Source organism: Rhodococcus opacus B4 (assembly GCF_000010805.1).
GTDB classification, from domain to species: domain Bacteria; phylum Actinomycetota; class Actinomycetes; order Mycobacteriales; family Mycobacteriaceae; genus Rhodococcus_F; species Rhodococcus_F opacus_C.
Genome location: NC_012522.1, coordinates 4,691,913 through 4,749,583, shown reverse-complemented (window position 1 = coordinate 4,749,583; position 57,671 = coordinate 4,691,913). Strand labels below are relative to the sequence as shown.

Here is a 57,671-nt window from a genome sequence, read left to right as displayed (position 1 = left end):
GATTGCAGGCGCTGAGCGTTAAGACTGCGGCGAGAATTGCCACGGAGCCGACACATTTGCGGTGATGGATCACAGTTGCTGTCCTGACTGATTCAAGTCTCCGGCAAGCGCTGAATCTTGCTCTTGGTACCGCGTGAGTGTCGCCTCGAACATCGACTTCATATCGAGTGCGTAGGCCTCATGAGCGAGAAACAACCCCACCGCGGTATTGCCGGAATCGATGGTTTCGCTGCCGCCAATTGCCTTCTCGTCAAATTTTCGAGCAAGGTCCTTCGCTGATTCGATGTCTTTTTCGCCGATACCGAGGTCCAGAGCTCGAAGGTCGTTTCGCGCGCGTCTGGCCAATTCACGCATATCCTCCGCGTGCTCCTGGCACAGCTTGATGCACTGCTCTATCCCGTCCGGGTCGAGTTCGAGCCTGCCTCCCCCGACGACGTTCTCGGTGAATGCCTTCCAACCGGCTTCCGGTGCTTCTGGCCCCGCCATGTTCGTGTCCCCTCCGTGTGTCGTGCCGTGTCCCCACCTGTGCAATCGCCGGCGCGTGGCAATCTACCAACCGCGGCCGCCGACCGACCCTGCGCGAGGAGTAGCACCGACCCTGATCAGGGTGTCGAGTGAGGCTACGAGCTGGTCGGGGCCTGCCGGGTGCGCGGCGGCGGGATCGTGCGGGCCGATCACGTAGCGACCGTCTCCGGCGATGTCGATCCAACTCATGACGCCGACGTCGCGGCCGGTGCCGTAGCGCGGGCCGCGGAATACTCGGATCTTGCCGCGACCCGCGTATCCCTTCTGCACGGCGTTTTCGAGTCGCGGGACAGGAGCCGCCCGATTGACCTCTTGCAGGATTCCCTGGGAGAAGCCGAACTCCTCCTCGTCCCGTCGCTGGAACCGGCGCCTGCCGGCGGCGTTCTGCGGGATGACACCGATCAGTTGCGCGCCCAGTCGTCCGGCGTGCCCGGCGCCGATCACCACGTCTCCGCCGATCTGCGGTGCCCGGCCGGGGAGTTGTGAGGCGATCACAACCCATTGCCGGTGCTGCGCACCGATGATGCGGATCGGTGTGTCGTCCGCGGTGGTACCGGAGATCTCCACATACACTTCGGGCTCGGCGAGCACTGCCAACGCCGACCTCACGTCGTCGTGCTCGGCACCTGCGAAGGTTTCTCGTACCCGGTTCTGCTCGGCCACATAGGCGTTGAGCCCGGGGTGTGCGCTCACGATCCGGAAGGGGTACGGGATGCGGTCCTGCCCGGTGCCGGCCCACAGCGCGTCGAACAGTTCGGGACGCAGCCGCCAATTACGCATGCTCATGCACCGATCACCGGCGGCGAGACGAGGGGCAGTGTGCCGATCAGCTCGTTGCCGTTGTCGAGGGTGATCAGGTAGTCGGGCGTCTTGTGTTCCTTGTCCTCGCCGCCGCCCCTGGCAGCCCCCGGGGCACCGCCCATCATTCCGCCGCCCATCGGGCCGGTGCCCCGCATCCCGGCACCCACGCGACCACCGGCAGCAGCACCCGCGGCCCCGGGTACCGAGCCCGACCGGGCTCCGACGCCCATCCGACTTCCGGCGCCGCCGGCGTTGCCCGGCCCGCCGAGTCCGAATCCGCTCGCTCCGGCACCTCCACCCGCACCCGCGGATCGTGAGCCGGCACCCGAAGTCGAATCGGTTCCCTGCGGCATCGCCGACCGGCTCTGTGCCTGATCACCCGTCACCGAGGCGGGCGCCGTCGCCGCCGGTCCGGGGGCCGACGACGGCGCGGTGGCCGCATTCTGCTCCGCGCCGTCCGCTGCGGGAGTACCGGGCGCGGCGGAGGCGTCGCTGTCCGGAGCCGCGCTATCGGGCGCGGGGACGGAACTCGGCTGCCCGGAGCTCGGTCCCCCGAACCGATCGCTCGAGGTCGGGGCGCCGCTGGAGTCGACGCCGGGCGCGGACGGACCCGAAGGCACATCGACGATGCTCTCCGGTTTCGTGAACGACGGGACGTTGCCGTCCGAGGTCGCGAGTCCCGGGTTGAAGATCGTGGCCATCTTCTCGCGCGCTTCGCCGTCGCGGCGGTAGTACTCGTCCTCGGTGTCCGTGTCCCAGGGCGTCAGCTTGTCCCACAATCCGGTGCCGATGGTTTCGGGAACCTGCGACCGCAGCGACGCGACCGTCTCCGCCAGCGGGGTCAGCGCGGCCGCCACTCCGTGAAGTTGATCCTGTGCCTGCGGTGCGGAGGTCGAGTACCGCTCGGTCTCGCTGTAGGCCACCGACGCGGCAGCCCCCTGCCAGCTCTCGCTGATCGTCTTCTTGATCGCGTCGCTGAACTCGACGATCGCGTCGTGGGCCGTCGTCCCCAGTTCGGTCCAGGCTCTCGCGATGCCACTCAGGTGTTCGACGTCCATGCCGGCGACGGCGCTCGCAATCCTCGCGTGGTCCCACTGGTCCGAGTGGAAGTTCTCGGGATCCTTGATGTATGCCGGGTCGGTCACGTTTCCCCCTCCGATGGCGCGGTCCGCCACACACGGTCAATTGTTCTGACGCAGCAGGACCCTCACCGGTTCCGCCCGCCCCCGCGAGAGAATCTACAAGACGGCACTCGGAACCCTAGTATCGAATATGTGCCGGCAATCGATCTGAACAGCGACCTCGGCGAGAGCTACGGTGCCTGGACCCTCGGCGACGACGTGGCGATGCTGAAACTCGTGACCAGCGCAAACGTGGCCTGCGGGTTTCATGCGGGCGATCCCGCGACACTGTGGGCCTGTTGTTCCGCGGCGTCCGAGTTGACGGTCCGGATCGGCGCGCAGGTGGGCTATCACGACCTCGCCGGGTTCGGACGTCGGTTCATCGACGTGGCCCCGCGTGACCTGACGGCCGACGTCGTCTATCAGATCGGAGCCCTCGACGGCCTCGCCCAGGTGTCCGGGTCCGCGGTCGCGTACGTGAAACCGCACGGCGCGCTGTACAACGCGATCGTGCATCACCGGGAGCAGGCCCGCGCGGTGGTCGCGGCGGTGAGCGCGTACGACGACACGCTTCCGGTTCTCGGTCTGCCCGGTTCGGTGTTCCTCGAGGAGGCCGAGAAGGCGGGACTGCGGACGGTCACCGAGGCGTTCGCCGACCGTGCGTACACACCCGAGGGAACGCTGGTGCCCCGTTCGACGGAAGGCGCCGTCCTGCACGATCCGGCGGTCGTGGCGGAGCGAGTCCGCAGGCTCGTCGTCGATCACACCCTCGAAGCGGTGGACGGCACGGTCCTCCGGGTCACTGCCGAATCCGTCTGCGTCCACGGCGATACACCCGCGGCCGTCGAGATGGCCACCGCCATCCGGTCGTTGCTCGACGCCGAGGACGTCACGGTGGAGCCGTTCGTGTGATGCGCATCCTCGACGTCGGAGAAAGCGCCATCCTCGCCGAGTTCGGGGACCAAGACACCGTGCTCGCACACTTCCGTGCCCTGGACGAGTCCCGGCTACCCGGTGTCCGGGAGGTGATCCCGGCCGCGCGCACCATTCTCGTGCGGTTCGACCACGGCGCGACGAGCCGTGACCGCGTCGCCAAGTGGGTGCGGACGACGGAACCGGTGGCGGCGGTCGCCGAGGACGCCCCGGAGGAGATCCGGATCGCCGTGCGGTACGACGGACCCGACCTCGAGGACGTGGCCGAGCTGACCGGCCTGGGTGTCGACGGCGTCGTCGAGGCGCACACCGGAACACCGTGGACGGTGGCGTTCTGCGGCTTCGCACCGGGTTTCGGGTACCTCACCGGCGGCGCACCCGAACTGCACGTGCCGCGACGCGCGACGCCCCGGACCTCCGTCCCCGCCGGCACCGTGGCTCTGGGCGGGGAGTTCACCGGAATCTACCCCCGCAGTTCGCCCGGCGGCTGGCAGCTCATCGGGACCACGGACGAACCGATCTGGGATGCCGGACGCACTCCTCCCGCTCTGCTCCGTCCCGGCGTCGTGGTGCGCTTCGCGCCCGTGAGTACTTATTAACCGCCCGACGTTAATAAGTACTCACAGGTCGAGGACGAGGCGGGCACCGCAGGCCCGGGACACGCAGATCATCATGCTGTTGCACTGCGCACGTTCGCTTTCGGTGAGGAGGTCGTCGCGGTGGTCGACGTCGCCGCCGAGGACCTTCACCTCGCAGGACCCGCAGATGCCCATCTCGCAGGACGACGGATGGTCGATGCCGGCGTCGCGGACCGCCTCGAGCACCGTCTGGTCGGGACGTACCGGGACGACCTTCTCGCTGCGGGCCAGTTCGACCTCGAATTCGCCGCTCGACCCGACCACGGGTGCCGCCGCGGCGAACCGTTCGAGGTGGAGATCGTCACCGCGACCCGCCCGCGACATCCGTTCCACCAGCGCATCCATGAGCGGCGTGGGACCGCAGCAGTAGACCGCCGCCCCCGACGAGGACGCCACGACGGACTCCAGATCGAGGTGACCGTGCGTGTCCTGCGGCACCAGTTGTACCGCGGACGGGTCCAATTCGCGGACGAACGCGAAGTGCTCGACGGTGCGCGCGCCGTACACCAGTTCCCAGGTTCCGCCGCGTCGCTGCACTTCCCGGATCATCGGCAGCATCGGGGTGATGCCGATGCCGCCGGCGACGAACACGTACCGATCCGCTTCTGCCAAGACGAAGTTCGAACGCGGGCGGCCGATCGGGATCACGCGGCCCGGACGCAGCTCGCGATGAACCTCCACCGAACCGCCTCGGCCCGCGGGCAGTTCGAGGACGGCAATCCGGTACCGCGACGTATCGGTGGGGTCGCCGCACAGCGAGTACTGCCGGACCGTCCCCGACGGCAGGTGCACGTCGACGTGGGCGCCGGGCTCCCAGGCGGGCAGTTCGCCACCGTCGGCACGGGCGAGCTCGTAGGAGGTGATCGACTCGGACTCCCAGCGGGCGGCGACGACGCGCAGCGGAAGTGTCTGCGAATCAGACGAACTCGTTGACATGACTGCCGTCCTTGACACGATTCATCAGCTCGGTGAACGAGCGCCGGTAGTTGAGGGTGAACAGGTCGGCGGGCACGGAGAATTCCTGGAACTCCGAATCCCAGGGGATCTCGCGGGGTTCGATGAATTCGACGATCGGGATGTCCTCGAGGTACACCATCTCCTCGACGCGCAGGCATTCCTCGAGGTCCGCGCCCCGGTAGCCGACCTCGTTGGCGACGCCCCAGAAGATCTTGACGTGCTCGTAGTCGATCGGCGACGGGAACCCGGCGACGACGCGGCGTCCGAGCTTCTCGTAGTGGTACGTGATGGACGCGAGACCCGGTGCGGAGCAGCGGTACCGCATCATGCAATCGCCGTCGTTGGCCCAGTCGCCGGAGCCGGCGTCGAGCGGCCGGTCCATCCAGACGTCGAGGCCGTCGCGGTTGACGATCAGCGGTTCGACGACCTCCGGGGTCGGGCCCATCGACACCTTGTGGACGAACGGGAAATGCGCGACGTCGCGGAAGTTCTCGATCGTCACCCCGACTCCGACGGACGAGTCGATCGGGTCGGCGGCAAGCCATTCGAGGTCGAGACCCTGCCACTCCTCGATCTCGTACATGTCGCGGATCGGATCCTCGAGCACCGTCCAGACGTGGCCGAACCGTTCGACCGCCGGGTAGGTGGCGATCGACGCGCGCGGCGGGATCTTGCCCTGATCCGCCAGGGACGGGATGCGGCTGCAGCTACCGTCGGCACTGGAGAACTCCCAGCCGTGGTACGGGCAGCCGATGGAACTCCGGTGTACTTCGCCCATCGACAGGTCGCCGCCGCGGTGCGGGCAGCGACGCGACTGCACCGAGATTCGCCCCTCGCCGTCGCGGTAGATCACCAGGCTGACGCCGAGGAGCGTGGCCGTCTGGGGCGTGTCGAGGTCGCAGAGTCGAGCGACGGGGAACCAGGAGCGGCGCATCGACGCTTCGGCCAGTTCACGTTTCGTGGGGGCGGGGATCGAGGTGGTCACGATAGTCCTTTCTGGGAGTTCAGGCGCCGACGACGAGCGCTCCACCGTTGACCGCGAGGGTCTGACCGGTGATGAATGCTGCTCCGTCGGAGGCGAGGAAGGCGACGGCCGCGGCTATTTCGTGGGCGTCGCCGAGACGGCCGAGGGGGACGGCGGCGAGTTCTTCGGCGTAGACGTCGTCGGGGACCATCCGGGTGTGGATCGCGCCCGGGGCGACGGCGTTGACGAGGATCTTCTGCGAGACAAGTTCGGCAGCAAGGGCTTTCATCAGGCCGAGTTGCGCTGTCTTGGAGACCATGTAGCCGTACGAGTGACCGTCCGGCACCTGCCCCCACTGCGAGGAGATAAAGATGACGCGTGGGGCGTCGCTGCGCGCGAGGAGCGGCGCGGCGGCGCGGATGATGGCGTACGGTCCGAGGACGTTGACGTCGAGATACGGTCGCAGGTTCTCGACAGGTGTCTCGCCGAGCGCCTTCCAGTCGTGCATGATGCCGGCGTTGTGGACGAGGATGTCGAGGCGACCGAAGTTGTCCTGCGCGATGGCGACGGCCCGCTCACCCGCGTCCGGTGCGGTGACGTCCAGTTCGAGGCATTCGACACGGCGCCCGGTGCTGTCGCGAATCTCCTTGGCGACCGCCGACAGTTCCGCGGTGTCGAGATCGGCGATGATCAGGTCGGCCCCGCGGGACGCGAGGGTCCGCGCGTGGGCGGCGCCCATCCCCCGGGCCGCGCCGGTGACGAATGCGACGCGGTCGTCCAACCGGACACTCGGAATTGCGGTGAGACTCATACTCCCGCCCCCACGATGTGCGGCTCGGTGACGTACAGCATGTTGCCGTCGGGATCGAAGAACGGACGGTACTGGTACCACGTTCCGCTGGGGTGCTTCCACTGGATCCGCTCGTCGACCCATTCGACGCGCCCGTCCAGCGCGGCCTCGGCCTCGTCCAGACTGTCGACCTCGAATGCGATCGAGTCGTAGCCGGGTGCGTTGTCGGGATTGACCGCCGTGCGGCGCGGAGCATGTTCGCCCACTTCGGATTTGAAGATGTAGAGCGTCACGTTGCCCATGTCGATCGCCGCCCACTCCTCGTCCCTCTCGTACGGGAGGTGGAAGGGCAGCCCGAGGACGCCGTGGTAGAACTCCACGAGTGCGTCGACATCGCGCGTGAGGATGTCCATGTTGTCGATACGCTTCAGTTTCAGCACGGTGTTCTCCTTGGTCGGTGCCGCGAAATCGGCGGGAATGGTGCAGGGCCCACCGGAATGGGCGGTCAGGGTTCCGTTCTCGACGTCGAGCGAGACGGTGGCGAGGGTTTCGAAGCGAGCCGACGCGGGCAGGGCCGGGTCGCCGTGGCAGCACGTCGCTCCGCCGCCGAGCAAATGTGACGTCATCGCCTCGAGGACTGCGGGAGTACCGACATCCGGCCTGCCGGACAGTCGACGGTGGAGCATGTCGAACCGGATCACGGTGTCCGGTCCGTCCCGGAGTTCCGTGTCGTGCAGGTTCGCCGGACTACTGAGGAAATGGTTGGTGTGGACGAGCAGGCCGTCGTGATCCGGCAGAGCGTATCCGATTCCGCCGGGATTGAGTTCGACACTCACGGCGGCGGATTCGCCACCGGTGCTCGCGACGAGCGTCAGCGACGTCGACGCCGACACCTCCGCCTGGGCGAGCCGGACGAGCGCGTGGTTGAGGTCGCGCGACTCGTCTAGCACGGCGCGGGCCAGCACATGCACCGGGACGCCGATCCCGTTCCCGTCCTCGGTGTGATGGAGGATGTTGAAGTGCACGCCGAGTCCGCGGTCGTTGACGCCGATCTTGCCGACGATGCCGTATTCGGTGACGGTGGTGGTCAGGTGACCGTTCTCGTGCGGGATGTCCCAGACGAGCCAGAGGTCGGCGAGTTCGGCGAACCAGTCCCACGCCTGCACGGAGACCGGTGTGGACCCGTCCCGGAGCTTGACGACGGTCGAGCACTCGCTCGGCGTGGTCCCGCCGACCGCGGCCAGCACCTCGGTGCGTGCATTGATCGCCGCGACCGCGGTGACCGGCAGACCGGCGCCCTCCGCGATGCCGGCGATCTCGTCGGCGAGTGCGGGCGCGGCCGCGGTGATCCGCTCGAGGGCGAGGGTTCCCCAGTGGTTCAGGTCGACGGTCGAGCCGGCGGCGCGGTCGAAGAGCTGCCGGTACGCGGCCACGCAGGCGCCGACCTGTTCTGTGTGGATGCGGCCGAATTCGTAGCCCCGGTCCCACGGCCGGGTCTGCGTGGAGCGGAACCGGCGGGTCACGACGCCGCCTGCAGCTGCGGCGCCACCCGTTCGGCGACCTCGTCGAGGCGCGCGAACCACACGTCGCCGGATTCGGCCATGTGCGCCACGACCTGCTCGAACTGGGCGAGCCGGTAGGGACGTCCGATGACCTCGGGATGCATGGTGAAGCTCGTGTGCCTGCGTTCGGCGCGGGCCGACTCGAATTCGGCTGTCCAGCACCGGCGCAGCTCCTCCGGGTCGGCGACGTTGCCGCCGCCGTCGATGTTCCAGCCGAAGCGCGGCCAGTCGTCGAGCGACCAGTGCACGGGCAGTTCGAGGATCTCGAGCCCGTCCCAGGACTCGAGGTACGGGCGGTCGTCGCCCATACAGCTGGAGTCGTAGAGGAATCCGCGGTCGACGAGCAGTCCGAACGTCTCGGGAGTGAGTTCCCAGGAGGTGGAGCGGTATCCCCGCGGCCGGGGGACACCCAGCCGCTCCAGCGCCTCGAGGCCCCCGTCGATCTCGTCGATCTGCTGCTGCTCGCTCACCTTGTCACTGCGCAGGTGCAGGTGTCCGTGGTGGCCGATCTCGTGCCCCGCATCGAGCAGGCTCTCCACCATCGCGGGGTGGTGTTCCGCGGTGTGTCCGGGGACGAAGAACGTGGCCGAAATGTCGTATCGGGCAAGCAGGTCGAGGATGCGCGGCACTCCGCGCGTGACGCCGTAGCGACCCTCGGACAGGATGGTCAGGCGGCGTGCGTACTCGTCGCCCTCGCCGAGCCAGCCGACCTCCGCGTCGACGTCGAAGGTCAACGACACCGCGGCGGCCTTGCCGCCCGGCCAGTCTGCGGTGGGAAAGTCCTGAATCGTCAAGACACGCTCCTCTGTTTGCGCCGCTCCGGCGGCGGGTACGACTCGATGCTGCGCATTTCGTCATCCAATAGGCATTGATTCAACGCTTTGCGTGTTGAGGGCCACATTATCAGCGCGCAAACCGTCACACAACCCCAGAAACCCTAGACATTTGCGCGGATCCAGTCAGCCCTGCTGCGCATTGCGCAGCGTCACCCCACCAGGTTCGCCCGCCTCGAGCGCCGCATACACCGCTGGGCGGGACCGCCGCATCCGCAGGGCGACGACAACCCCGGCGACGTAGGCTGATGCCACCAGGCTCCCGATGACCCACGCGCCGAGCCGATCTCCGATGAGCAACTCGAAGTTGGTGACGACGAGAGCAACGACCGCGAGCAGACCGACGATCGCCGAAGTCGGCGCCACGACCGTGTTCCACCGGCGCTTGTCGAGATCGCGCCTGCGGAAGAACACGATGACGGCCAGGTTGGTGAGCGCCATGAGCAGAACGATCCCGAGCGTGGCCGCACCGGACAGCCACGTGTACGCCTGGGTGATCGGATCGATGCCGCTGACCGCCACCACCGCGAGCAGCACTCCGGAGATCGAGGTCAGGACGAGCGACGAGCGCGAGGGCGCGCCGTACTTCACATTGACCCGGCCGAGCGCCGACGGCAGCACTCCCATCGAGCCGAGCGTGAACTGATACCGCGTGATGACGTTGTGGAACGACAGCACGCACGCGAAGACGCTGGTCACGACGAGAAGCTGCATGATGTCGTGCACGACCGTTCCGGCATACCGCGTGGCGAGGTCGAACACCATGTTCACGGGGTCGTCCGACGCCGTGCCCACGGCATCGGTGACGCCGGCTCCGACGACGACGGCCCACGCGGACAGCGCATAGAACGCACCGATCGACACCACCGCGACATACGTCGCCCGCGGAATCGTGCGGTCGGGGTCTCGCGCCTCGTTCCGAAACACCGCCGTCGCCTCGAACCCGAAGAATGCAAAGAACGCGAACATCAGCCCCAGTCCGGGAGAGCCGTCGAACACCGTGGCCGGCAGCAGCGGCGCGGCGGTCAGTCCGGCGGCGCCACCCTTGACGAGGATCGCGAGATCGAGCACGACGACGATGAGTGCCTCCGCGATCAGGAGCACTCCGAGGATCTTGGAACTGAGTTCGATGTCGCGGTACCCGAGCACGGAGACGATCCCGAAAGCCACGAACGAGAACACCCACCAGGGGACGTCCACGTGCAGGTAATGCGCGGCGGCGTTGCTCGCCGCCACACCCTGATAGGAGTAGACGGCGATGAGGAGCATGGCGTACGACACGAGCGCCAGCAACGCGGCACCCAGCCCGTTCACCCGTCCGAGCCCGGCCTGCACGTACGAGTAGAACGCCCCCGCGTTGCGGACGTGCCTGCTCATGAGCGTGTATCCGACAGCGAACAAGGTGAGGATGACGGCGGCGACGAGGAAGAACAGCGGCGCGCCGATGCTGCCACCGAACGCCATGACGATGGGCACCTGCGCGGCGACGACGGCGAGCGGCGCCGCGGCGGCCACCACCATGAAGACGATGGCGCCGACACCCAGTCCGCTGTTCAAGGGATGCGGACTCGCGTCAGGGCCTGCGCCGCCGTTCTCGGGCACAGAGGAGTGCGGAGTCATGTATCTGCCGTTCTCGTGAGAAGGGTCGATGCGCCGTGCGGCGCACCGCAAAACAGAAAGGCGGCACCTCGACGCCGTTGTCGAGGTGCCGCCTTCCGGCGTGGGACCGGTTGCGTTACAGCAGGGTCCAGGCTTCGGTGAGGACGCTGCGCAGGATGGATTCGATTTCGTCGAATTCGGTCTGCCCGCAGATCAGTGGGGGTGCGAGCTGGATGACCGGGTCGCCGCGGTCGTCGGCCCGGCAGTACAGGCCGGCGTCGAACAGGGCGGTGGAGAGGAACCCGTGCAGGATCCGTTCGGCCTCGGCGTCGGTGAACGTTTCCTTGGTGGCCTTGTCCTTGACCAGTTCGATGCCGTAGAAGAAGCCTTCGCCGCGCACGTCGCCGACCATCGGCAGGTCGGTGAGCTTGTCGAGGGTGGCCCGGAATGCCGGCGCCTGCTCGGCCACGTGGGCGTTGAGGCCTTCGCGTTCGAAGATGTCCAGGTTCGCCAGCGCGACCGCCGCGGAGACGGGGTGGCCGCCGAAGGTGTAGCCGTGCGCGAACATCGACTGCCCGTCGGCGAACGGTTCGAACAACCGGTCGGAGGCGATCATCGCCCCGATCGGCGAATACCCGGAGGTCAGGCCCTTGGCGCAGGTGATGATGTCGGGGACGTACCCGAAGTCGTCGCACGCGAACATCGACCCGATCCGCCCGAACGCGCAGATCACCTCGTCCGAGACGAGCAGCACGTCGTAGTCGTCGCAGATCTGCCGGACCCTCTCGAAGTAGCCGGGCGGCGGTGGGAAGCAGCCGCCGGCGTTCTGGACGGGTTCGAGGAAGACGGCGGCGACGGTGTCGGGGCCCTCGAATTCGATGGCCTCGGCGATCCGGTCGGCGGCCCAGATCCCGAACGCCTCCGGGTCGGAGCCGAGCGGTGCGGGGGCGCGGTAGAGGTTGGTGTTGGGGACCCGGAACGCGCCGGGGGTGAGCGGTTCGAACGGGGCCTTCAGGGCGGGGATCCCGGTGATGGCGAGGGCGCCTTGGGGGGTGCCGTGGTAGGCGATGGAGCGGGAGATGACCTTGTGTTTGCCGGGTTTGCCGACCTTCTTGAAGTACTGTTTGGCCAGTTTCCAGGCGCTTTCGACGGCCTCGCCGCCGCCGGTGGTGAAGAAGACCCGGTTCAGGTCGCCGGGGGCGTAGCCGGCGAGGCGTTCGGCGAGTTCGATGGCCGGTTCGGTGGCGTAGGACCAGAGCGGGAAGAAGGCGAGTTGTTCGGCCTGTTTGGCGGCGGCCTCGGCGAGCTCGGTGCGGCCGTGTCCGGCCTGGACGACGAACAGCCCGGACAGTCCGTCGAGGTAGCTCTTACCGGACGCGTCGAAGATCCGGGCACCCTCGCCGCGGGTGATGATCGGCGGGGTGATGTTCTCCCCGTGCCGGGAGAAATGACCCCACAAGTGGCGCGAAGCCGAGCGCTCGAGTCCGGTTTCCGCGGGTTGTTCGGTGACTGCAGTCATCGTAGTCCTCAATTATGTTTCGGTTCAGTCGAGTTCGGCCCGGTCCGGCTCTATCGACCGAACTCGGGATGATCGCCTCGGCAGATCTTCGAACTCCGAGGTTCGATCCGGCATGCGTCGATCATGACGGCTGAAGTCTGCGAATTCAAGTAGTTGAAGCGGAATTCTTGACGCAATACGCGGAAATCTTCGCGAAAGTGCTGCCAAATTCGCGGCGTGCGGTAGCCAACGCCGGATCGCTTCTCTACTGTGAGTGCATCTTTTCGCCCCCGTCTTGGAGTGACCTCATGACCGTCTCTGCTTCTTTCCCACCCTCTACCGCGATCGACGTGCCGACCACCGTGCCCGGCTGCTGGATCTCCGGATCCCCAGCCGAGGGCTCCGGCGCCGTCCACCGCATCGTCGATCCGGCGACGGGCGCGGCCGTCACGACGCTGACCCTGGCGAGTGCGTCGGACGTCGATGCCGCCGTCCACGCCGCGCGTACAGCCTTCCCAGGCTGGTCGGGGGTGGCACCGTCCGAGCGCGCCGCAGTGCTCACCACCCTCGCCCGCGCACTCGAACGCGACGCGGAACTGTTCGCCCGTGAGGAAGTAGCGCAGACCGGCAAGGCAATTCGGCTCGCTCGCGAGTTCGACGTCCCGGGAAGCATCGACAACATCGACTTCTTCGCCGGAGCCTCGCGCAATCTCGAGGGCAAGGCGTCGGCGGAGTACTCCCCCGACCACACGTCGAGCATCCGCCGCGAGGCCGTCGGCGTCGTCGGGTCGATCACGCCGTGGAACTATCCGCTGCAGATGGCGGTATGGAAGGTGATTCCGGCACTGGCCGCCGGATGCACGGTCGTACTCAAACCGAGCGAGCTCACCCCGCTCACGACGCTGCGGCTCGCCCGGCTGGCCACCGAATCCGGCCTGCCCGACGGCGTGTTCAACGTGGTCACGGGCACGGGCGCCGAGGTCGGTGCGGCACTCGCCGGCCATCGCGGAATCGACGTCCTGACGTTCACCGGATCGACCGCCGTGGGCCGGACGGTGATGGCGCAGGCGGCCGTGAACGGCACCCGCGTCCAGCTGGAACTGGGCGGCAAGGCCCCGTTCGTCGTGTTCGACGATGCCGATCTCGACGCGGCCGTACACGGCGCGGTGGCGGCGTCGCTGATCAACGGCGGCCAGGACTGCACCGCGGCGACCCGCGCGATCGTGGCGGACTCGTTGTACGACGACTTCGTCGCCGGCGTGGCCGAATTGATGGAACGGGTGGTCGTGGGCGATCCGCACGACCCCGGCACCGACCTCGGATCGCTGATCACGCTCGCCCATCGCGACCGGGTCGACGGCATGGTGCAGCGCGCCCGGGCCGCCGGTTTCCGGATCGTGACGGGTGGATCCGCGCCCGATCTGCCCGGAGCGTTCTACCTGCCGACCCTGATCGCCGATGTCACCGAGGACGCGGAGATCTACCGCGACGAGGTGTTCGGCCCGGTGCTCACCGTCAGCCGGCACTCGGGCGACGACGACGCGATCCGCCGCGCGAACGACACCGACTACGGTCTCGCAGCATCGGCGTGGACGACGAACCTGTACCGTGCGCAGCGCGCATCACGGGACATCGCCGCGGGTTGTGTATGGATCAACGATCACATCCCGATCATCAGCGAGATGCCGCACGGCGGGGTCGGTGCGTCCGGATTCGGCAAGGACATGTCGACGTACTCGTTCGAGGAGTACCTCACCGTCAAGCACGTCATGAGCGACATCTCCGGCGTGTCACGAAAAGACTGGCACCGCACGGTGTTCCGCGCCGGACAGTAGGACTACCCCTGCGAGGGCGTGCCGTACCGCAGCTTGTGCACCTTGAGGATCGAGGTGGTCTCGGTGGTACGCACGCCCTCGATGGTGCTGACGTGCTGATTCAGAAATGCCCACAATTCGGCGTTGTTCGCGCTGCCGACCTCGACGCAGATGTCGGCGCGCCCCAGCAGGGTCGAGACATAGGTGACCTCCGGCATCTCGGTCAGCGCGTCCACCACCTGCTCGTGCCTGTCCGGATCGACCGTCAGGAAGACGAGAGCGAGTTGCGAGTCGCCCAACCGCTCGGGATCGGCGAACGCGACGATGCGCAGGATGTTCAGATCCTGCAGGCGCTTCACGCGCGCCCGCACCGTCGCCTCGGACGAGCCCAGGTTGCGGGCGATCTCCCGGAACGCTCGCCGCCCGTCGTCTTCGAGTTGCCGCAGGATCGCGCGGTCCAGTTCGTCCAGTGTGTGCTGTGACATGGATCGACTCTAGCCAGAACGACGAGATCAGTGGCGTTGCGGGGGCAAGATGCTGCATTTCATTGATGTAAACGTCCAGAAGATACGCAATACATGAGTCATTCCACTCTTGTGTCACGCATTGCGTGGTGTTAGTGTCTTGAATCACATACTTGCGGCGGTCCGTCGGCATCCATCCACTCGACTCGAGTCGCCGAGGGCCGCATTCTGAATACACACACTGCGCCGACGAGGCCCAGAACTGGAGAACTCCCGTGAGCCTGCACGATTCCTTCGCCGACGATCACACCTACGAGAAAAACCTGCGGTGGTGGGACGGCTTCACCATCAGCCTCTCCATCCCCGCCGCACTGTTCGTCGGAATGGGGTACGCGATCGGCCTGATCGGCGCGTGGACGACGCTCGTCCTCCTCGGCGGCGTCGCCGTCCTGGCGTGCCTCCAGAATTTCATCTACTCCGAGATGGCCAGCATGTTCGTCGACAAGGTCGGCGGCATCTCGATGTACGCGCATCAAGGCTGGCGAACCCGGTCGACCCTCGTCGGCCCGCTCGCGACGTACGGCTACTGGTTCTCCTGGTCCAGTTCACTGGCCATCTACGGCCTGCAGATCGGAAAACTGGTCCAGGCCGAATGGTTCCCCGAACAGACGTGGACATTCTCCACGGGCCTGGCCACCATCGGACTACCCCACGTCATCGCACTCGGCGTCCTGGTCATGGGCTGGGGCCTGAACGTCCTGGGCATGCGTCCCGCGATGTGGCTGATGTACGCGACCGGCGCGCTCGTCCTCGTCCCGATCGTCGTCTTCGCGGCCGCTCCCCTCCTGTCCGACAACTGGTCGATGAGCAACCTGCACTGGGACATCGACGCCAGCGGTGAAGCGGGCTGGCGCACCGCGATCGCCTGGATGTTCGTCCTCGCCTGGTCGGTGTACGGCATCGAGGCCGTCGCCTCGTTCGTGCCCGAATTCCGCGACACCATCCGAGACAGCCGAATTGCATTGCGACTGGCCGGTTTCTTCGTCATCGCCGTCTACATCCTCGTCCCGCTCGGCGTCGGCGGACTCGTCGATCAGGCGGACGTCGCCGAGAACCCCGTCTCCTTCTACCTGACCGTGTTCGAGAGCCTCTTCCCCGGCGGCGACATCGTGATGGCGGTCTGCCTCATCGCCGGCCTCGTCCTCCTGATGGTCATGACCACGGCCGACGGCGGACGCGTACTCCACGGCAGCGCCCGCGAAGGCCTCACCATCAAACAGCTCGGCGAACTCAACCGTTTCAAGGTCCCGGGGCGGGCGATGTCGCTCGACCTGCTCGTCAACGTCATCCTGATCCTGTTCGTCGGCGAGGCCCTCGCCGTCATCGTCGCCGGCATCGTCGGCTACCTCATCTGCCACATCCTGTCGCTGACCGGCTTCCTCAACCTGCGCCGCGACGAACCGGACGCCCATCGCCCCATCAAGCTCGGCAAGCAGTGGGTGTACATCGCCGGCCTCCTCGTCGTCGTCGACACGATCATGGTCGTCGTCGGTGCCCTCAGCGCGTCCATCACCGGCTACGGCAGCACGAAGGAACTGATCGTCGGCGTCGTCGTTCTGTCGCTGTCGATCGTGCTGTATGCCTACCGTCGCGTCGTCCAGGACGGTCAGCCGTGGATCTGGAAGGAACCGGCGGCCGCCGTCGAGGCCGACTTCATCCCCGACGACGACGCCGACCCCGCGCGCACCCTGTAAGTGCGCTTCGCGCCCGTGAGTACTTGTTAACCGCCGGCGGTTAACAAGTACTCACGGGCGTGTTTTGCGTTGTGTCAGTGCGGCTCCGCCATGGACCGCACGTGGCGAGCTGCGACCGACAGCGAGGCCAGATCGTGAATGGGCGCGGCGTCGATTTCTCCCAGCGTCCTGCGAGCACGCTCGATCCTGGCCCGGTTGGTGCTCTCCCACAGAAGAATCCGGGAATCCGCCGAATCTCCGGGTTCACCCGAGGACAACACGTCCCGGGTCAGGAGGCGGACCGACCGGTACAGGTCGTCACGCAGCGCCAGACGGGCCAGGGTGTGCCAGCGTTCACCCCGAGGAAGCGCCGACACCTTGATCAGCCACCGATCCACGCCGAGGTGGTCGGAGAGCGCGAAATAGAGCGGCGCCACCTCGGCGACATCGTGGCCCAATTCGCGGGCGACCTCCTCGATGTCGAGCAGGCTGAACCGGTAGAGGCCGTCCGCGATACGCCGCGCGATGTACGTCTCCACATCGGTCTCGTCGTAGGCCCGGCGCGTTTCCTCCATCGCCAGCGCCTCGGCGCCGCGGAGCCATCCGCCGACGTCGCCGGAGTGCGTGTGGACGTCACGCCGGAACTCGTCGATCTCGGCGTCCACCGACAGCGGCTGGGGCCGGTTGGCGAGGAACCACCGCGACGCCCGGTCCAGCAACCTGCGGGCCTCGACGACCAATTCGTACTCCGTCGCCGGCGGCAGTTTCGCCGCGGCGATATCGGACCAGAGTTCCGCGAGCCCGAACACTTCCGACGTAATGACGAACGCGCGCACCACATCCGCGGTCCCGGCCCCCGTCTCCTCGCGAAGCCGGTGCGTGTAGGTGAGCCCGCCGCGCGCAAAGATGTCGTTCACGATCTCGGTGGCGAGAATCTCCTGGCGGAGAGGATGTTCGGCGACGGGGGCGACGGTGCGCAGTGCGGCCGGGAAGTACGCCTCGAGCCGAGCGGAGAAATACCCGTCGGTGAAGACGTCCGAATCCTCGAGTTCCGCTTTCAGATCCAGCTTGGCGTGGGCGAGGAGCGTCGCCAGTTCGGGCGACGTCAGCCCGAACCCCGCCTCCGACAGTTCGGCGAAGCCGTCGGCTGTCGGCAGCGCCTCCAGCTCGCAGTCCAGACCGCGCCTGTCGACGAGGTCGCTCACCATCCGTGCGTGCACGTCCACCATCCGGTGGGCGTTCGACCGGGCGTCGCCGAGCACCCGGTTCTGCGCGCGATTGTTCGCTAGCACGAGCTCCGACACGTCGGCGGTGAGCGCCCCGAGCAGGTCCGAGCGCCGGGCCGGGTCGAGCTGCCGGTCGACCGGCAGGGAATCGAGCAGGATCTTGATGTTCACCTCGTGGTCGGAGCAGTCCACTCCGGCCGAGTTGTCCAGTGCGTCCGTGTTGACGCGTCCACCCGCGCGGGCGAATTCGATGCGGGCGAGCGCGGTCATGCCCAGGTTGCCGCCCTCGGCGACGGCCCGTGCGCGGAGCAGACCGGCATCGATCCGGACGTTGTCGTTCGCCTTGTCCCCCGCGTCCGTGTGCGACTCCGAGGAGGCCTTGACGTACGTCCCGACTCCGCCGTTGAACAGCAGATCCACCGGGGCGGCGAGGATGGCGCGGATCATCTCCGGCGGCGTCAGTGTCGTCACCGACGGCGACAGTCCCAGCGCCGCCCGCATCCGACTGCTCACCGGAATCGACTTGCTCTCCCGCGACCAGACACCGCCGCCTTCACTGATGAGGGTCCGGTCGTAGTCGCCCCACGACGACCTCGGCAGCTCGAACAGCCGGCGGCGTTCCTGCCAGGCCTGCTCCCGGCCGGGGGTGGGGTCGACGAAGATGTGCCGGTGGTCGAACGCGGCGACCAGCCCGATCCCCGGCGTTGCCAGCATGGCGTTGCCGAAGACGTCGCCACTCATGTCGCCGATCCCCGCCACCGTGAACGGGTCACCGTCGACATCGATTCCGAGTTCGGCCAGATGCCGGGTGACGCTCACCCAGGCCCCCTTCGCGGTGATGCCCATCTTCTTGTGGTCGTAGCCGACCGAACCACCGGACGCGAACGCGTCCCCGAGCCAGAAGTCGTATTTTCGGGCCACCTCGTTGGCGGCGTCGGAGAACGTGGCTGTGCCCTTGTCCGCCGCCACCACGAGGTAGGGGTCGTCGCCGTCCCGGCACACGACACGGTCCGGATGCACCGACTCGCCTGTATCCGAACGGTTGTCGGTGACGTCGAGCAACCCGGAGATGAACTGCCGGTAGCAGTCCTGACCGGTCGACGACGGGTTACGCACGACGAAACCGCCCTTGGCACCGGCGGGCACGATCACGGCGTTCTTCACCGCCTGTGCCTTGACGAGTCCGAGGATCTCGGTGCGATAGTCGTCGGGGCGGTCGGACCAGCGCAGCCCACCGCGCGAAACCGGTCCGTACCGCAGATGCACACCCTCCATGTCCGGTGAATACACGAAGACCTCGTGGAACGGCCGCGGCCGCGGAAGTTCGTCGATCTCGCCGGAGCGGAGTTTCAGCGACAGCTGGGGCCGCGCCGGACCGAGCGCCCCGTCCCGGTAGAAGTTGGTGCGGGTCGTCGCCGAGACGAGATTTCCGTACGCGCGCAGGATCCGGTCGGCGTCGAGGCCCTCGACCTGTTCGAGCAGTGATTCGACTCTGTCTCGGCGAGTTTCGACCTCGCCGGTGGAATGCCCGCACGGATCGAAGTGCGCGTGGAACAGATCCACGAGCGCAGACGCGAACTCGGGACGCGACAGCAGCACCGCCTCGATCCGGCCCTGGTCGTAGGGCAGAGCACTCTGCCGCAGAAAGCGTGCGTAGGCGCGCAGGAGCACGACTTCGCGCCAGTCCAGGCCGGCGGCGAGCACCAGCACGTTGAACCGATCCGCCTCCGCCCGGCCCGACCACATCGCCCGGAACGTTTCCACGACGGCCTCGGGTTCGACGGATCCCGCGGCCATCGCGAACGCGACGAGCGGCCCCGCGGACACCCGGAAGTCGTAGAGGCGGCACACCAGACCGTCGGCGCGTCGGAACACCGACGTCCGCTGGTCGTCGACCTCGAGGTCGAGACTCCCGAGCAGGCGGAGCACCCGCTCGAGCGACACGGTCGAGCCGCCGCTGTAGAGCGTGACCCGGAGTTGCGGGCCATCATCGGGCCCGGCGGTGTCGATGTGAAGGTCGAAGGCGTCGGCGGTCAGTCGGTCGAGGATGGCGACGTCGGGGACCGGCGGCCGGTCCCGTTCTTCGACATAGCCTTCCGGCAGGGACAGGGCGAGCGTGGACGTAATCGAGCTCATAGATTCTCTCCGTTGAGATCCGGGCGCCGAGTGGTTGTCGTGGAATAGAGAAAGATCCGTCCCGCGGGCGCCATTGACCGCGGGACGGATCGAGTGTCGGGACACGGGTGTGTCGTCGGACGGGGTGTGTCAGGACTTGCGGTGTGCGTCCGCGATGTCGAGAACCGTGTCGAGGATCGCGAGACCCTCACGGACCTCGGTCTCGGTGACTGTGCACGGTGGCACGGCGTGGACGCGGTTGAAGTTGGCGAACGGCAGCAGTCCTGCTGCCTTGCACGCCGCGATCACCTCGTTCATCACCGGACTGGACGCGCCGTACGGGGCGAGCGGTTCCTTCGTGGCGCGGTCGGCAACGAGTTCGATCGCCCAGAACACGCCGAGCCCGCGGACTTCACCGATCGACGGATGCCGGTCGGCGAGTCCACGCAGTCCGGGACCGAGAATCTCGCTGCCGATCCGGGCGGCGTTCTCGACGATCCCCTCGTCTGCCATCGCGCTGATCGTCGCGACGGCGGCGGCGGTGGCGAGCGGGTGACCGGAGTAGGTCAGCCCGCCGGGGTAGGGCCGGTTCGCGAACGTCGCGGCGATCTTCTCGCTGATCGCGACACCGCCGAGCGGAACGTAGCCGGAGTTGACGCCCTTCGCGAACGTGATCAGGTCCGGGACGACATCGAAATGGTCGATCGCGAACCACTTTCCGGTCCGGCCGAACCCGGACATCACCTCGTCGGCGATGAACACGATGCCGTAGCGGTCGCAGATCTCCCGCACACCGGCCAGGTACCCGGGCGGGGGCACCATGATCCCCGCGGTCCCGGGCACCGATTCGAGCACGATCGCAGCGATCGAGTTCGGGCCCTCCAGTCGGATCAGCTGGTCGAGGTGCTCGAGCGCACGCTCGGTTTCCTGCTGCTCGTTCTCCGAGTGGAACTGCGACCGGTACAGGAACGGTCCGTGGAAGTGGATCACTCCGCTGTTGCCGTAGTCGTTGGGCCACCGGCGCGGATCGCCGGTGAGGTTGATCGCGGTGTCCGTGCCACCGTGGTACGACCGGTACCGGGAGAGCACCTTGTAGCGGCCGGTATGCAGGCGAGCCATCCGCACCGCGTGCTCGTTGGCATCCGCGCCGCCGTTGGTGAAGAACACCTTGTTCAGATCGCCCGGGGTCCGCTCGGCGATCAGCCGCGCGGCCTCGGAGCGGGCGTCGTTCGCGTACTGCGGCGCGATGGTGCACAGCTTCGCGGCCTGCTCCTGGATGGCGGCAACGACTCTCGGGTGCTGGTGCCCGATGTTCGTGTTGACCAGCTGGGACGAGAAGTCCAGCATCCGGTTCCCGGCGCCGTCCCACACGTACGAACCCTCGGACGCGAGGATCGTCATCGGGGTGATCTGCTCCTGCGCGGACCACGAGTGGAACACGTGCGCGCGGTCGAGGGCGTAGGCCCGCTCCCCCTCGGCACGAGCCACGTCGAGGGGCTGACCGGTGGGCAGGAGTTCCTGGGAGACTGTCGTCGTCATGACCGTGGTTCCTTTCCTGCTCAGTTGTTCTGTGGGAAGCCGAGGTTGATGCCACCGTGGCTCGGGTCGAGCCAGCGACTGGTCACGACCTTGCCGCGGGTGAAGAAGTGCACACCCTCGGTGCCGTGGGCGTGGGTGTCACCGAACAGCGATGACTTCCAGCCACCGAACGAGTAGTAGGCGGTGGGAACCGGGATCGGGACGTTGATGCCGACCATGCCGACCTCGACCTCGTTCTGGAACCGGCGGGCCGCGCCACCGTCGTTGGTGAAGATGGCGGTGCCGTTGCCGAACTCGCTGGAGTTCACCAACTCCAGGGCCTCGTCGTAGGAGTCGACTCGGATCACGGACAGGACGGGTCCGAAGATTTCGTCGGTGTACACGGACATGTCGGTGGTGACGTGGTCGATCAGGGTCGGTCCGAGCCAGAACCCGTCCTTGCCGCCGTTGGCCTGCACCTGCCGGCCGTCGACGACGATGGTGGCGCCGTCGTGTTCGCCGGCGTCGATGTAGGAGGCGACCTTGTCGCGGTGCACCTTCGTCACCAGCGGTCCCATGTCCGAGTCTTTGGTGCCGTCCCCGATCTTCAACGTGTCGGTGCGCTCCTTGATCTTCGCGACCAACTCGTCGGCGATGTCGCCGACCGCCACCAGCGCACTGATGGCCATGCAGCGTTCACCGGCGGAGCCGAAGCCGGCGTTGACCATGGCGTCGGCCGCGAGGTCGAGGTCGGCGTCCGGGAGGACGATGGCGTGGTTCTTCGCGCCGCCCAACGCCTGCACACGTTTGCCGTGGGCGGTGCCGGTGGCGTACACGTACTGGGCGATGGGGGTGGAGCCGACGAAGCTGATGGCCTTGATGGCGGGGTTGGTGAGCAGTTCGTCGACGGCGGTCTTGTCCCCTTGGAGGACGTTGAACACCCCGGCCGGCAGTCCGGCCTCGGCCCAGAGTTCGGCCATCCAGATGGCGGCGGTGGGGTCCTTCTCCGACGGCTTCAACACCACCGTGTTGCCGGCGGCGATGGCGACGGGGAAGAACCACATCGGGACCATGGCGGGGAAGTTGAACGGGGAGATGATCCCGACCGGGCCGACGGGCTGGCGGATCGAATGCACGTCGACGTTGGTGGAGGCGTTTTCGGTCATGCCGCCCTTGAGCAGGTGCGCGATGCCGCACGCGAATTCGACGACCTCCTGACCACGGGACACCTCTCCCAATGCGTCGGAGACGACCTTGCCGTGCTCGGCGGTGATGATCTCCGCCAGCTCGCCCTTACGCTCGTTGAGCAGTTCCCGGAACTTGAAGATGATCTGGGTGCGCTTGGCGAGGGAGGTGTCCCGCCACGCCGGGAACGCCGCGGCGGCGGCGTCGATCACCGCGCGGGAATCCTCGACGCTGGCGAGGGCGACCTGACCGGTGACCTCACCGGTCGCCGGGTTCGTCACCGGAGCGGTGTTTCCACTCGTGCCGGTGAAACTCTTGTTGTCGAACCAGTGCGAGATGGTCCGGACGGCGTCGCTGTGTGTCATGAGGTGGGTGTCCTTACCGAGAGGGCCGAGTCGCGGGAACTCCGCGTGAAGTGCGATGCCTCCACTCTGGTCCGTAAACCAGCCCCCAGGCCCCGACGATCTGTATAGAATTCCGCATTCTGATTTACACTGCGTAAATGCTGCCCACCATCGTCGACATCCTGGCGCTCCCGGTAGTCCAGGCCGGAACGCCCGAGGTGGTCGGCGGCGGACCACTGGACAGGCCGGTGCGATGGGTGCACGTCAGCGATCTGCCCGACCTGTCGAACCTCCTCCAGGGCGGCGAACTCGTCCTCACCACCGGGCACCCCCTCGCGGACGACTCGTCGAGCGTGGAATACCTGGAAGGACTGGCCGCGGCGGGCGCGGCCGGACTCGTCGTCGAACTGGGCGTCCACGTCGATACCGTCCCGGCCGGGGTGGCACGCGCCGCCGACAGGCTGTCGTTCCCCGTGATCGCGCTGCACCGCCAGATCAAGTTCGTCGAGGTCACCGAGGCGGTGCACCGGTCGATCGTCGCGGAGCAGTACGACGAGGTCGCCTTCGCGCGGCACGCCCACGAGGTCTTTACCGACCTCAGCATGAAGCGGGCGTCGCTCGGTGAGATCGTCGACGCCGCGGCCGGCATGCTCGGCGCCCCGGTCGTGCTCGAAGACCTCAACCGGCAGGTGCTGGCGTTCGCGGCGCAGGACACCGCGGCGGCGGACCTCCTCGCCGAGTGGGAACGGCGGTCGCGGCTGACGCCCGTGTCGCATCAGACCGCGGTCGACGGCCCCGAATCGTGGACGACGACGCCCGTCGGCGCCCATCGGCAGGAATGGGGACGACTCGTCGCCCCGTACCCCGTCGCCGCCGAAGGCCGGGCCCGGATGGCCCTCGAACGCGCGGCTCAGGCGCTCGCATTGCACCGCATGGTCGAACAGGACCGGACCGCGCTCGAGCAGCAGGCCCAGAGTGGGCTCATCGACGAACTCCGCCGCGCACGGGTTCAGGACGAGGCCGAGGCGACCGCGCGCGCCCACGCACTCGGCCTCCGCCCTGCCTTGACCTACCTGCCGATGACCGTGCGTGTCAGCGAAACCGCCAGTGCCGACCAGGTTCTGGCCCAGCGACGCCGAGTCACCATGCTGGACGCCGTGCGTCACGCGGTCCGGACGTCGCGGCAGACGGCGTTGACCGCGAACACCCGGGCCGGGCAGATCGACCTGCTCCTGTCCCATCCGCCGGCGTCCGCACCCGGCGCGCTGACCGAACTCTGCGGGGCCATCCGCGCTGCACTCACCCGACTCGACGGCGTCCTGCACTGCACGATCGGCGTCGGTCCCGAATCGACCCGTCTGCTGGATGCCGCGGGCGGCCTGGCGGAATCCGCGCACATCGCCGACGTCGCGCTGTCGTTGCCACCGGACGACAAGGCCTTTCACCGGGCAGCCGACATCCGGTTGCGCGGGCTCCTCGCCCTCATCCAGAGCGATCCGCGGGTGCAGGCGTTCGCCGAGACCGAACTGCGCGGCCTGCTGGAGCATCGGGCGCGGCACGGCGGCGACAGCCTCGACGTCCTGCGGAGCTTCCTCGAACTCGGCGGCAACAAGACGGAACTCGCGAAGAAGCTCCACCTCTCGCGTCCCACGCTCTACGCGAAGCTGGCCACGATCGAGCGCCTGCTCGGTGTGGACCTCGACGATGCCGAGTCCCGGACGTCGCTGCACACGGCCATGCTGATCCTGCGCCTCCGGCGCCCGTGAGTACTTATCAACGTCGGGCGGTTAATTCAGTACTCCACGGGGCGGAGCCATTGCCGAAGATCGTTCGGCGAAGACCTCCCCGCTGCGGCCGCCTCCGAATCGCCGCAAGCGATGTTGGCAATTCTAAGAATTATCTTCAGAACTATTGGCAGGAATGATCGCTTTCTTCACTATTGGCACCTACCAATCGAATTTCCAACAGCACGGAGTTCTCATGAAGATCGGCATCCCCCGCGAAATCAAGAACCACGAGTACCGCGTGGCCATCAGCCCCGCCGGTGTCCACGAACTCGCCGAACGCGGCCACGACGTCATCATCGAAGCGGGCGCGGGCCTCGGGTCCTCGTTCACCGATGAGGACTTCAAGGCAGCGGGCGCCCAGATCCTCTCCTCCGCCACTGCGGTGTGGGGGACCGCCGACCTTCTCCTGAAGGTGAAAGAGCCCATCGCCGAGGAGTATTCACGCCTGCGCAAGGACCAGGTGCTGTTCACCTACCTGCACCTCGCCGCGTCCAAGGAGTGCACCGACGCCCTGCTCGCCTCGCGGACCACCTCGATCGCCTACGAAACCGTCACCGCCGCCGACGGCTCGCTGCCGCTGCTCGCCCCGATGAGCGAGGTCGCCGGACGCCTCGCCCCGCAGGCCGGCGCCTACCACCTCATGCGCCAGGGCGGCGGCCGCGGCGTCCTCATGGGCGGCGTCCCCGGCGTCCGGCCGGCCAAGGTCGTCGTCATCGGCGCCGGCGTCTCCGGCAAGAACGCGATCGCCATCGCGCACGGCATGCACGCCGACGTCACCGTCCTGGACCTGTCCATCGCCCGCCTCCGGGAGATCGACGCCCTGTACCAGGGGCAGGTCAAGACGATCGTCTCGAACTCCCTGGAACTCGAGCAGGCCGTCCTCGAGGCCGACCTGGTGATCGGCGCCGTCCTCGTCCCCGGCGCCAAGGCCCCCACCCTCGTCTCCAACAACCTCGTCTCCCGGATGAAGCCCGGCTCGGTGCTCGTCGACATCGCCATCGACCAGGGCGGCTGCTTCGAGGACTCACGCCCCACCACCCACGCCGAACCCACCTACCAGGTTCACGACTCGGTGTTCTACTGCGTCGCCAACATGCCCGGCGCCGTGCCCCGCACCTCCACCTACGCGCTCACCAACGCGACCCTCCCCTACGTCGTCGCCCTTGCCGACAAGGGCTGGAAGGACGCCACCGCGACCGTCCCCGGACTCGCGGCGGGCCTGAGCACGCACGACGGCCAACTGCTGTCGGCGGAAGTCGGTGCCGCGCACGGGTACACGGTGGCGACGCTGCCCGCCTGAAACTCAGCGCGACCGAGCAGGCTAGGCGCCGAGCCCGAACGCGACGAGGAACCCGAGCGCGGTGGACAGCCCGACCCACCACCCGCCCTCCCGGTATGCCTCGGGCATCAGCGAGTCGGCGAGCACGGCGATGGTCGCGCCACCGGCGAATGCCTGGATGGTCGCGATGGCGCCGTCGGAGATGGTGTCGGACAGGGCGTCGGCGCCGATCACGACCAGAACGAGCAGGACGGCGACGGCCACCCACACCGAGAGCGCGCGGCCGCGGCTGAAGTGCGGCTGGGACCGCATGGACGCCGCGCCCGCGACCGCCTCGGGCACGTTTCCTACCGCGACGGCGACGAGCAGCACCACGCCGCCCGCGCTGCTGATCGTCACCCCGAGGGCGGTGTTCTCGGGGACGCCGTCGAGCAGCGCGCCGAGCATCAACGCCCAGCCCAGGGCGCCGGCTCCGAGTTTCTGCTCGATGAGCCGGTCGGCGACCACGTAGACGAGGGCACCCGCGAACAGGGCTGCCCCCGCCCTCCAGATCCCTTCGGTCTCGAACGCGGGCTGGAACAACTCGGTGGACACGGCGGCCACCATCGTTCCCGCACCGAACGCCATGAGCGCCGCGAGGACCGGCCGCGGCAGGTCGTAGCGCAGCCCGACGACGGCACCGATCAGCAGGGGCACGGCCGTGCCGAGGCCGTACAGAGTCGCGGTCAACATGATCGAGAGCGTATCCAGACGCCGCGGAGATGCGGGACAATCGGACGATGGCTTGGCTCGAGGTCGTGCGCACCGGACCGCTCACCACCGTGCAGGATCGCGGCCGCCCCGGATACGCCTCCATCGGTGTCGGCGAGTCGGGTGCCGCCGACCGCGACGCACACGATTGCGCAAACAGGTTGGTGGGCAACCACTCCGACGCCGCGACGCTGGAGGTCACGCTCGGTGGGCTCGCGGTGCGGGCGGCCGGGACCGTCAGCGTCGCCGTCACCGGTGCCCGTAATCCCGTCGCCGTCAATTCCAAACCCCGACCCGACTACACGATGCTGCACCTGAACACCGGGGACGTGCTGGAGATCGCGTTCGCTTCGGAGGGGCTGCGCAGTTACGTCGCGGTGCGCGGAGGTGTCGACGTGCCCGCGGTGATGGGGAGCCGGTCCACCGACACGCTGTCGGGCCTCGGACCCGATCCGATCGCCGAGGGTGACCGGTTGCTCGTCGGTGCGGATGCCGGCGACTGGCCCGCCGACGAGATCATCCCCCCGCCCGTCACTCCCGAGGATCCGTTGACGATGCGTGTCCGGATCGGACCGCGGGACGACTGGTTCACCCCCGCATCCGTCGACGCCCTGCTCCGCGAGACGTGGACGGTCAGTTCCGACACCAACCGGGTGGGGGCGCGACTCGAAGGCCCGGGAGCGCTGCATCGATCCGTGCGCGGCGAAATGCCCAGCGAGGCCATGGTCGCCGGCGCCCTGCAGGTGCCCCCGAACGGTCAGCCGATCCTGTTCCTCGCCGACCATCCGGTGACGGGCGGTTACCCGGTGATCGCCGTGGTCGCTGAGGCCGACCTGCCGCGGGCCGCTCAGTTGCGGCCCGGGCACCGGGTGCGGTTCCACCGCGCGGTGGCGTCCCCGCTCCCGAGGTGACGGCGGGGCCTAGCTCCGGCGGCGGCGGGCGATGTCAGCGAGCACGACACCCGCGGCGACGGACGCGTTGAGCGATTCGACCGGGCCCGCCATCGGGATGCTGAGGATGGCGTCGCAGTTCTCGCGCACCAGACGCGACAATCCCTTGCCCTCGGAGCCGACCACGACGACCACCGGACCGCTGCCGTCGAACTCGTCGAGCGTGGTGTCGCCGCCCGCGTCGAGCCCGACCACCTGGACACCTTTGGACGCCCAATCCTTCAGTGTGCGAGTGAGATTGGTGGCACGGGCGATCGGCAGACGCGCCGCGGCGCCGGCGCTGGTGCGCCACGCCACCGCGGTGACCGAAGCACTGCGACGCTCGGGGATGACCACACCGTGCCCGCCGAACGCCGCCACCGACCGCACGACCGCACCGAGGTTGCGGGGATCGGTGATGTTGTCGAGGGCCACGAGCAGCGGCGCCTCCTGGTGCTTGCGGGCCTCCGCGATGAGGTCGTCGGGATGCGCGTAGCGGTACGGCGGCACCTGCAACGCGATCCCCTGGTGCATGCCGTTGGCGCTGAGCCGGTCGAGATCGGTGCGGGGGACCTCGAGGATGGAGATGCCCGCGTCGGCGGCGCGCTGGACGGATTCCTTCAGGCGGTCGTCGCTCTCGGTTCCGACCGCGACGTACAGGGCGGTCGCGGGGACACCGGCGCGCAGGCACTCGACGACGGGGTTGCGACCCAGCACGGTCTCGGGACCGTCGAGCACCTTGCGGCCTGCGGCCTGACGTCCGCGGCCCGGCTGCTTCTCCGCTTCCCGGGCGGCCCGAGCGGCGCGCTTGGCGGCGGGGTGCTTGGTGCGGGCCTCCGCGGGCGGGGTGGCGCCGCGCCCTTCCAGGCCCTTGCGGCGCTGGCCACCGGAACCGGCGACCTGCCCCTTCTTGGTACCGGCCTTGCGGATGGCGCCGCGCCTACTCGAATTTCCAGCCATTACTACTGTCCTGCCTTGAGAGACCACTCGGGCCCGTTGGGGGTATCGGTGACCTCGATGCCTGCCCGGATGAGACGGTCACGCACCTCGTCGGCCACAGCCCAGTTCTTCTCGGCGCGGGCAGTCTGCCTGCGCTCGAGTTCGGCCCGGACCAGAACGTCCAGGGCGTCGGTTGCCGCGGACGCGTCCGCGGTCTCCTGAGTCCAGTGCTCGTCCAGCGGGTCGACGCCGAGGATTCCGAGCATGGCCCGGACCTGCGACGCGATTGCGCGCGCCCCCTCGAGATCTCCCCCGTCGAGCGCGATGTTGCCCTCGCGGACCTTGCCGTGCACCTCGGCGAGAGCGGCGGGGACGGCGAGGTCGTCGTCGAGCGCGCGAGCGAACGCGTCCGTCCACCGGCCGATCGTCACTTCACCGGCGCGCTCCTGCGTGCGCATGACGAACGATTCGATGCGGCGGTACGCGGCCGCGCCCTCGTCGAGCGCGGTGTCGGAGTATTCGAGCATCGACCGGTAGTGGGCGCTGCCGAGGTAGTACCGAAGCTCTTGCGGCCGCACCTTTTTCAGCACGTTCGGCACGGAGAGAACGTTGCCGAGCGACTTCGACATCTTCTCGCCGCCCATGGTGACCCAGCCGTTGTGCAGCCAGTACTGCGCGAAGTCGTCGCCGGCGCACTTGGCCTGCGCGATCTCGTTCTCGTGGTGCGGGAACACCAGGTCCAGGCCGCCGCAGTGGATGTCGAACGCCGCCCCGAGGTAGAACTCGGCCATCGCGGAGCACTCGAGGTGCCAGCCCGGCCTGCCGCGGCCCCACGGCGTCGGCCACGACGGCTCGCCCGGCTTCTCCGCCTTCCACAACGTGAAGTCGCGGGGATCGCGCTTGCATTCGCCGGCGCTCTCGCCCTGGTGCACGTCGTCGAGCTTGTGCCCGGACAGGCTGCCGTACCGCGGGTAGCTGCGGACGTCGAAGTAGACGTCGCCGCCAGCCGCGTACGCGTGACCGTTGTCGATGAGGCGCTGCATCATCTCGACCATCTGTGTGATGTGCCCGGTGGCGCGCGGCTCGACGGACGGAGGCAGCACACCCAGCTGCTGGTAGGCCCACGTGAAGGACCGCTCGAACGTGGCGGCCCACTCCCACCACGGCCTGCCCGCCTCGGCGGCCTTGTTCAGGATCTTGTCTTCGATGTCCGTGACATTGCGGACGAACGCCACGTCGTAGTCGTGGGCGAGCAGCCAGCGTCGCAGCACGTCGAAGGCGACGCCGCTGCGTACGTGGCCGATGTGGGGGTCGCCCTGCACCGTGGCGCCACACAGGTACACCGATGCGTGTCCAGGGGCCAGCGGAGCGAAGTCACGCAAGGCCCGCGTCTCGGTGTCGAATAGGCGCAGGGTCACGACCAGCGATCCTACCTGGCGCTTCGATCGGGAATGACCAACGCGGTGGCCATCGCGGCGATCCCCTCGCCGCGGCCGGTGAGACCGAGCCCGTCCGTGGTGGTCGCGGACACCGAAACCGGGGCGCCCAGAATGTCGCTGAGCACCTTCTGCGCCTCGTTCCGGCGCGGGCCGATCTTCGGCCGGTTCCCGATCACCTGGACCGCGGCGTTGGCGACACCGAAGTCGTCCTGTTCCAGGAGCCGGCGGACCTCCGCGAGCATCGCGGCGCCGCTCACCCCGGACCACTCGGGCCGGCCGGTTCCGAAGACGGAGCCGAGATCGCCGAGGCCGGCGGCGGAGAGCAGGGCGTCGCAGAGCGCGTGGACGGCGACGTCGCCGTCGGAATGGCCCGCGCAGCCGTTCTCGTCCTCGAACAGCAGGCCCGCCATCCAGCACGGCCGTCCCTGCTCGATCGGGTGGACGTCCGTCCCGATTCCGACTCGCACTAGTGCGCTCCCTCTTCCACCAGCGCGCGGGCCAGCACGAGGTCCAGCGGCGTGGTGATCTTGAATGCTGTGGGTTCTCCGACGATGCTGCGGACCCGTTCGCCGAGGCGCTCCACCAGGCCGGCGTCGTCCGTGGCGATGCCGTCGGCGGCGGCGTACGCGCGGCGGAGCAGTTCCGCGGTGAAACCCTGCGGCGTCTGCACGGCCCGCAGTTCGGACCGTTCGGGGGTGCCGGTGACCGCGCCGAGAACGTCGACGGTCTTGATGGTGTCCGCCACCGGGAGGACGGGAATGACCGCGCGGCGGCCGCACCGCAGTTCCGCGACCACTCGCGCGATGAGCGACGGCGGTGTCAGGGCGCGGGCGGCGTCGTGCACGAGGACGTATTCGGCGTCGTCCGCGACGGCGAGTCCGGCGCGAACCGAGCCGGTCCGCTCGCTTCCGCCGGCTACGACGGTGACGTGACCGGGGAGGAGGCTGCGCGTCGACTCGACGAGTTCTTCCGGGACGATCACGACGACGCGGTCGACAGCCCCCGACTGCAGGAGCCCGTCGACCGCGCGTGTCAGCATGGTCGTCCCACCGAGATCAACGAATGCCTTGGGCTTGTTCTCGCCCAAACGCACACCCTGACCTGCGGCGGGAACCAGCGCGACTACAGGACCTCTTCCCTCGGCCACTGTGGGTATCGCGACTGTCTAGGACGCGGCCGCGAGGACCTCGTCGAGGATGGTCTCGGCCTTGTCGCTGTCGGTGCCTTCGGCCAGCGCGAGTTCGCCGACGAGGATCTGCCGCGCCTTCGCGAGCATGCGCTTCTCACCCGCGGACAGGCCGCGGTCCTGCTCACGACGCCACAGGTCACGAACGACCTCGGCGACCTTGTTGACGTCACCGGACGCGAGCTTTTCGAGATTCGCCTTGTAGCGGCGTGACCAGTTGGTGGGTTCTTCGGTGTGCGGAGCCCGCAGTACCTGGAAGACCTTGTCGAGACCTTCCTGGCCGACGACGTCGCGTACGCCCACGTACTCTGCGTTGTCTGCGGGAACCCGTACGGTGAGATCGCCCTGAGCAACCTTGAGAACGAGATATTCCTTCTGCTCACCCTTGATGGTGCGGGTTTCAATAGCTTCGATCAGCGCCGCACCGTGATGGGGGTATACGACGGTGTCTCCGACCTTAAAAATCATCTGTCCCGTGCCCCTTTCGATCATTCGAGTTTAACACGTGTCCGGATCCTGGTCGCATCAACGGTGCAGGTCAGGGGCATCGTGGCGTGACCCTAGGGGTTGACAGGGGTCCTGATACGTGCATTCCGGACACCCCGATCGGGCCGTTCCCAAGCACCGAAACCGCACGCAGACAACCATTGTGCGTACCCAGCGAGCAGGCCATGCGGGCGAACTACTACTCTGCCTAGTTGAAGTGCGAACCTGACACCGGAGGACAACTCGTGACTGCTCTCGACAAGTCGACTCGCCGAGTCGCTACCGCCGTCGCTCTCGCTGCCGGCGCAGCCCTCGTGCTGTCCGCGTGCAGTGCGGGCCAGATCACTCAGACGTCGAGTCAGGTCGCCGCGGTCAACGGCAACAGCGCGGACGCCGGGTCGATCGCCCTGCGCAACGTGCACGTCGTCTACCCCAACTCCGCCGAGTACAGCCTCGAGCCGGGCGGCAACGCCGTCCTCGCGTTCACCGCGATCAACAACAACGAGGACACCCCGGACAAGCTGACCCGCATCAGCACCGACTTCGCGCAGTCCGTCACCCTCGGCGAGTCGGCCGGTGGCCTCGAGATCGACCCGCAGAGCGCGCTCGTCGCCGGCCTGCCGGGCGAAGACGCCGAAGCGTCCGCCGACGCCGCCGCCGCGACGGACGAGAGCGCCGACGCGCCGACCGACGTCGTCCTCGTCACCCTGAACAACCTGAAGGAAGGCGTCCGCCCGGGCCTCACCTTCCCCGTCACGTTCGCATTCGAGAAGGCCGGGGACGTCACCGTGTCGGTGCCCGTCGATGCGGGCCACGAGACCGAGCGGCACGTCTCCGACAAGTCGCCCGGCACCGAGGCCGAGGGCGGCGGACACTAGCAGCCGTCCCGGGTCCGCTGTCGGACCCGATACCTAGGCTGGCCGGGTGGCCAAACTCAAATCCAGCTTCCGCTGCTCGTCGTGCCAGTGCACGGTTCCCAAATGGGTCGGGCGGTGCCCCGAATGCGGGAGCTGGGGTTCGATGGACGAGGCCCCGATCGTCGCGTCCGTCGCGAGCCGCCCCGGCGCCTCGCTCGCGAAAGCGGGAGCGGGAGCGGTCCTTCCGTCCACCCCGGCTACCCCGATCACGCGGATCGACAGCACATCCACCCGCGCCAAGCCGACCGGCATCGACGAGCTCGACCGTGTCCTCGGCGGCGGTGTGGTGCCCGGTTCCGTCGTTCTCCTCGCCGGCGAACCCGGCGTCGGCAAGTCGACCCTGCTCCTCGAGGTGGTCCACCAGTGGGCCCGCCGCGGCCCGGACGACCGGTCGCTCTACGTCACCGGCGAGGAATCCGCCGGGCAGGTGCGCCTGCGGGCCGACCGCACCGGCGCCGTCCACGAGCGGGTCTACCTCGCCGCCGAATCCGACCTCGCGACCGTCCTCGGTCACGTCGAACAGGTGCGCCCCACCCTGCTGATCGTCGACTCCGTGCAGACCATGCTGGCCGCGGACGTCGACGGCGTGGTCGGAGGCGTCACCCAGGTGAAGGCCGTCACCAGCGCCCTCACCTCCCTCGCCAAGGCCAGCGGCGTGCCGGTACTCCTCATCGGCCACGTCACCAAGGACGGTGCGGTCGCCGGTCCGCGGTCGCTCGAGCATCTCGTCGACGTGGTGCTGCACTTCGAGGGCGACAAGCATTCGACGCTGCGGATGGTGCGCGGCGTCAAGAACCGTTTCGGTGCCGCCGACGAAGTCGGTTGCTTCGAACTGCGGGAAGACGGCATCGCCGGCATCAGCGACCCGTCCGGACTGTTCCTCCACCACCGCGCCGAAGCTGTGCCCGGAACCGCCGTCACCGTCATGATGGACGGCAAACGGCCCCTCCTCGGTGAGGTGCAGGCCCTCGTCGCGGCGACGTCCATGCCCGCGCCCCGCCGCGCCGTGAGCGGACTCGACAGCGCCCGGGTGGCCATGGTCCTGGCCGTGCTCGACCGCCGGTGCGGCGTGCAGATCGCGAAGCAGGACGTCTACGCGGCCACCGTCGGCGGCATGCGGATGACCGAGCCGTCCGCCGACCTGGCGCTGGCCCTCGCCGTCGCGTCGGCGGTCCGGGACCGGGCCGTTCCGGACGGGCTCGTGATCCTCGGCGAGGTCGGTTTGGCCGGCGAGGTGCGCCGGGTGCCTGGCGTCGGGCGAAGGCTCGCGGAGGCGCACCGCCTCGGATTCACCCGCGCCATCGTGCCGCTCGATTCCGGGGCGGCGCCCAAGGGCATGAAGGTCACCGAGGTCGGGAACCTCGACGCAGCCATACTGTCGCTGCGGTGACGCTCGGACGGACTGCGTCGCCCGCGGTAACCGTCAGATCGACGAGGTGCCGAACGGCCGCTCCGGGACGCCGTCCACGTAGTCCTTCGTCTTCTCGAAGTGCTCGGCCGTGACGGTGACGAATAACCCCCGCGACCTCGCCACGACCACGCCGGGGTCGGCCGTCGGCCCCTCGACGATGCGCGCTTCGGCGCTCGCGTACACCTTGCGGCGGATCGACCCGTCGACCCGCGCGTGGAATTCGAGGACGGAACCCAGCGGTATGGGCCTGGCGAAGTCGATCTCGAGATGTCCCGTGACCACCGGTCCGTCGACGATCGACCGGCATACCATGCCGAGCGCCTCGTCGAACGCGGTCGAGAGGATTCCGCCGTGGATCACCCCCGGACCGCCCTGGTAGCGGGGTGCCACCTCGAGCCGCCCCCACACGTCGAGACCGCCCCCGGCGGTGAAGCTCATCGACATCCCGGCGGGCGACTGGTCTCCGCACCCGAAGCACCTCGACCAGTGGCGCGGCACCGGCTGACCTGCGGCGGGAAAGCTGTCGACCCGGCCTGGCAGGGTCAGGTCGTCGGGCAAAGTCCAGGTACCACTCATGGATAGGTAATCTAAACGCGGGTCCGGACGTGTTTCTGCGGCGGTCCCCGACAAGTGACGTCTACCTCAGCGGGAGTATTGCGCGATGAACGATGCCGAGTCGTCGTCTGCACTGCGCGAAACGATTGCCCGGCTGGCTCCCGGAACTGCACTTCGCGACGGCCTGGAACGCATTCTGCGCGGCCGCACGGGTGCGTTGATCGTCCTCGGCTACGACGAGCAGATGGAAGAAATCTGCGACGGCGGCTTCGAACTCGACGTGGAGTTCGCCCCCACCCGCCTGCGTGAGCTGTCGAAGATGGACGGCGCCGTCGTCCTGTCCACCGACGGGTCGCGCATCGTGCGCGCCAACGTCCAGCTGGTGCCCGACCACAAGATCCCGACCGTCGAGTCCGGCACCCGGCACCGTGCCGCCGAGCGGACGGCGATGCAGACCGGGTACCCGGTGGTGTCGGTCAGCCAGTCGATGAGCATCGTCAGCGTGTACGTCGGCGGCATCCGGCACGTCATCGACGGGTCCGCCACGATCCTGTCGCGCGCCAATCAGGCGGTGGCCACCCTCGAGCGGTACAAGGCGCGGCTCGACGAGGTGACCCGCCAGCTGTCGGTCGTGGAGATCGAGGATTTCGTCACGCTCCGCGACGCCCTGACCGTGGTGCAGCGCCTGGAGATGGTGCGGCGCGTGTCCGTCGAGATCGAGCAGGACGTGCTCGAGCTCGGGACGGACGGGCGGCAGCTCGCGCTGCAGCTCGAGGAACTCGTCGGCGACAACGACGTGGCGAGAGAACTCATCGTGCGCGACTATCTGGCCGGATCCGGGCCGGCGCCCGCCGAGGACGTCGAGAAGTCGCTCACCGCGCTCGACAGGATCACGGACGCAGACCTTCTCGACCTCACCACGTTGGCGCGGGCGTTCGGCTACCCGGGCACCATCGAGGCACTCGAGGCCCCGATGAGCCCTCGCGGCTACCGCGTCCTGACTCGTGTTCCCCGGTTGCAGTTCAACCAGATTCACCGGCTCGTCGGCTCGTTCGGAACACTGCAGTCGCTGCTGGCGGCGACGGCCGCCGACCTGCAGTCGGTCGAGGGGATCGGCGGACTCTGGGCGCGCCACATCCGCGAGGGCCTGTCCCGGCTCGCCGAGACGTCGATCTCGGGCCCGTACGACTAGATACGCCCTAGTAGGACAGCCGGAGCGCGTCCAGTCGGGTGCGAATGGTCAGGGCGCGCGCGAGTTGCGGCCGGTCGCTGCCGCTCCGGACACCCGAGCCGTCGGCGCCGAGGCGACCGATCACCTCGTCGGCCCACGCTGCGTCCTCTGCGGACGGGCTCAGTTCGCGGTTGACGTCGCCGGTGTGCGCGGCGTGCATGCACAGCTTGCCGGACATCCCCATCGACCGCGTGACGGCCAGGGCCTCGACCCTCGTGTCGCGATCGTCGACGAGGGTGGGTCCGTCGATCGGTGCCGCGATCCCGGCGGCGGCGCTCGCGACGACGAGGCGGCCGCGGGCGTAGGCGAGCGCGTCCGGCTCGGCGCCCGCTCCCGTGTCCCGCCGGAAATCGCCACTACCGAACGCCAATCGCAGCGTGGCGGACTCGGACGCGATGTCGAACGCGAATTCGATGCCGCGCGCGGACTCGACGAGAGCGAGCACGGGAACGGTCCCGCCCAGCCGGGCGGCGGTGTCCCGGACCTGTTGCCCGGATTCACTTTTCGCCAGCATGACACCCTGTAGTCCGGGTAGCCCGCACAGCGCGTCCACGTCGGCAGACCAGTCCGCGGTGGTCGCGGCGTTGATCCGGACCCAGGCGGCGCCGTCACCGGACAACCATTCGGCGACGGACCGCCGGGCGTCCGATCGTTCGTCGGTGACCACCCCGTCCTCGAGGTCGAGGATGACGGCGTCGGCGTCGCTCCGGTCGGCGAGGTCGAAATCCCCGGTCCGCGAGGCGGATACCAGGAGCCAGGATCGTGCGTGCCGGGCGTCGAGGGGTTGTGCTGTGAGAATGGTTCCGGTCCTTACTGTCGATCGTCCGGGCCGGCTTCTCCGACCACGGATTCCAGTGCGACCCGCACCGCGTCCAGGTGTTCGGCCATGGCGCGGGCGGCCTTGTCGTAGCTTCCGGATGCGATGCCGTCCACGATCCGGTCGTGCTCGTCGTTCGACTTCTGCTGCCGTCCCGCAACCAGATTCAGCGTTTCGGACTGCCGGGTGAGGGCTTCGCGGATGTCGACGATCACGGATTCGAACACGCGGTTCCGGCTCGTCCGGGCGATGAACGCATGGAACTGCGCGTCGAGGGACACCCACACGAGTGGATCGTCCTCGTCCCGCATCTGGTCGACCAGACCACGAAGGGCGGCGAGATCCTCGGCGGTGTGCCGCTGAGCCGCCCAGCCGGCGGCGGGAATCTCCACGTGCGGGCGCGCCTCGACGAGCTCGTTGGCCGCATAGTTCCCGAAGTCGAGGTCGCGGGCGATCGAATCGCTGACGACGAACGTGCCGAGGCCCGATTTCGTCTCCGTGAGCCCGAGCGCGTGGCAGGACCGCAGCGCCTCCCGGATCACGGACCGGCTGACTCCGTGCCGCGCCGCGAGGGACGCCTCGGACGGGAGACGTTCACCGACCGACAGCTCACCCGAGGTGATCGCGTCACGAAGATCCGCGAGGACCGCCTCCGCGGCACTGACCCGCGCCGTGACGGGGCGCCTGGCTGCCCAGCTGTCTGACAGGTTCATGGGGATATTCTGCTCACGCCCCGGCTGCGACGTCAACACGGCGCGGGGCCCCGGGTTGACGACTGCAAGTGAGCGAGGTAACAATTGCACCTGTCTGACAGCCTGGCAGGTGGATAGCCGGGTGGCTCGACCGAGAAACCACCCTCTTCGAGCAGCAGACTCCGTCCACCGCATCCGTGCAGAGCAACGCTCGCGCGAATCCCCGTGAGGAATTGATCAAGTGCTCGAAACGCGAACAGAACACGATCTGCTCGGCGACCGCCAAGTACCTGCGGATTCCTACTGGGGAATCCACACGCTGCGGGCGGTCGAGAACTTCCCGATCACCGGCCGCACGATCTCCACCAACCCCTACCTGATCCGCGGACTCGCGTACGTCAAGTGGGCCGCGGCGAGCGCCAACGAGAAACTCGGGATTCTCGACCCCCGCCGCGCCGACGCGATCGGGCAGGCGTGCCGGGAGATCGTCGACGGACGCTGGCACGAGCAGTTCGTCGTCGACGTCATCCAGGGCGGCGCCGGGACGTCGACCAACATGAACGCCAACGAGGTGATCGCCAACCGGGCGCTCGAGATCCTCGGCCACGGACGCGGAGAATATGGGGAACTCCACCCCAACGAGCACGTGAACCTCAGCCAGTCGACCAACGACGTCTACCCCACCGCGGTCAACATCGCGACGATCTTCGCGATCGACGATCTCCTCGACGCGCTGCGGGTCCTGCAGGACGCGTTCGCGGCCAAGGCCGTGGAGTTCGCCGACACCGTGAAGATGGGGCGCACCCAGCTCCAGGACGCGGTGCCGATGACCCTCGGCCAGGAGTTCGCCACCTACTCGGTGATGATCGACGAGGACCGCGCCCGCCTCGGCGAGGCCGCCCTCCTCGTCCACGAGATCAACCTCGGCGCCACCGCCATCGGCACGGGCCTGAACGCGCCCGCCGGCTACGCCGAGGCCGCGTGCGACACGCTGCGGGACCTCACCGGACTTCCCCTCGTCCTGGCCACGGACCTGGTCGAGGCCACCCAGGACGTCGGGCAGTTCGTCCATCTCTCCGGCGTGCTCAAGCGGATCGCCGTCAAGCTGTCCAAGGTGTGCAACGACCTCCGCCTGCTGTCCTCGGGACCGCGCGCGGGCCTGAACGAGATCAATCTCCCACCGGTACAGGCCGGTTCGTCGATCATGCCCGGCAAGGTCAATCCGGTGATCCCCGAAGTCCTCAATCAGGTGGCCTACGAGGTGATCGGTAACGACGTCACCATCACGATGGCCGCCGAATCCGGTCAGCTGCAGCTCAACGCGTTCGAACCGATCATCGTGCACTCCCTGTCCGAGGGGATGCGCCACCTGGGTGCCGCCTGCCGGATCCTGGCCGACCGCTGCGTGCTCGGCATCACGGCCAACACCGATCTGCTGCGGGCCCGGGTCGAGGATTCCATCGGGCTCGTGACCGCCCTCAACCCGTACATCGGGTACACCGCCTCGACCCGGATCGCACAGGAGGCCCTGATCTCCGGCCGCAAGGTCGCCGACCTCGTGATCGAGGCGGGCCTGCTCGACCGGGACGAACTCGACCGGCTCCTGAGCCCCGAGCATCTCGCCAACCTGAGAGCGTCCGGTTCGCCACGGCAGACGCCCGTCGCCGCGACCGCGGAGGTGCTCTCGTGACGATCGAGAAGGATGACACCTCGGGAGACATCTTCGTCGAGGAAGATCTGGGCTACCGGAAAGCGCTCGGCCCGCGACAGATCCAGATGATCGCGATCGGCGGAGCGATCGGCACCGGCCTGTTCATGGGCGCCGGCGGACGTCTCCAGCAGGCCGGGCCCGCACTCGTCCTCGTCTACGCCCTCTGCGGGTTCTTCGCGTTCCTGATCCTGCGGGCCCTCGGCGAACTCGTCATGCACCGGCCCACCTCCGGGTCGTTCGTGTCGTACTCCCGCGAATTCTTCGGCGAAAAGATGGCCTTCGCCGCGGGCTGGCTGTACTGGATGAACTGGGCGATGACGGCCGTCGTCGACGTCACCGCCGTCGCGCTGTACATGAATTTCTTCGAGAAGTACTGGGCACCGCTCGGCAACGTCGACCAATGGGTCTTCGCCCTGGCCGCCGTCGTACTCGTCCTCGGGCTGAACCTCGTGTCCGTCAAGGTGTTCGGCGAACTCGAATTCTGGTTCGCGCTCATCAAGGTCGTGGCCCTGGCCGCCTTCCTCTGCTTCGGCATCTACTTCGTGCTGTTCGGGACGCCAATCGAAGGCCACACCTCGGGATTCAGCCTGATCGCCGACAACGGCGGACTCTTCCCCAACGGCCTGCTGCCCGCCGTCGTGGTGATCCAGGGCGTCGTGTTCGCGTACGCCTCGATCGAACTCGTGGGCACCACGGCCGGCGAGACGAAGAACCCCCAGAAGGTCATTCCCAAGGCGATCAACACGGTCATCATCCGGATCCTCGTCTTCTACGTCGGATCCGTGCTGCTGCTGTCGCTGCTGCTCCCCTACACCGAGTACCACGCCGGCGAAAGCCCGTTCGTCACGTTCTTCGGCTCCATCAACGTGCAGGGCGCCGACGCGATCATGAACCTCGTGGTACTCACTGCCGCGCTGTCGTCGCTCAACGCCGGCCTGTACTCGACCGGGCGAATACTGCATTCGATGGCCATGGCCGGGTCGGCGCCGTCGTTCGCCGCCCGGATGAACAAGGCCGGAGTTCCGTACGGCGGCATCGCTCTCACCGGATTCGTCATCCTGCTCGGAGTGGGACTCAACGCCGTCGTTCCCACGCAGGCATTCGAGATCGTTCTGAACCTCGCCGCACTCGGGATCATCAGCGCCTGGGCCGTCATCGTGCTGTGCCAGCTGAAACTGTGGAAACTCGCGAAGGACGGCACGCTCACCCGTCCCGGTTTCCGGATGTTCGGCGCCCCCTACACCGGGCTCCTCACCCTGGTCTTCCTCGGCTGCGTCGTCATACTGATGGCGTTCGATCACCCGGTCGGAACCTGGACCGTCGGGTCCATCGCGATCATCGCCCCGCTACTGGTGATCGGGTGGTACGGCGCGAGGAACCGCATCCGGACCCTGGCCTCGGACCGCCCCAACGTTTAGCAGGAAAGGACAACAGTGCCGAAAGTCGCCGTCGTCACCACCGGAGGCACCATCGCCAGCAGGCGCGACGGGCAGGGTGTCAGCAGGCCGGTGGTCGCAGGCTCCGATCTGCTGGGCAGTGCCCGGACCGGAACGGAAATCCGTGTCGTCGACGTGATGTCGAAGGACAGTTCGAGCATGACGTTCGCCGATCTGGACCGGGTCCGCGACGCCGTCACCTCGGAACTGCACGACCCCGCTCTCGACGCGGTGGTCGTGCTGCACGGCACCGACACCATGGAGGAGACCGCCTTCCTGGTCGACCTCCACCACGCCGATCCGCGGCCGGTGGTCTTCACGGGTGCGCAACGCACCTTCGACCATCCGGAATCCGACGCGCTCACCAACCTGTCCGACGCGATCGCCGCGGGAACGGACCCCGCCCTGCGCGGGGCGGGTGTCCTCATCGCGTTCGGCGGTGCCCTGCACCGGGCGTCCGGGACACGGAAGACGGACACGACGTGTCTCGACGCGTTCCGATCCGTCCATCCCACCGGCGACCTGCCGCCGCAACGGCCCGATCCGCTGCCGTGGCATCCGATCTCCGGAACCCGCGTCGACATCGTGGCCGCCTATCCGGGCGCGGACCGCGTCCAGATCGACGCGTGCCTGGCGGCCGGGGCACGGGGGCTGGTGCTCGACGGGCTCGGGTCCGGCAACGCGAACCCGGCGATCGTCGAGGCGGTCCGGGACAGCACGGCCGCCGGAATCCCGGTCGTGGTCACCACCCGGGTGCCGCACGGCCCGACCTCCGCCACGTACGGCGGCGGGGGCGGCGGACACGACCTCGTGTCGGCGGGGGCACTGTTCTCCACCGACCTCAGGGCAGGTCAGGCCCGCATCCTGCTTGCGGCGCTGCTCGCCGACCCCGATCTCACCGACCTCGACAAGGAATTCGATCGACGCTCACGCATCGACCCCGCACCGAGGATCAGCTGAGGTTGAACGGCTCCGGCGCGCTGCGGAGCTGACCGAGCTGGCCGACCACCGTGTACGCACCGGGCCCCACCGGATCGCGCTGGGGTTCCGGCTGCGTCAGGCAGTCGGGAGCGGAGGTCTTTGCCGACCACTTCACGGTGAACTGGGCCTGCTCGCCGGCGGCGAGGGTGCGCACGTCGGCGGCGGACTGCGGGAAGCAGTCGATGTTGGACCACAGGCGGACGGCGCCGTCGATCGTGTACACGAGCACCTGCTGGAGGCTGCTGCCCAGATCACGTTCGCACGGCGTGGTACCGATGTTGGTGACGACCGTCGTGAAACTCGGCTCCTCACCGGGCAGGTACGTCGGCTTGTCTGCCGCCACCTTGATGGCGAGCGACTGGTCCGGGCACTGACCCGCCGCAACCGGCTGGCCGCTGGGAGCCGCGCTGCTGCTCGACGAACCGCTGCTCGACGCCGCCCCCGACGAACCGGACGTGCCCGACGACGCCTCGCCGCCGGCGGCAGCGGCGCCACCGCCGCCGCCGCCCGAACCACCGCTGGACGTGGACGAACCCGAGGCTGTCGGGGAAATCGACACCGGAGTGGTCAACGACGAACTCGCTGCCGCCGGATCCGTCTCGGAGTCACCCCCACCACGCAGCGAGTTGATCAACCACACCACGAGCAGCAACACGACGATGGCGCCGCCGATCGCCAGCGCCCTGCGGCGCCAGTAAATCTCGGGGGGCAACGGTCCATTCGGTTCCAGCACGACGTCAACGGTAGTTCGGCGTCGCGCGGCAACGGCTCAGCGGGCGCGGCGTGTCGCGGTCAGTCCGTGAGCTCACCGATGTCCCCGACCGCGCCCTGCAGGTGGGTGCGTCCGTCGGACAGCTTGTACGTGACGCCCGCGATGGCGCACGCGCCGCTCTCCACCTTCTCGGCGATGATCCGCGAACGCTGCATGAGCAGCGCGCCGGTCTCCACCACGTGGCGACCTTCGAGTTCGTCGACGGTGTTGAGGCCCTCTCGGCGTCCCTTGAGGATCGACGGAGCGACGCGTTCCACGATGCTGCGGATGAATCCGGGCGGCACGTTGCCGTCGTCGAGGGCGTCGAGCGTCGCCTTGACGGCACCGCAGCTGTCGTGACCGAGCACGACGATCAGCGGCACGTTCAACACGCCAACGGCGTACTCGATGGACCCGAGCACGGCGTCGTCGATCACGTGACCTGCGGTGCGGACGACGAACATGTCGCCCAGACCCTGATCGAAGATGATCTCGGCGGCGACGCGGGAGTCTCCGCAACCGAACAGGACGGCCGTGGGGTGCTGGCCGCCGACGAGCTTCGCCCGATCGGCGACGCCCTGGCTGGGATGGAGCGAGGTGCCGTTGACGAATCTGTCGTTACCCTGACGCAGGGCCTTCCAGGCGGACACCGGGTTCGAATTAGGCATGGGATCATTGTGCACCGGGCGTGTGGCACCGTCGCGACGGGATTATGACGACCCCGGAAATTCTGTTTCACCCGTGACCGAAGGGACTTGTGAGGACGAAGTGGCCGTTGACTCCTCCGCGCTGATCAACTGGTACGAGGCACAGGCCCGGGATCTGCCGTGGCGCCGCGACGGCGTCACCGCCTGGCACATCCTGATGAGCGAGATCATGCTGCAGCAGACGCCCGTCGTCCGGGTGGCCCCGATCTGGGAGGAGTGGGTGCAACGCTGGCCCGTCCCGTCCCGGATGGCCGCGTCGAGCCAGGCCGACGTCCTGCGCGCGTGGGGCAAGCTCGGCTACCCGCGCCGGGCGCTGCGACTCCACGAATGCGCCGGCGTGCTCGCCGCCGAACACGGCGACGTCGTGCCGAGCGACGTCGACACCCTCCTCGGACTGCCCGGCATCGGCGCCTACACCGCACGGGCCGTCGCCTGCTTCGCCTACGGACAGCGGGTCCCCGTCGTCGACACGAACGTCCGGCGGGTGGTCGCCAGGGCCGTGCACGGAAGCGCGGAGCCCGGGAATCCCTCGACCACCCGTGACCTCGCCGACGTGTCGACGCTGCTCCCCCGGACCCGAGCCCGGGCCGCCACGTTCTCCGCGGCCCTGATGGAACTCGGCGCCACCGTCTGCACCGCCCGCTCCCCCGAATGCACCCGCTGCCCGCTGCCGAACTGCGCCTGGGTCGACGCCGGACGTCCCGCCCACACCGGAGCGCGCCGGAAGGTCCAGAAATTCGCGGGCACCGACCGTCAGGTGCGCGGCAAGCTCATGGCAGTACTCCGCGAAAGCACCGCCCCGGTCGAACGCGTCCGGCTCGACCAGGTGTGGCTCGACGACCCCGGGCAGCGCGACCGCGCCCTCCATTCCCTGCTGGTCGACGGGCTCGTCGAGCAGACCGACGACGGCCTCTTCGCCCTCGCGGGCGAGGGAAGCTAGCGGCTCACACCGGGACCGCTTCGATGACGGACGACCGGGGACCGTGCGTGATCGAATCGAGCGTGAATCCGTGGTCGGTCAGCAGTCGGCGCCATTCGGTGACCGTGCGTTCGCGCCCTCCCAGGAGAACCAGCATGTGGAGATCCAGTAAAGCCATGGGGTGGGTTGTGGCTGCTTCCGGCAGGACCTGCTCGACGATCATCAATCGTCCGCTTGCCGGGATCGCGCGCCGGCAACTGCTCAGGATCTTGCCGGCGGACGCGTCGTCCCAGTCGTGCAGAATCTGAGACAACACGTAGACGTCACCGTGCCGGGGGACGTCGTCGAAGAAACTTCCACCGACGACTGTCGTTCGTTCACCGATGCCGGCCGAACAAAACTGCGACGGCGCTTCCGCGACCACGTGAGGCAGATCGAACAGAATGCCGTGTAGTTGTGCGTGCCGATCGAGCAACCGGGTGATCAGTGCCCCGGTGCCGCCTCCGACGTCGACGACCGTTCCCACGTCGGACCAGTCGTGGTCGAGCAGAGGCAGCAAACGCAGCTCGACCAGGCCCGCCTGACCCCGTGCGAACTCATCGGCGGCCGAGGGATTCTCGGACAACCATTCGAAGTACGGTTTACCGAAGGCCGCTGAAAACGATTCCTTCCCCGTTCGGATCGAATGGGCTGCGTGCCCCCACACGAAGTAGGCCTCGTTCGACATCAGGCCGACCAAGTGACGAAGCGAGCCGGGAGTGTCGGCCCGCAAGAGCTCGCCGGCCTCCGTCAACGCAAATCGTCCTCCGCCGTCTTCCTCGAGCAATCCCTCCGCGACGAGTACCCGCAGGAATCGGCCGAGTGCGTCGGCGTCGGCACCCACGCTGGCCGCGAGATCGCCGAGCGAGCACGCATCGTTCGCCAATCGGTCGGGCACGCCCAGTTCGCAGACCGCTGAAATAGATTGGGACACGATGTATCCCATGATCTGTTTCCGGACGCGGTGGTTGACATCGCTCATGTTCACGCCACCTCGGACAGCTGCGGGAAGAGTGACTTCGTGGCGGCATTCTGCAAATACGACGCGCCCGCCGTCCCGCCGGTGCCCGGTACCGTTCCGATGACCTTCAGGGTGATACCCCAGTGGCCTCGCTTCATCGCACCCCATGCACGATCCAGGCGCCGCATCGACTTCTCGAGCACGCTCGCGTCCGGATGCGTTGTCCGCATCGCGAGATAGGTGTCCTGCAACGTCGCCTCCCCGACATCGATTTTCGGACAGTGCTCGAAGTCGCGGGGATCGAGTGGAGCGCACGCGAACTCGACCTCACGAAACGCGCGCGACTGCACCGCGCTCCGCCCATGGGTGAAGCCGCGAATAACCGCGAAAGCGTCGACCGGCATCGTCGTCAGAACCCGAAAGAGCGCGGGCACCGCTTCGAGACGGATCGATGCCTGGTCGAGGCGATCCCTTGCCGCTGCGGCCAGACCGTTGTGCAGGTCACGGATCGCCATCGAAATCGCTGTCGCAACTTGCCGATACAGGCCTTCGAAGATCTGGATGCAGCGGATGAACATCTGTTCGTCGTGCAGGCGAGTCGTCGGCAACAACGTCAGCCGAACCGCGATTCCGATCTCCTCGGGGACACCGTTCAGCGCCGGCTCGGCGACCGAAGCGAACGAACTGTATTCGGCGCCCGGCTGAGCCAGTGCCTCGAGGCCGGCCGCGGCTACGGCAGGATCGAGCGCGAAGGCGGGTGCGAGCCGCGCGAGTTGAGTCACGACCCGCGTCGCCGCTCGCACCCGGGCCACCTGGGGTGCGTGTGCCGACCTCGCGAGGGCCCGCGCCTCCAGCAAGGCGAGGTCCATGGCCGCGGCAGCGATGAATGCGTCGACACGCTGCGCGTCATCGGACCGGACGACCCGGTCGAAGTAGTCGAGCCCGACATAGGACAGATAGTCACCGTTCTGCGCATCGAACGTCATCGGAAGCCAGCAACTGAGAACATGATTCGCACGGTTGCTGCTGTGGAAGTCTCGCAGCCTGTCGACCAGGTGTGGCCGGACCCCGTTACGCCCGACTGCCTGATAATGGGCGGCGACCGCCGCATGGGGAAACTCCGCGTGTCCCGCTTCCCATTGTCGGAGTGCATTCTCGATTGTGCGTCCGGACAATTCTTCGGTCGTCGCTTCGGCAGCCTGAAGGCACGTGCCCCCGACACCGATCACGCCGGAACCAACAAGTTTCTGCTCGGCTTCGAGCATCGTTTCGGAAATCAATGCGAAACTCGCTTTCATCCTTACTGCGGTGTTCAGCAATCTTCGATGGGACGCGGCGACTGCGGATAGGCACCCTAGGGAGAGTTCCCGGCACCCTTTCCGCTGGGGGGTGACGATTTCAACCCTGGGGTGCCTGTTCGGCCGGGAGGCGCGTGCCCAACATTGGGAAAGACATTGAGCTCGGGGCGTAATTCCAATGAATTCGCACATGCCTTACAGAAGGAAGAGATCTATGCACATAATCGCCAGAAGCGCGCTCGAAACGATCAACGAAGCCGTTGTCGGCGGGAGCACCCATAACCTGGGTGTCGTCAAGATATTCAGCGGCAACCCTCAGTTGGCGCAATTCATTCCTGCTTCCAGCAACCTGGCGATCAGCTGGGTCAGGCTGGAGTGCGGTGAGGTGCTGGCGGTGCACAAGCACCCGGAGTCCAGCCTGATCCTGATCTGCGAAGGCTCCGGACGCACGTTGGGCAGTGCGGAGCAGGAGGTCACTGCCGGAGACATGATCCTCGTACCCGGCGACTCCTGGCACGGCTTCGAAGGAACCCGGGACGGTTTCTGGGCGCTCTCGATCCAGTTCAACGGCAAGGCGCTCTACGAGGACGGCGAGAAGCCCAATGCGGTGTTTGCAAGCGAGGTACCGAATCCCGCGGCCGTGCTCCTGGAGGACAACGAGAAGCACCTGCAGGAATTCGGAACCAGCAACCTGTTGCGGCTGATCGACGACCCCTCGTTCGACGACCCCCGCGTTCGGGAACGGCTGCTCGACTGCCAGCAAACCTGGTCGGACGTGTTTCAGGACCTGCTGCACCTGCGTGTCGCGATGACCACCGATGCGGCGCACAAGCAGGTGGCGCTCGACCATCTGGTCGAGGAACTGGGCCACAACGACAACCTGCGCAACCAACGGGGATCAGAGCACGCGCCGGTCACGGACGCGACGTTCGTAGCGGCAATGGAGTGGTTCCGGCATCAAATGCTGTACCGGAGCGACATGGTGCGCACTCTGCTGATGCATGTGGTGCTGGAAGGTAGTGGCGAAATCTGGCACCGGGAGGCGGCGCGCGCGTTTCCGGCGATTCCGCACTTCCAGGAACACGGCGACGACGACGGTGAGCACGTGAGCATGGGTATCGATCTGCTCGATCGAGCAACACCTGCCGAGATCCGCGAACTCCGCGAAGCACTCGCCGAGGGATGGAAGATGATCACGCAGTTGTGCGACAGAATCGCGTCGATCGCATTGGCCGACACTGCGGTCCCCACGTATTCCACATGCTGAGCGTCCTCAGGAGAATCGTCTGGTTCGAGGTTCCCCGACCTCGAACTCGGCTCGACCCGTCGCCCGACGCCTCGCACCTTGCCAGGTGGCGGCGGTGGTGTGATGCGGCGCAGCGGGACAGCGTGAACGCGCCCCGGGGCGAGCGACTCAGCAGATCCATCTTCGGCGGGCTCCGTCGTGACATCGTGCTCGGGCTCGTGGCCATCGCGATCAATGCAGGATGCGCTTTCGGTGCTGCGATCACGCTGAAATCGCTGATCCAGCACCTCGTCGCCGGCGGTTCGGAGCTCACGACGAACCTCGGCCTTGCTGCCACCTGCATCGTGCTGACGTACGTGGCGTGGCTTGCGTTGAATCACACGTTCATGCAAGCCGACGTGGTGGGCATCGGAGCCCGGACCTACATCGAACAAAGGCTGCTGCGCAAGAAGCGCGGCGTTTCCGCTTCCGGCCAACCGGCCGACCTTGTCACGCTGCTGGACCGGGAGGCGGCACGCGTCGAAAACGCGTGGTCTGGACTAATTTTTATCATCCTGGCACTCGCAACCATCACGTTCACCTCCGCGTACTTCTTCGTGGCGCTCGGACTGAGCGCTTTCGCGGCTCTGTCGGTGATTCTCATCAGTTCCGTGGTGATCTTCTGGAACGCCAGACAATTGAATGCCGCGCATGCTGCACTGTCGGCGACGGCGGCAGACCGCATCGAAGTCGGCCTGTTTGCGATGAACAATCGCCTGCTCGCGTGGCTCAAGAACTGGAACGACGAACTGTTTCGGCGCTATGCCGACAAGCGAGATGGTGAGGAGCGCGCGCTCCTGAAAGCGGCGCGTCTTGTCGCGCGGATCAATCTCATATCGACGCTCACTCCGATCGTCGCGATGCTTGCCGCGGTATTCACCCAGCTGGCCTACGTCGGGTACGTCGATCCGGCGGGCCTTTTGTCAGCGATGGCGCTGGTCGGAGGATTGAAATCCGTCGCCAACAATATTCCCTTCATTGTTCAGAGCCTTTCCCAGGGCATCGTCGGGCACACCAACGTTGCGAAGTATCTATCCAGTCCCCAGCCGCTGGACACCGATGCGACGGCAACGCGCCTACCGGCAACAACGGCGAAGCACATCGCCGTGGTCGGCGGGGCGGGCAGTGGTAAGACGACCGTTCTGAAAATCGGTGCACGCCGCAGCAGCCGAGTGAGCGACAAAACGCTCTTCGTACCGGATGAACCGTGGATATTTCCTGGCGGGCTCTACGAGAATTTGTGTCTCTATCGAAGCGAATTCTCGGACGACGAGGCCCGTCGGGCCATGGCACTGTCCCGACTTCCCGAAACCTTCTACGGCGACTACCTCGCGAGCAAGTCACACGACCGGACCGAGGGCTGGGACTTGTCCCGCGGGCAGGGGAAGCGGCTGGAACTGGCGCGGGCAATATTGGCCGAACCGAGGTTCGTTTACCTGGATCAGCCCACAGCAGGGCTGGACGACGACCTGGCGAGTGGGCTGTTGGCCGGGCTTCTGCGCGGGCCGTGGCATGGCACCACGGTTGTCTATGCAACGGACAAGCCCGATGAAAAAGATGCCGCGGACGAGATATGGGTGGTGGCCGGAGGCGAGGTAGTGGAGGTGATACGAAACCCCACACCCCGTGCGGCGAATCCTGATCACGACCGCAAACAGCAACTCGTGCAGGAGGATCGGTCGATCTCCCGCCATCCGCAAGCCATGGACCGACCGGAATTCGCGACCTCGTCGCGCCGCAGTCTGATGAGACTGGGTATCGCGAAGGTCGCGGTTGTCGCCTGCGTCCTGTTCGCGTGCCGCGACGTTCTGACGATTGTCGGCGACTACATAGCTGCCAGCGGAATTTCGACCACGAATGCGCGAACAGCAGCGATAGCCCTCATCGCTGCACTGTCGGCTGGGGCACTCCTGTCGATGTTCACCTCGTTACTCCTGGTCAAGCGCAGCATCGCGGCGGCAACCGTGAAGTGCCAGAGTTACTTCTCGGCTGTCATGAGTCCGAAGCCCTCCCGGTCCGCCTTCGACGAGGCCGATCAGGACAATCAGAACCACCAGGACTATCAGGGCAAACTGACCTGGGATCAACGACGAATCGACGAACTTCTGCCGGAAGTACTTCTGAACACCCTGGGTGCGGTCACGCTGCTGTTCACGACCGCGGCATTCGTGTTGAGCAAGAACATTTTCGTCCTCCTGCCCCTCGCCGGGATGTGCTTCGCCTACTGGCACAGTTCGAAGCGATCGGGAAGGCGACTGCAGGACTTCAACGAGAACGAGATCGGTACGACGTCGACAGTGCTGGAGCGGGTCGAGGCCATTACCTGGAGCTCGGCGAGATTCGACCTGGCGCGAGACAACTCGGCCCTGGTGAATTGGCTGAACAAGAGTGTGATGAATCGTGCCTTCGCGTCGATCGACAATGCGGGCGCACGCCGCTGGTTCAATTACAAGCTCGATTTGATGGGGGTGCTCTTCCTGTCTGTCGTCGTCGGTTCAACCGTGTTCGTCCATGCCGGCGGCGGACCCGGCCTCACCAGTGTTCTCGCGCTCAGTCTCTCGTACAACCTCATCGCGGTCTTCGCCCGTGCAGGCCGTTGCCTGGTCGACCTCAGGCAGGTTCTCGACAGCGCGGATCGTCTCCACACGCCGAGCACGGCCACCTGCACGTCGCCTTCGGCTCCGATCGAACCGGTGGCGTGCCGGACCGGCTCTGCCGTCGACAACGCAGCGCTCGTGTCGTTGACGGACGTCGCGTACCTCGCGCCGCGCACCGGGGCGGTGCTGCTGGAGGAGCTTTCGGAGTCGTTCGCCAGCCGAGACGTCGTGGTCATCATGGGCCCGAGCGGTGTCGGGAAGTCGACATTCGCGAAGCTGGTTGTCGGCAGTCTGCGGCCGACTGCAGGCGTCCTCTCCACACTGGGCCGCACGGGGGGTTACGTCTCGACTCCCCACACCGGAGACATCCTCCTCCTGACGTCGAGTCCGATCTTCAAGCCAGGAAGGCTGATCGAGCACTTCGACAACCCGCTACCGCTCGAATTGGCCCGTGTGGTCGACTATCTCGACGTGGCAGACGTTGTCGGGCGACTACGATCGGGATTCGACGAAACCGTTCCCGCCACCGGCCAGTTGAATCTGAGCAAGACGGAACTGCAGCGGCTCGCGCTCCTCGACCTCCTGATCAATCGCCCGGCAATCGCCATTCTCGACGAAGCGACGTCCGAGTTGAGTACCGAAGCAGAGCTCTCGATACTGCAGTCCGTGATCTCGGCCTTGCCGGACACGCTTTTCTTCATCATCACACACAATCCCGATCTGACCACGCTCGCCAATCGAGTCTTCCATTTCAACGGCGAGCGGCGTCTCCTCGAGAATTCTCGCCAGTCGCACACGACCGTCGGGCGGAACTGGAACGGACAGGAGGACGACCATGGAATGGCTGCCCCAACGCGATGCGTTCTGTAACAGTCACGACGTCGCGCGGCCACAACTTCCGCTGAAGAACATCGCGCACTGGAACGCGGTGCTCCAGCGCAGCGCGAGCAGCGACGACGCCCTGCATCACGAGCGAGCGTACGTCGCACCCGGATACTTCTACATCCCCGTGTGCGACGAGCCCGACGATCGGACACTGGCGGAATTGTCGCGCCTGGCATCGACCGCCGACTGGCTATTGGTCCCTTCCGTTCTCAGATCCGATCGCCGTCGGCGCGCCGACGTCATCGCAGTTCCATTCATGCAGGCCGCATTCTTCCGGTCTTCACGAAGTGTGGACCTTGCCCTGCGAACAGCGGTAGGAGCCAGTCAATACAAATCGATCGTCAGGATCACCAGGAAAGCAGAGGCGGCGTGCACCTCCGAGATACACCGTCTCTCGGAAGTGGCGGAGGACGATCGAGTTCTGCTCGATTTCGCCGGCCTCCAGGCATTGAATGTGGCCAAATACGGACATGCCAGGAACCTCTATACCAGCGATGTGCTGCGTATGCTGGCCCGCTCGTCCGAAGGTGAGAAATATTTCGTGAAGCTGGACTACGACAAGTCCTCGAAAACACCGTTGGCCGGATCACTGAGCTACGCCGACGATCACCGTGGTGTGTTCACGAAGCTCGTTCGGGGACTGGACCATGACCGGATTCCTCGTGGGTTGAATTTGTACATCGCCGACTATTACCAGATGTATCGTTTCGCGGATCGGCTGGGTTTCACGGAAATCTGCCTCGGCAGAGGCGCCATCGACGCCAAGGTCCGGGTCGGCGCAATTCACATCGTCGACCTGGACAACTGGCTGATTCCGGTCAACACAATGCATACGCAGGCGATGCAGGAATACGCGAGATCGCGAAATGGAGACTAGATGATCAGCGAAATAGCGTGGACAGATGGAAGATGCGTCCGATTCGACGAGGTGAGCCTGTCCCCTGCCACCCATGGGTTGTCGTATGCCACGTCTGTGTTCGACGGTATCCGCACGTACGGCGGGAGCATATTCAAATGTGACGATCATGTCGCCAGGTTGCGGCGGTCCGCCGAGTTGTTCGGGCACACCGTGCACTACTCGAATGCGGACCTGGCCGACGCGTGCCGCGAATTGGTGAAGGCCAACGATCTGACCGATGCGTACATAAAGTGTCTGGTCTTCTATGACGACACCGATGTGAGCTTCAAGGCGCAGGGCTCTTCCAGCAAGGTGGTCCTGTTTGCCCTGCCCTTTCCCTCGAATTCGGCCGCGGAGCGATATCGGCTCTCGACGGCGACGTGGCGACGCGCACCCGCCTCGTGCCACCCGTATCAGGCGAAAACGTCGTCTACCTACGCGTTGAGCTACTTGAGCCACCGCCAACGGGCTGACGGCTACGACGATGTGCTCTTCCTCTCGACGGCCGACGCAGTGTGCGAGTCGAGCGGCTCGAACGTGTTCTTCGTCAAGGGTGACGCATTGTTCACGCCCACTACCGAGCTAGCGCTCGACGGGATCACCCGAAGGGCGGTCATCGACGAGCTGTGTCCGCGACTGAAGATCACGGTCACGGAACGCGACATCGCATACAGCGAGATCGGATCGTTCGACGCCGCATTTCTGTGTGGCACTGCGATCGAAATTCTGGGGGTCTCCGGCATCGACGAGATCCGTTATGCGAAGTCCGCATTGGTCGACGCGATTGCAACCGAGTATCGGCACTTGGCCAACGGCCGGTCCGCGATTCGATAACGACCACGAGAGGTGGGCGATGTGCACCCCCAGGGTTCCTAGCTCCACGTCCGCCGGCTCGGGATAGTACAGGAAAGCGAAATTCCATTGCGCCGATCGGTAATCCATCCAGCGGAGTCTTCTACATGAAACTGTTGATCCTCCATCGCGTTCCCTATTCCTTCATCGAATACCATCGGGTAATCGATCATGGAATGCACGATGTCGTCTACGTGGGCACAAGCGCGCAACTTGCCACCGTGCCGCCCGACCTTCCCTGCATCAAGGTCGAACGGCCGGGTCGGGCAGGTCTGGCCGAGGAGGTTCTTACCCTGTTCTCCCCCGACGATTCCTTCGACAGAGTCATCAGCGTCTCCCAGTACGAGATGATGGAGGCAGCGCAGATAAGACGGGTCCTCGGAGTAGAAGGGGTATCGCCGGAGCAGGTTCACATCGTGAACGACAAGGTAGCGATGAAAGCCGCAGTCGCGGGATGCGGACTTCGCGTGCCCAGATTTGTCCGCTGCGACGAGGCCCTCACCGCCTCGTCCGCCGATGCCGCTCCGTGGGCGGGAAAGACGGTGCTCAAACCACTCGACGGAACCGCGAGCAAGGATGTTTTCGTGTTCGCCACCTTCGCTGACGCGCGCACTGCGATTCTCGATGGCCCGCCTGGTCTGGAGGGCTGGGATCCGGAGCGCTTCCAGCTCGAAGAATATGTGGAGGGGCCGATCTTCCACTTCGATGGTGTGATGCTGGCCGGTGCGCCGGTCGCGATCGTCGCCAGCAGATATCTGGGCACGTGCCTCGAGTTCGCCCAGGGAATTCCGCAGGGATCGATTCAAGTCGACGACGACGGTGGGCGCTGCAAGGTAGCGGTCGAGTACCTTCGGGCGGTGGGCATCGACAACGGCCCCTTTCACCTCGAAATGATCGAGGCCGCAGACGGAATGGTCTTCCTGGAGGTCGGCGCCCGCGCCGGCGGGGGACATATCAAGGAGACATTCCGGCTTGCCACGGGAATCGACTTGGTCGCAGCCGGTTTGGCCTGCAACCTCGAGTGGTCACCTCTCGAAGTCAATCCGCTGAGCCGGTGGTTCGAAAGGACGCCGGGTAGTAAGGTCTACGGGGACTTCATGTTCCCGGGTCACCTGCTCGGGTCGCGACACTGCGCGATCCGGGGTGGCGAAGGATTTCGAACCCACCCAGATGTCGTTCGGTGGACGCAGCTGGATCCAGGCGCTTCCCTTCCGGAGACCGTGAGCTATTTCGATTTCGAATTGCCCGTCAGTGGCATCGTCGCCGGCCGGTCGAGCTCCGAAGTGACCTCACTCATTCGCGAAATCTTGACGACCGTGCGAGTAATGCCGCTCGAGCAGCCCACGCACCGCCCCACCTCCTGCTGACCGGGCAGTACTGGGCCTGCCCGGTCAGTGCGGAAGCGGGGCCGTCTCCACCCGAATCCGAGCCTGCGCGTCGGCCAGCCGGCGCTCGGCATCCGCGAGATCGGTGCCGACCGCGACAATGACACCTTGACGATCCGCGGAGGATCGGAGCGGACCGAGGCGTTGCCCTGGTTCGAGAGAACACTGCAACCGGATTATCCCCTCGCTCCGACGCGCGGCCTCGATGCCCTGCACGCGTTCGATCACCACATTTTCGTAGGCGAAGAATGCGACGCAGCCTGCCCCGCGCCCGGGTATTCGCGGCTGCGGCGGCAGCCCGGCGAGATGACAGATCGACTCCCGGACCAGATCGCGACCCATGGCACGGAGCACCAGCTCCCAGATGAAATCGCCTCCGGGACGTGTGTTGCCCTCGATGATCCGGGGCCCGGCCGGGCCGAACCGCACTTCGGTATGGGCCGGACCGAAGGAATGACCGATCGAACTGAGGAAGTCGGTGACCAGCCTGCAGAGCTCGGCATGGGCCGATGCGGCGAGCACGGCCGGCATCTGGTGACCGATTTCGATATACCGCGGCGGGCCGGTGGTGGTCTTCTCGGTCACCGCGATGATGTCGTGCCGGCCCTCCGTGCTGAAGGATTCGACGCTGTATTCGGGGCCGTCGATGAACTCTTCGGCGAGGGTCGGCCCGGGGTACTCGCCGCGAGAGCGGGCGAATGCGGAGTCGACCTGCTCGAGGCTCGAGACGCGAAAAACGCCGGAGCTGCCGGCGCCTCCGGCCGGCTTGACCACAATGGGGCCGCCCACTTCGAGAAGAAAGCTCCGTACCTCGGCGGCCGAATGGCAGCTTCGGTTCCGCACAGCTCCCAAGTCACGGCCGGACAGGTGCTCGCGCATGGCGATCTTGTCGCGGGTCAACCGGACGGCTTCCCGCGCGTTGCCCTTGATGCCCAGCGCCTCTCTGATCACGGCGGCCGGCATGAGGCCGTGCTCGGTGAACGACACGACGGCGTCGACGGGTTCGAACTCGTGCAGCGCCCGCGCCCTGCCGAGCGCCTCTGTCTGGTTTCGGTAGTCGAATACGCACAGCCGGCGGGCGCGCCTGGCCTGCCGCAAAGTGACCGATTCGGAATTCTGAAAAACAGACAGCTCGACCGGTAGGTCCTCGATCATTCGAAAGGTCTCGTCGTGTCCGCCGACGATCAAGATGTGTGCCATGCCGACCCAGTTCCCCGGCGTCCGCCGACGTTCGGAGGTCGCGCTCGCCCGGTCGGTCTCACTTCCGGCCCTCGATCACGCTGAAACCGCAGGGCAGGAGCGTACTTCCGGTGAGTTCGAGGCCCGCGCGCTCGTACAGGCGCGCGTAGTCCTGAATCGTCCGTTCGCGGCCGCCCGTCATGACCAGCATGGCCACGTCCACCACGTTCCCCCAGACGTATCCGCCATCCTCGCTGATCACCCGCTCCAGGACCAGGATCCGGCCGCCGGGCTCGAGTGCGTTCGCGCAATTGGTGAGGATGCGTACGGAGTCGTCGTCGTTCATCGTGTGCAGGACGCTCTTGAGTAGGTGTACGTCGCCCCCGCCGGGCACCTCTGCCAAGCCGTCGCCGGGCAGAATGTCGCAGCGCTCGTCGACGCCATACTCTCGCAAGGTGTGACCGGCCTTGGCCAGGGAGAACTCCAGGTCGTAGATCGTGCCCTGCAAATGATCATATTTGCGCAACAGCTGGGCGGTCACGATGCCGTAACCACCGCCGACATCGATGACATGCCGATCTTCCGTGAAATCGACCGCTTCCGCGGTCTCGAGACCGGCGCGGATCGAGATCTCGTGCCAGCCGAGATGGAAGCGCTGGGCGGAATCGGGGTGATCGGCCAGGTAGTCGAAGAGGGGTTTGCCGAAGAACTGGCCGAAACCTGTCTGTCCCGTACGAGCACAGTGGAGCAGCTCGCTCCAGGCCAGGTACGTTTCTGCGCCGGCGAAGAGCTCCACCTCGCTTGCGATGGATTCCGGGTCGTCCCTGCGCAAGAACTCGGCTCGCGGTGTGAGTGCGCACGTGTCCTGCTCGTCCACGGAGAAGATCCCGGCGCTCATCAGTAGCCGGAGGATCCGCTTCAGCGCATCGGGATCGGTTCCGCTGCGCCGGGCGAGATCGGCAAGCGCCAGCGGGCCCCCCGACAGCAGATCGGCGAGCTCGAGCTTGACGGCGACGAACAGGCAGCAGGATATGGTGTAGCCATGAACCATCTCTTTGACGCAGAGACGTTCGGGCTTGTCACGGAAGTCGAAATACATTGTGCGCCTCTGAATAGGTCGTGGAGTACAGCAATACTTCCAGCGTGAGGCTTGACCGCGGCGCGCGATAGGCACCCCGGGGCTGGCAACCATTCACCCCTGCAGAGACGTAAGCTCAGGTCGTGGTGGGGTCCGACTCCGACCCCAGATTTCGCACCAGCCAACGCCCGTCGACGAGATGCATGATGACCGGGCACACATACCGGGGATCGTTCGGGTGCCACAGGCCGCCCTGCAGCGTCGCCGTGTCGAGCACGTAGAGCGCCTCGACCCCCGGTGCGACCATCCTGGTGGCGGAACCGATTCCCCACGTCGCCGGATCCGGCAGCATCGCCCGGAACGACCGCACATGCACGCGCTCGAAATGTACCCACAGCGGATGATCCGGCACCGGCGCCGCCAGGGCCGACGCGACCGACTCGACCTCCCACCCGTCGACGGTCATCTGATAGTGGTTGTCCTGCGCCCACTTCTGCGCGAGCACCGCCCGGAAGTCGGGATCCACGTTCGGCCACACCGACAGCAGATCCCCGTCCACGCACACCGGCATCAGGAATGCCCACGCCGCATTCACCAGATCTGAATGCCCGAGAAACCGCACCCGTTCGGCGGGATCCATCGCACGAAGCTGCCGGTACGTCTGCCGCACCTCGGGCGGCAACGAGTCGATCTGCTCGTCGGTCAGCTCCGGAAGGGCCGGCGCCGCCGGCACCGCACCGCGGTCCGAGGCGTCGTCCCGGGCGCCGAGCAATGCCTGGACCGCGTCGACGAACCGTGGGGTCAGCCGGCCGAGCAACTCGAGCAGCTCCCCCACCGTGCGCGGCGGGAGCGCATTCCGGGCGACCAGCGCGTGCATACACTCGAACACCGCTTCCGCGTCCAGATCGAGCTGATCGCAGAGGAATTCGTCGGGGTGGATCGCCTCGACGTCGAACGGGTCGAGAGCCGCCTGCGGGAAGTCCTTCAGGTCGGCGGTCACGATCGCTGCTGCACCGGACCGTACCGCCGCAGCCAGGACGTGCCGATCCTTCGAATCGTTGGTCATCGCGGGAATCAACTCGCGGTACCCACGTGACTCCTCCTCCGCGAACGGGAACGCCCTGCGCATCTGCCGGACCCGCCGCGCCGCCTGCTCCGGCGACTTACCGAACCTCTCCCCGGCCAGGTTGCGCTCCACCTCGTCGAGCAGATCCGGCGTCCACACCGGCCGGAACAACTCGGCATCGGCCAGGGCGAGCAGCACATCGTTCAGGACCTGCGGAAGCAGGACGCACGCGTCGAGAACCACCCGGAAGGCAGCCATCGCCCTGGCCCCTCGATCAGCGGGTCGAAGCGAAGCCGTCAGCGGCGTCGCCGGGGTCGGGGGTTTCCTCGTGCGCCATCTCCTCGAACACCTGACCGCGTCGCGCACGCTCCTGTTGTCGAAAGGCGAGGACGTCCGCCAACTCCACCCGCCGGTGCCGGCCCGGCGACGAGTACGGGATCTTCCCGGCCTCCAGCAACCGCACCAGCGTCGGCCGGGTGATGCCCAGCAGTTCCGCGGCCTCCTGTGTCGTCAACACCGTCCGATGCGGCTCCACCGTCACCGCCTGCCCCCGATCCAGAGCCGTGACCGCGTCGAAGAGCAACCCCCGGACACTGTCCGGCAAC

51 protein-coding genes (2 of these 51 cut by a window edge) are annotated in these 57,671 nt (G+C 66.9%); 19 read left to right on the top strand and 32 right to left on the bottom strand.

Annotated features, from left to right (window positions below):
- The 4 genes from ROP_RS21830 to ROP_RS44860 all read right to left on the bottom strand — a co-directional run.
- Nucleotides 1-73: the 5' end (the start) of a DUF3558 domain-containing protein gene (locus tag ROP_RS21830; protein ID WP_012691576.1), read on the bottom strand. Its footprint begins 458 nt before the window's first position; 73 of the gene's 531 nt are visible here — the first part of the coding sequence; the start codon lies at nucleotides 71-73; its stop codon lies off the left edge, out of view.
- Entirely contained in the window at nucleotides 70-486 is a 417-nt protein-coding gene (locus ROP_RS21825) for a hypothetical protein (protein ID WP_012691575.1), read from the bottom strand. Before ROP_RS21825 ends, ROP_RS21830 begins: the two co-directional genes overlap by 4 nt.
- 63 nt (nucleotides 487-549) lie before the next feature.
- A complete protein-coding gene (locus tag ROP_RS21820; protein WP_012691574.1) occupies nucleotides 550-1,311 on the bottom strand; it encodes an ESX secretion-associated protein EspG in 762 nt (253 codons plus the stop codon).
- Nucleotides 1,308-2,471 carry a PPE domain-containing protein gene (locus tag ROP_RS44860; protein WP_043826741.1) on the bottom strand — a complete coding sequence of 388 codons (1,164 nt, stop codon included), beginning with the start codon at nucleotides 2,469-2,471 and terminating at the stop codon, nucleotides 1,308-1,310. Before ROP_RS44860 ends, ROP_RS21820 begins: the two co-directional genes overlap by 4 nt.
- Before the next feature lie 129 nt (nucleotides 2,472-2,600).
- On the opposite strand from ROP_RS44860, the gene ROP_RS21810 reads away from it, so the two are divergent.
- Both ROP_RS21810 and ROP_RS21805 read left to right on the top strand, forming a co-directional pair.
- On the top strand, nucleotides 2,601-3,359 hold the full coding sequence (locus ROP_RS21810; protein ID WP_012691572.1) for a LamB/YcsF family protein: 759 nt from the start codon (nucleotides 2,601-2,603) through the stop codon (nucleotides 3,357-3,359).
- A complete protein-coding gene (locus ROP_RS21805) occupies nucleotides 3,359-3,979 on the top strand; it encodes a 5-oxoprolinase subunit B family protein (RefSeq protein ID WP_043825120.1) in 621 nt (206 codons plus the stop codon). Before ROP_RS21810 ends, ROP_RS21805 begins: the two co-directional genes overlap by 1 nt.
- A 21-nt stretch (nucleotides 3,980-4,000) precedes the next feature.
- Here ROP_RS21805 and ROP_RS21800 read toward each other — a convergent pair whose 3' ends face one another.
- The 7 genes from ROP_RS21800 to ROP_RS21770 form a co-directional block, all read right to left on the bottom strand.
- Nucleotides 4,001-4,954: a PDR/VanB family oxidoreductase gene (locus ROP_RS21800; protein WP_012691570.1), complete on the bottom strand. Its 954-nt coding sequence runs from the start codon at nucleotides 4,952-4,954 to the stop codon at nucleotides 4,001-4,003.
- The gene (locus ROP_RS21795) at nucleotides 4,935-5,960 is read right to left on the bottom strand and encodes an aromatic ring-hydroxylating oxygenase subunit alpha (RefSeq protein ID WP_012691569.1); all 1,026 of its coding nucleotides are present in this window, start codon (nucleotides 5,958-5,960) and stop codon (nucleotides 4,935-4,937) included. The genes ROP_RS21800 and ROP_RS21795 overlap by 20 nt, the downstream gene beginning before the upstream one ends.
- A 19-nt stretch (nucleotides 5,961-5,979) precedes the next feature.
- On the bottom strand, nucleotides 5,980-6,750 hold the full coding sequence (locus tag ROP_RS21790; protein ID WP_012691568.1) for an SDR family NAD(P)-dependent oxidoreductase: 771 nt from the start codon (nucleotides 6,748-6,750) through the stop codon (nucleotides 5,980-5,982).
- Complete coding sequence (locus tag ROP_RS21785) at nucleotides 6,747-8,252, bottom strand: C45 family autoproteolytic acyltransferase/hydolase (protein WP_012691567.1); 1,506 nt, start codon at nucleotides 8,250-8,252, stop codon at nucleotides 6,747-6,749. The genes ROP_RS21790 and ROP_RS21785 overlap by 4 nt, the downstream gene beginning before the upstream one ends.
- The gene (locus ROP_RS21780) at nucleotides 8,249-9,085 is read right to left on the bottom strand and encodes a polysaccharide deacetylase family protein (RefSeq protein ID WP_012691566.1); all 837 of its coding nucleotides are present in this window, start codon (nucleotides 9,083-9,085) and stop codon (nucleotides 8,249-8,251) included. Before ROP_RS21780 ends, ROP_RS21785 begins: the two co-directional genes overlap by 4 nt.
- A 165-nt stretch (nucleotides 9,086-9,250) precedes the next feature.
- Nucleotides 9,251-10,681, bottom strand: a complete 1,431-nt coding sequence (locus ROP_RS21775) for an APC family permease (RefSeq protein ID WP_197535761.1) — start codon at nucleotides 10,679-10,681, stop codon at nucleotides 9,251-9,253.
- A gap of 178 nt (nucleotides 10,682-10,859) precedes the next feature.
- Nucleotides 10,860-12,242: an aspartate aminotransferase family protein gene (locus ROP_RS21770; RefSeq protein WP_012691564.1), complete on the bottom strand. Its 1,383-nt coding sequence runs from the start codon at nucleotides 12,240-12,242 to the stop codon at nucleotides 10,860-10,862.
- A 287-nt stretch (nucleotides 12,243-12,529) separates the two neighbouring features.
- Here ROP_RS21770 and ROP_RS21765 point away from each other — a divergent pair, with 287 nt between their 5' ends.
- Nucleotides 12,530-14,056, top strand: coding sequence for a gamma-aminobutyraldehyde dehydrogenase (locus ROP_RS21765; protein WP_050785116.1), 1,527 nt, complete (start codon nucleotides 12,530-12,532; stop codon nucleotides 14,054-14,056).
- Nucleotides 14,057-14,058: 2 nt separating this feature from the next.
- Here ROP_RS21765 and ROP_RS21760 read toward each other — a convergent pair whose 3' ends face one another.
- Entirely contained in the window at nucleotides 14,059-14,520 is a 462-nt protein-coding gene (locus ROP_RS21760; RefSeq protein WP_012691562.1) for an Lrp/AsnC family transcriptional regulator, read from the bottom strand.
- A 254-nt stretch (nucleotides 14,521-14,774) separates the two neighbouring features.
- On the opposite strand from ROP_RS21760, the gene ROP_RS21755 reads away from it, so the two are divergent.
- Complete coding sequence (locus ROP_RS21755) at nucleotides 14,775-16,253, top strand: APC family permease (RefSeq protein ID WP_012691561.1); 1,479 nt, start codon at nucleotides 14,775-14,777, stop codon at nucleotides 16,251-16,253.
- Between the two features lie 74 nt (nucleotides 16,254-16,327).
- Here the strand turns inward: ROP_RS21755 and ROP_RS21750 are convergent, their stop codons facing one another.
- The 3 genes from ROP_RS21750 to ROP_RS21740 form a co-directional block, all read right to left on the bottom strand.
- Nucleotides 16,328-19,594 (bottom strand): NAD-glutamate dehydrogenase domain-containing protein, encoded by a 3,267-nt coding sequence (locus tag ROP_RS21750; protein WP_012691560.1) that lies wholly within the window; start codon nucleotides 19,592-19,594, stop codon nucleotides 16,328-16,330.
- A 129-nt stretch (nucleotides 19,595-19,723) separates the two neighbouring features.
- Nucleotides 19,724-21,112 carry an aspartate aminotransferase family protein gene (locus ROP_RS21745; RefSeq protein ID WP_012691559.1) on the bottom strand — a complete coding sequence of 463 codons (1,389 nt, stop codon included), beginning with the start codon at nucleotides 21,110-21,112 and terminating at the stop codon, nucleotides 19,724-19,726.
- 20 nt (nucleotides 21,113-21,132) lie between these two features.
- The gene (locus ROP_RS21740) at nucleotides 21,133-22,641 is read right to left on the bottom strand and encodes a CoA-acylating methylmalonate-semialdehyde dehydrogenase (protein WP_012691558.1); all 1,509 of its coding nucleotides are present in this window, start codon (nucleotides 22,639-22,641) and stop codon (nucleotides 21,133-21,135) included.
- A gap of 137 nt (nucleotides 22,642-22,778) precedes the next feature.
- Here ROP_RS21740 and ROP_RS21735 point away from each other — a divergent pair, with 137 nt between their 5' ends.
- Both ROP_RS21735 and ald read left to right on the top strand, forming a co-directional pair.
- Entirely contained in the window at nucleotides 22,779-24,386 is a 1,608-nt protein-coding gene (locus tag ROP_RS21735) for a PucR family transcriptional regulator (RefSeq protein WP_012691557.1), read from the top strand.
- 214 nt (nucleotides 24,387-24,600) lie between these two features.
- Complete coding sequence (gene ald / locus ROP_RS21730; RefSeq protein WP_012691556.1) at nucleotides 24,601-25,707, top strand: alanine dehydrogenase; 1,107 nt, start codon at nucleotides 24,601-24,603, stop codon at nucleotides 25,705-25,707.
- Between the two features lie 21 nt (nucleotides 25,708-25,728).
- On the opposite strand, the gene ROP_RS21725 is transcribed toward ald, so the two are convergent.
- A complete protein-coding gene (locus tag ROP_RS21725) occupies nucleotides 25,729-26,418 on the bottom strand; it encodes a ZIP family metal transporter (RefSeq protein ID WP_012691555.1) in 690 nt (229 codons plus the stop codon).
- 47 nt (nucleotides 26,419-26,465) lie between these two features.
- Here ROP_RS21725 and ROP_RS21720 point away from each other — a divergent pair, with 47 nt between their 5' ends.
- The gene (locus ROP_RS21720) at nucleotides 26,466-27,347 is read left to right on the top strand and encodes a biotin-dependent carboxyltransferase family protein (RefSeq protein ID WP_012691554.1); all 882 of its coding nucleotides are present in this window, start codon (nucleotides 26,466-26,468) and stop codon (nucleotides 27,345-27,347) included.
- 9 nt (nucleotides 27,348-27,356) lie between these two features.
- On the opposite strand, the gene rlmB is transcribed toward ROP_RS21720, so the two are convergent.
- From rlmB to carD, 5 genes are read right to left on the bottom strand one after another with little or no spacing between them, the layout of a single operon-like run.
- Nucleotides 27,357-28,325 (bottom strand): 23S rRNA (guanosine(2251)-2'-O)-methyltransferase RlmB, encoded by a 969-nt coding sequence (rlmB, locus tag ROP_RS21715; RefSeq protein WP_012691553.1) that lies wholly within the window; start codon nucleotides 28,323-28,325, stop codon nucleotides 27,357-27,359.
- Nucleotides 28,326-28,327: 2 nt separating this feature from the next.
- On the bottom strand, nucleotides 28,328-29,722 hold the full coding sequence (gene cysS / locus ROP_RS21710; protein WP_012691552.1) for a cysteine--tRNA ligase: 1,395 nt from the start codon (nucleotides 29,720-29,722) through the stop codon (nucleotides 28,328-28,330).
- A gap of 11 nt (nucleotides 29,723-29,733) precedes the next feature.
- The gene (gene ispF / locus ROP_RS21705) at nucleotides 29,734-30,210 is read right to left on the bottom strand and encodes a 2-C-methyl-D-erythritol 2,4-cyclodiphosphate synthase (RefSeq protein ID WP_012691551.1); all 477 of its coding nucleotides are present in this window, start codon (nucleotides 30,208-30,210) and stop codon (nucleotides 29,734-29,736) included.
- Nucleotides 30,210-30,890, bottom strand: coding sequence for a 2-C-methyl-D-erythritol 4-phosphate cytidylyltransferase (gene ispD / locus ROP_RS21700; RefSeq protein ID WP_012691550.1), 681 nt, complete (start codon nucleotides 30,888-30,890; stop codon nucleotides 30,210-30,212). Before ispD ends, ispF begins: the two co-directional genes overlap by 1 nt.
- Nucleotides 30,891-30,908: 18 nt before the next feature.
- The gene (gene carD, locus ROP_RS21695; protein ID WP_005262216.1) at nucleotides 30,909-31,397 is read right to left on the bottom strand and encodes an RNA polymerase-binding transcription factor CarD; all 489 of its coding nucleotides are present in this window, start codon (nucleotides 31,395-31,397) and stop codon (nucleotides 30,909-30,911) included.
- Between the two features lie 263 nt (nucleotides 31,398-31,660).
- On the opposite strand from carD, the gene ROP_RS21690 reads away from it, so the two are divergent.
- A complete protein-coding gene (locus ROP_RS21690) occupies nucleotides 31,661-32,293 on the top strand; it encodes a hypothetical protein (protein ID WP_012691549.1) in 633 nt (210 codons plus the stop codon).
- A 46-nt stretch (nucleotides 32,294-32,339) separates the two neighbouring features.
- Complete coding sequence (gene radA, locus ROP_RS21685) at nucleotides 32,340-33,722, top strand: DNA repair protein RadA (protein ID WP_012691548.1); 1,383 nt, start codon at nucleotides 32,340-32,342, stop codon at nucleotides 33,720-33,722.
- 33 nt (nucleotides 33,723-33,755) lie between these two features.
- Here radA and ROP_RS21680 read toward each other — a convergent pair whose 3' ends face one another.
- Nucleotides 33,756-34,319, bottom strand: coding sequence for a PaaI family thioesterase (locus ROP_RS21680; RefSeq protein WP_012691547.1), 564 nt, complete (start codon nucleotides 34,317-34,319; stop codon nucleotides 33,756-33,758).
- 85 nt (nucleotides 34,320-34,404) lie between these two features.
- On the opposite strand from ROP_RS21680, the gene disA reads away from it, so the two are divergent.
- Complete coding sequence (gene disA / locus ROP_RS21675) at nucleotides 34,405-35,490, top strand: DNA integrity scanning diadenylate cyclase DisA (RefSeq protein WP_012691546.1); 1,086 nt, start codon at nucleotides 34,405-34,407, stop codon at nucleotides 35,488-35,490.
- Nucleotides 35,491-35,497: 7 nt separating this feature from the next.
- On the opposite strand, the gene ROP_RS21670 is transcribed toward disA, so the two are convergent.
- Together ROP_RS21670 and ROP_RS21665 are read right to left on the bottom strand one after the other, a co-directional pair.
- Nucleotides 35,498-36,328, bottom strand: coding sequence for an HpcH/HpaI aldolase/citrate lyase family protein (locus ROP_RS21670; protein ID WP_043826738.1), 831 nt, complete (start codon nucleotides 36,326-36,328; stop codon nucleotides 35,498-35,500).
- An 11-nt stretch (nucleotides 36,329-36,339) separates the two neighbouring features.
- Nucleotides 36,340-37,059 (bottom strand): FadR/GntR family transcriptional regulator, encoded by a 720-nt coding sequence (locus ROP_RS21665; protein ID WP_012691544.1) that lies wholly within the window; start codon nucleotides 37,057-37,059, stop codon nucleotides 36,340-36,342.
- A gap of 220 nt (nucleotides 37,060-37,279) precedes the next feature.
- On the opposite strand from ROP_RS21665, the gene ROP_RS21660 reads away from it, so the two are divergent.
- The 3 genes from ROP_RS21660 to ROP_RS21650 are packed head-to-tail and all read left to right on the top strand — an operon-like array spanning nucleotide 37,280 to nucleotide 41,145.
- Complete coding sequence (locus ROP_RS21660; protein ID WP_012691543.1) at nucleotides 37,280-38,728, top strand: aspartate ammonia-lyase; 1,449 nt, start codon at nucleotides 37,280-37,282, stop codon at nucleotides 38,726-38,728.
- Nucleotides 38,725-40,167: an amino acid permease gene (locus ROP_RS21655; RefSeq protein ID WP_012691542.1), complete on the top strand. Its 1,443-nt coding sequence runs from the start codon at nucleotides 38,725-38,727 to the stop codon at nucleotides 40,165-40,167. Before ROP_RS21660 ends, ROP_RS21655 begins: the two co-directional genes overlap by 4 nt.
- Nucleotides 40,168-40,182: 15 nt before the next feature.
- On the top strand, nucleotides 40,183-41,145 hold the full coding sequence (locus tag ROP_RS21650; protein WP_012691541.1) for an asparaginase: 963 nt from the start codon (nucleotides 40,183-40,185) through the stop codon (nucleotides 41,143-41,145).
- On the opposite strand, the gene ROP_RS21645 is transcribed toward ROP_RS21650, so the two are convergent.
- Together ROP_RS21645 and ROP_RS21640 are read right to left on the bottom strand one after the other, a co-directional pair.
- Nucleotides 41,138-41,899 carry a hypothetical protein gene (locus ROP_RS21645; RefSeq protein WP_012691540.1) on the bottom strand — a complete coding sequence of 254 codons (762 nt, stop codon included), beginning with the start codon at nucleotides 41,897-41,899 and terminating at the stop codon, nucleotides 41,138-41,140. The two genes, ROP_RS21650 and ROP_RS21645, sit on opposite strands and share 8 nt — an antisense overlap.
- 59 nt (nucleotides 41,900-41,958) lie before the next feature.
- Nucleotides 41,959-42,585, bottom strand: coding sequence for a carbonic anhydrase (locus ROP_RS21640; RefSeq protein WP_012691539.1), 627 nt, complete (start codon nucleotides 42,583-42,585; stop codon nucleotides 41,959-41,961).
- Nucleotides 42,586-42,685: 100 nt separating this feature from the next.
- On the opposite strand from ROP_RS21640, the gene ROP_RS21635 reads away from it, so the two are divergent.
- Nucleotides 42,686-43,564, top strand: coding sequence for an A/G-specific adenine glycosylase (locus ROP_RS21635; protein WP_043825115.1), 879 nt, complete (start codon nucleotides 42,686-42,688; stop codon nucleotides 43,562-43,564).
- Between the two features lie 4 nt (nucleotides 43,565-43,568).
- Here the strand turns inward: ROP_RS21635 and ROP_RS21630 are convergent, their stop codons facing one another.
- A complete protein-coding gene (locus ROP_RS21630; RefSeq protein WP_043825113.1) occupies nucleotides 43,569-44,564 on the bottom strand; it encodes a methyltransferase in 996 nt (331 codons plus the stop codon).
- Between the two features lie 2 nt (nucleotides 44,565-44,566).
- The gene (locus ROP_RS21625; RefSeq protein WP_231868961.1) at nucleotides 44,567-45,862 is read right to left on the bottom strand and encodes a hypothetical protein; all 1,296 of its coding nucleotides are present in this window, start codon (nucleotides 45,860-45,862) and stop codon (nucleotides 44,567-44,569) included.
- Between the two features lie 157 nt (nucleotides 45,863-46,019).
- Here ROP_RS21625 and ROP_RS21620 point away from each other — a divergent pair, with 157 nt between their 5' ends.
- From ROP_RS21620 to ROP_RS21600, 5 genes are all read left to right on the top strand, one after another.
- A complete protein-coding gene (locus ROP_RS21620; RefSeq protein ID WP_012691535.1) occupies nucleotides 46,020-47,108 on the top strand; it encodes a cupin domain-containing protein in 1,089 nt (362 codons plus the stop codon).
- A complete protein-coding gene (locus ROP_RS21615) occupies nucleotides 47,102-50,593 on the top strand; it encodes an ATP-binding cassette domain-containing protein (RefSeq protein WP_012691534.1) in 3,492 nt (1,163 codons plus the stop codon). Before ROP_RS21620 ends, ROP_RS21615 begins: the two co-directional genes overlap by 7 nt.
- On the top strand, nucleotides 50,559-51,485 hold the full coding sequence (locus tag ROP_RS21610; RefSeq protein ID WP_012691533.1) for a hypothetical protein: 927 nt from the start codon (nucleotides 50,559-50,561) through the stop codon (nucleotides 51,483-51,485). Before ROP_RS21615 ends, ROP_RS21610 begins: the two co-directional genes overlap by 35 nt.
- A gap of 51 nt (nucleotides 51,486-51,536) precedes the next feature.
- The gene (locus ROP_RS21605; RefSeq protein ID WP_231868960.1) at nucleotides 51,537-52,340 is read left to right on the top strand and encodes an aminotransferase class IV; all 804 of its coding nucleotides are present in this window, start codon (nucleotides 51,537-51,539) and stop codon (nucleotides 52,338-52,340) included.
- Between the two features lie 125 nt (nucleotides 52,341-52,465).
- The gene (locus ROP_RS21600; protein WP_012691531.1) at nucleotides 52,466-53,725 is read left to right on the top strand and encodes an ATP-grasp domain-containing protein; all 1,260 of its coding nucleotides are present in this window, start codon (nucleotides 52,466-52,468) and stop codon (nucleotides 53,723-53,725) included.
- 24 nt (nucleotides 53,726-53,749) lie between these two features.
- Here ROP_RS21600 and ROP_RS21595 read toward each other — a convergent pair whose 3' ends face one another.
- The 4 genes from ROP_RS21595 to ROP_RS21580 all read right to left on the bottom strand — a co-directional run.
- Nucleotides 53,750-54,943 carry an ATP-grasp domain-containing protein gene (locus tag ROP_RS21595; protein WP_012691530.1) on the bottom strand — a complete coding sequence of 398 codons (1,194 nt, stop codon included), beginning with the start codon at nucleotides 54,941-54,943 and terminating at the stop codon, nucleotides 53,750-53,752.
- A gap of 58 nt (nucleotides 54,944-55,001) precedes the next feature.
- On the bottom strand, nucleotides 55,002-56,021 hold the full coding sequence (locus ROP_RS21590) for a methyltransferase (protein WP_012691529.1): 1,020 nt from the start codon (nucleotides 56,019-56,021) through the stop codon (nucleotides 55,002-55,004).
- A gap of 115 nt (nucleotides 56,022-56,136) precedes the next feature.
- Nucleotides 56,137-57,324: a PIN domain-containing protein gene (locus ROP_RS21585; RefSeq protein ID WP_012691528.1), complete on the bottom strand. Its 1,188-nt coding sequence runs from the start codon at nucleotides 57,322-57,324 to the stop codon at nucleotides 56,137-56,139.
- Nucleotides 57,325-57,340: 16 nt separating this feature from the next.
- Nucleotides 57,341-57,671, bottom strand: partial view of a helix-turn-helix domain-containing protein gene (locus tag ROP_RS21580; protein WP_043825111.1) — the 3' portion only. It continues 128 nt past the right edge of the window; the window shows 331 of its 459 coding nt (coding positions 129-459); its start codon lies beyond the right edge, outside the window — the gene reads right to left on this strand; it ends in the stop codon at nucleotides 57,341-57,343.

Coding starts and splice junctions, on each gene's coding strand:
- ROP_RS21825 (WP_012691575.1), bottom strand. CDS start 486: ATGGCGGGGCCAGAAGCACCGGAAGCCGGTTGGAAGGCATTCACCGAG.
- ROP_RS21820 (WP_012691574.1), bottom strand. CDS start 1,311: ATGAGCATGCGTAATTGGCGGCTGCGTCCCGAACTGTTCGACGCGCTG.
- ROP_RS21805 (WP_043825120.1), top strand. CDS start 3,359: ATGCGCATCCTCGACGTCGGAGAAAGCGCCATCCTCGCCGAGTTCGGG.
- ROP_RS21800 (WP_012691570.1), bottom strand. CDS start 4,954: ATGTCAACGAGTTCGTCTGATTCGCAGACACTTCCGCTGCGCGTCGTC.
- ROP_RS21790 (WP_012691568.1), bottom strand. CDS start 6,750: ATGAGTCTCACCGCAATTCCGAGTGTCCGGTTGGACGACCGCGTCGCA.
- ROP_RS21770 (WP_012691564.1), bottom strand. CDS start 12,242: ATGACTGCAGTCACCGAACAACCCGCGGAAACCGGACTCGAGCGCTCG.
- ROP_RS21765 (WP_050785116.1), top strand. CDS start 12,530: ATGACCGTCTCTGCTTCTTTCCCACCCTCTACCGCGATCGACGTGCCG.
- ROP_RS21760 (WP_012691562.1), bottom strand. CDS start 14,520: ATGTCACAGCACACACTGGACGAACTGGACCGCGCGATCCTGCGGCAA.
- ROP_RS21750 (WP_012691560.1), bottom strand. CDS start 19,594: ATGAGCTCGATTACGTCCACGCTCGCCCTGTCCCTGCCGGAAGGCTAT.
- ROP_RS21745 (WP_012691559.1), bottom strand. CDS start 21,112: ATGACGACGACAGTCTCCCAGGAACTCCTGCCCACCGGTCAGCCCCTC.
- ROP_RS21740 (WP_012691558.1), bottom strand. CDS start 22,641: ATGACACACAGCGACGCCGTCCGGACCATCTCGCACTGGTTCGACAAC.
- ROP_RS21735 (WP_012691557.1), top strand. CDS start 22,779: ATGCTGCCCACCATCGTCGACATCCTGGCGCTCCCGGTAGTCCAGGCC.
- ald (WP_012691556.1), top strand. CDS start 24,601: ATGAAGATCGGCATCCCCCGCGAAATCAAGAACCACGAGTACCGCGTG.
- ROP_RS21725 (WP_012691555.1), bottom strand. CDS start 26,418: ATGTTGACCGCGACTCTGTACGGCCTCGGCACGGCCGTGCCCCTGCTG.
- ROP_RS21720 (WP_012691554.1), top strand. CDS start 26,466: ATGGCTTGGCTCGAGGTCGTGCGCACCGGACCGCTCACCACCGTGCAG.
- rlmB (WP_012691553.1), bottom strand. CDS start 28,325: ATGGCTGGAAATTCGAGTAGGCGCGGCGCCATCCGCAAGGCCGGTACC.
- carD (WP_005262216.1), bottom strand. CDS start 31,397: ATGATTTTTAAGGTCGGAGACACCGTCGTATACCCCCATCACGGTGCG.
- ROP_RS21680 (WP_012691547.1), bottom strand. CDS start 34,319: ATGAGTGGTACCTGGACTTTGCCCGACGACCTGACCCTGCCAGGCCGG.
- disA (WP_012691546.1), top strand. CDS start 34,405: ATGAACGATGCCGAGTCGTCGTCTGCACTGCGCGAAACGATTGCCCGG.
- ROP_RS21665 (WP_012691544.1), bottom strand. CDS start 37,059: ATGAACCTGTCAGACAGCTGGGCAGCCAGGCGCCCCGTCACGGCGCGG.
- ROP_RS21640 (WP_012691539.1), bottom strand. CDS start 42,585: ATGCCTAATTCGAACCCGGTGTCCGCCTGGAAGGCCCTGCGTCAGGGT.
- ROP_RS21630 (WP_043825113.1), bottom strand. CDS start 44,564: ATGAGCGATGTCAACCACCGCGTCCGGAAACAGATCATGGGATACATC.
- ROP_RS21620 (WP_012691535.1), top strand. CDS start 46,020: ATGAATTCGCACATGCCTTACAGAAGGAAGAGATCTATGCACATAATC.
- ROP_RS21615 (WP_012691534.1), top strand. CDS start 47,102: ATGCTGAGCGTCCTCAGGAGAATCGTCTGGTTCGAGGTTCCCCGACCT.
- ROP_RS21610 (WP_012691533.1), top strand. CDS start 50,559: ATGGAATGGCTGCCCCAACGCGATGCGTTCTGTAACAGTCACGACGTC.
- ROP_RS21600 (WP_012691531.1), top strand. CDS start 52,466: ATGAAACTGTTGATCCTCCATCGCGTTCCCTATTCCTTCATCGAATAC.
- ROP_RS21595 (WP_012691530.1), bottom strand. CDS start 54,943: ATGGCACACATCTTGATCGTCGGCGGACACGACGAGACCTTTCGAATG.
- ROP_RS21590 (WP_012691529.1), bottom strand. CDS start 56,021: ATGTATTTCGACTTCCGTGACAAGCCCGAACGTCTCTGCGTCAAAGAG.
- ROP_RS21585 (WP_012691528.1), bottom strand. CDS start 57,324: ATGGCTGCCTTCCGGGTGGTTCTCGACGCGTGCGTCCTGCTTCCGCAG.